This is a genomic window from Cohnella sp. GbtcB17, assembly GCF_019091135.1.
Classification (GTDB): Bacteria; Bacillota; Bacilli; order Paenibacillales; family Paenibacillaceae; genus Cohnella.
Map to the genome: position 1 here is coordinate 57,672 of NZ_JAGXJW010000006.1, position 46,311 is coordinate 103,982.

The 46,311-nt window shown below is 60.2% G+C and carries 37 protein-coding genes and 1 pseudogene (1 of these 38 cut by a window edge); 29 read left to right on the plus strand and 9 right to left on the minus strand.

Annotated features, from left to right (window positions below; all coding sequences use genetic code 11):
* From KVT38_RS04530 to KVT38_RS04570, 9 genes are all read left to right on the plus strand, one after another.
* Positions 1-63, plus strand: partial view of a class I SAM-dependent methyltransferase gene (locus tag KVT38_RS04530; protein ID WP_217592503.1) — the 3' portion only. The gene continues 687 nt to the left of window position 1, outside the view; only the last 63 of its 750 coding nucleotides appear in the window; its start codon lies beyond the left edge, outside the window; the stop codon is at positions 61-63.
* Between the two features lie 148 nt (positions 64-211).
* A complete protein-coding gene (locus tag KVT38_RS04535) occupies positions 212-1,345 on the plus strand; it encodes an ROK family transcriptional regulator (RefSeq protein WP_217592504.1) in 1,134 nt (377 codons plus the stop codon).
* An 80-nt stretch (positions 1,346-1,425) separates the two neighbouring features.
* Positions 1,426-2,736: an extracellular solute-binding protein gene (locus KVT38_RS04540; protein WP_217592505.1), complete on the plus strand. Its 1,311-nt coding sequence runs from the start codon at positions 1,426-1,428 to the stop codon at positions 2,734-2,736.
* Between the two features lie 70 nt (positions 2,737-2,806).
* Positions 2,807-3,691, plus strand: a complete 885-nt coding sequence (locus KVT38_RS04545; protein WP_217592506.1) for a carbohydrate ABC transporter permease — start codon at positions 2,807-2,809, stop codon at positions 3,689-3,691.
* Positions 3,692-3,694: 3 nt separating this feature from the next.
* A complete protein-coding gene (locus tag KVT38_RS04550) occupies positions 3,695-4,546 on the plus strand; it encodes a carbohydrate ABC transporter permease (RefSeq protein WP_217592507.1) in 852 nt (283 codons plus the stop codon).
* Positions 4,547-4,551: 5 nt separating this feature from the next.
* On the plus strand, positions 4,552-5,544 hold the full coding sequence (locus tag KVT38_RS04555; RefSeq protein WP_217592508.1) for an SIS domain-containing protein: 993 nt from the start codon (positions 4,552-4,554) through the stop codon (positions 5,542-5,544).
* Positions 5,544-6,479 (plus strand): carbohydrate kinase family protein, encoded by a 936-nt coding sequence (locus KVT38_RS04560; RefSeq protein WP_217592509.1) that lies wholly within the window; start codon positions 5,544-5,546, stop codon positions 6,477-6,479. Before KVT38_RS04555 ends, KVT38_RS04560 begins: the two co-directional genes overlap by 1 nt.
* Positions 6,480-6,739: 260 nt before the next feature.
* On the plus strand, positions 6,740-7,399 hold the full coding sequence (catA, locus tag KVT38_RS04565; RefSeq protein WP_217592510.1) for a type A chloramphenicol O-acetyltransferase: 660 nt from the start codon (positions 6,740-6,742) through the stop codon (positions 7,397-7,399).
* A gap of 73 nt (positions 7,400-7,472) precedes the next feature.
* On the plus strand, positions 7,473-8,180 hold the full coding sequence (locus KVT38_RS04570; protein WP_217592511.1) for a tyrosine-protein phosphatase: 708 nt from the start codon (positions 7,473-7,475) through the stop codon (positions 8,178-8,180).
* Between the two features lie 469 nt (positions 8,181-8,649).
* Here KVT38_RS04570 and dapA read toward each other — a convergent pair whose 3' ends face one another.
* On the minus strand, positions 8,650-9,528 hold the full coding sequence (gene dapA / locus KVT38_RS04575) for a 4-hydroxy-tetrahydrodipicolinate synthase (protein WP_217592605.1): 879 nt from the start codon (positions 9,526-9,528) through the stop codon (positions 8,650-8,652).
* Between the two features lie 290 nt (positions 9,529-9,818).
* Between dapA and KVT38_RS04580 the strand changes: the two genes are divergently transcribed.
* The 9 genes from KVT38_RS04580 to KVT38_RS04620 all read left to right on the plus strand — a co-directional run bounded on the left by KVT38_RS04580 (position 9,819) and on the right by KVT38_RS04620 (position 21,365).
* Positions 9,819-11,744, plus strand: a complete 1,926-nt coding sequence (locus tag KVT38_RS04580) for an asparagine synthase-related protein (protein ID WP_217592512.1) — start codon at positions 9,819-9,821, stop codon at positions 11,742-11,744.
* Between the two features lie 29 nt (positions 11,745-11,773).
* Positions 11,774-11,911: a paeninodin family lasso peptide gene (locus KVT38_RS04585; protein WP_217592513.1), complete on the plus strand. Its 138-nt coding sequence runs from the start codon at positions 11,774-11,776 to the stop codon at positions 11,909-11,911.
* A 91-nt stretch (positions 11,912-12,002) separates the two neighbouring features.
* A complete protein-coding gene (locus KVT38_RS04590; protein ID WP_217592514.1) occupies positions 12,003-12,941 on the plus strand; it encodes a phosphoenolpyruvate carboxykinase (ATP) in 939 nt (312 codons plus the stop codon).
* Positions 12,938-14,764, plus strand: a complete 1,827-nt coding sequence (locus KVT38_RS04595; protein WP_368859051.1) for an ABC transporter ATP-binding protein — start codon at positions 12,938-12,940, stop codon at positions 14,762-14,764. Before KVT38_RS04590 ends, KVT38_RS04595 begins: the two co-directional genes overlap by 4 nt.
* Positions 14,765-15,019: 255 nt before the next feature.
* On the plus strand, positions 15,020-17,110 hold the full coding sequence (locus tag KVT38_RS04600; protein WP_217592515.1) for a glycosyltransferase family 39 protein: 2,091 nt from the start codon (positions 15,020-15,022) through the stop codon (positions 17,108-17,110).
* A 162-nt stretch (positions 17,111-17,272) separates the two neighbouring features.
* Positions 17,273-19,120: an S-layer homology domain-containing protein gene (locus KVT38_RS04605; protein ID WP_217592516.1), complete on the plus strand. Its 1,848-nt coding sequence runs from the start codon at positions 17,273-17,275 to the stop codon at positions 19,118-19,120.
* Between the two features lie 23 nt (positions 19,121-19,143).
* The gene (locus KVT38_RS04610) at positions 19,144-19,677 is read left to right on the plus strand and encodes a hypothetical protein (protein WP_217592517.1); all 534 of its coding nucleotides are present in this window, start codon (positions 19,144-19,146) and stop codon (positions 19,675-19,677) included.
* 166 nt (positions 19,678-19,843) lie between these two features.
* Positions 19,844-20,845 (plus strand): glutathione S-transferase family protein, encoded by a 1,002-nt coding sequence (locus tag KVT38_RS04615; RefSeq protein WP_254638985.1) that lies wholly within the window; start codon positions 19,844-19,846, stop codon positions 20,843-20,845.
* Between the two features lie 19 nt (positions 20,846-20,864).
* Positions 20,865-21,365 carry a GNAT family N-acetyltransferase gene (locus KVT38_RS04620; RefSeq protein WP_217592519.1) on the plus strand — a complete coding sequence of 167 codons (501 nt, stop codon included), beginning with the start codon at positions 20,865-20,867 and terminating at the stop codon, positions 21,363-21,365.
* Here the strand turns inward: KVT38_RS04620 and KVT38_RS35855 are convergent.
* A complete protein-coding gene (locus KVT38_RS35855) occupies positions 21,362-21,577 on the minus strand; it encodes a phage tail protein (protein ID WP_483298159.1) in 216 nt (71 codons plus the stop codon). The two genes, KVT38_RS04620 and KVT38_RS35855, sit on opposite strands and share 4 nt — an antisense overlap.
* 33 nt (positions 21,578-21,610) lie before the next feature.
* Positions 21,611-22,240, minus strand: a pseudogene (locus KVT38_RS35860) (collagen-like domain-containing protein); the annotation flags it as partial.
* 376 nt (positions 22,241-22,616) lie between these two features.
* Here KVT38_RS35860 and KVT38_RS04630 point away from each other — a divergent pair.
* The 11 genes from KVT38_RS04630 to KVT38_RS04680 all read left to right on the plus strand — a co-directional run bounded on the left by KVT38_RS04630 (position 22,617) and on the right by KVT38_RS04680 (position 35,518).
* On the plus strand, positions 22,617-23,936 hold the full coding sequence (locus KVT38_RS04630) for a phytoene desaturase family protein (RefSeq protein WP_217592521.1): 1,320 nt from the start codon (positions 22,617-22,619) through the stop codon (positions 23,934-23,936).
* On the plus strand, positions 23,926-24,828 hold the full coding sequence (gene sigJ, locus KVT38_RS04635) for an RNA polymerase sigma factor SigJ (protein WP_217592522.1): 903 nt from the start codon (positions 23,926-23,928) through the stop codon (positions 24,826-24,828). The genes KVT38_RS04630 and sigJ overlap by 11 nt, the downstream gene beginning before the upstream one ends.
* Positions 24,829-25,003: 175 nt before the next feature.
* Positions 25,004-26,179, plus strand: a complete 1,176-nt coding sequence (locus tag KVT38_RS04640) for a serine hydrolase (RefSeq protein ID WP_217592523.1) — start codon at positions 25,004-25,006, stop codon at positions 26,177-26,179.
* 30 nt (positions 26,180-26,209) lie between these two features.
* Complete coding sequence (locus KVT38_RS04645) at positions 26,210-26,392, plus strand: S-layer homology domain-containing protein (protein WP_217592524.1); 183 nt, start codon at positions 26,210-26,212, stop codon at positions 26,390-26,392.
* Positions 26,393-26,676: 284 nt separating this feature from the next.
* Complete coding sequence (locus tag KVT38_RS04650) at positions 26,677-28,386, plus strand: glycoside hydrolase family 2 protein (RefSeq protein ID WP_254638986.1); 1,710 nt, start codon at positions 26,677-26,679, stop codon at positions 28,384-28,386.
* Positions 28,387-28,406: 20 nt separating this feature from the next.
* Entirely contained in the window at positions 28,407-30,257 is a 1,851-nt protein-coding gene (locus tag KVT38_RS04655) for a cache domain-containing sensor histidine kinase (RefSeq protein ID WP_217592526.1), read from the plus strand.
* 5 nt (positions 30,258-30,262) lie between these two features.
* Positions 30,263-31,867 carry a response regulator gene (locus KVT38_RS04660; protein ID WP_254639001.1) on the plus strand — a complete coding sequence of 535 codons (1,605 nt, stop codon included), beginning with the start codon at positions 30,263-30,265 and terminating at the stop codon, positions 31,865-31,867.
* Positions 31,868-32,044: 177 nt separating this feature from the next.
* A complete protein-coding gene (locus tag KVT38_RS04665; RefSeq protein ID WP_217592528.1) occupies positions 32,045-32,953 on the plus strand; it encodes a carbohydrate ABC transporter permease in 909 nt (302 codons plus the stop codon).
* 14 nt (positions 32,954-32,967) lie between these two features.
* Complete coding sequence (locus KVT38_RS04670) at positions 32,968-33,795, plus strand: carbohydrate ABC transporter permease (protein WP_217592529.1); 828 nt, start codon at positions 32,968-32,970, stop codon at positions 33,793-33,795.
* Between the two features lie 93 nt (positions 33,796-33,888).
* Positions 33,889-35,361 carry an ABC transporter substrate-binding protein gene (locus KVT38_RS04675; protein WP_217592530.1) on the plus strand — a complete coding sequence of 491 codons (1,473 nt, stop codon included), beginning with the start codon at positions 33,889-33,891 and terminating at the stop codon, positions 35,359-35,361.
* The gene (locus tag KVT38_RS04680) at positions 35,348-35,518 is read left to right on the plus strand and encodes a hypothetical protein (RefSeq protein WP_217592531.1); all 171 of its coding nucleotides are present in this window, start codon (positions 35,348-35,350) and stop codon (positions 35,516-35,518) included. The genes KVT38_RS04675 and KVT38_RS04680 overlap by 14 nt, the downstream gene beginning before the upstream one ends.
* Positions 35,519-35,622: 104 nt before the next feature.
* Here KVT38_RS04680 and KVT38_RS04685 read toward each other — a convergent pair whose 3' ends face one another.
* The 6 genes from KVT38_RS04685 to KVT38_RS04710 form a co-directional block, all read right to left on the minus strand.
* Positions 35,623-38,472 (minus strand): glycoside hydrolase family 2 TIM barrel-domain containing protein, encoded by a 2,850-nt coding sequence (locus tag KVT38_RS04685; RefSeq protein ID WP_254638987.1) that lies wholly within the window; start codon positions 38,470-38,472, stop codon positions 35,623-35,625.
* 19 nt (positions 38,473-38,491) lie between these two features.
* On the minus strand, positions 38,492-40,102 hold the full coding sequence (locus KVT38_RS04690; RefSeq protein WP_254638988.1) for a response regulator: 1,611 nt from the start codon (positions 40,100-40,102) through the stop codon (positions 38,492-38,494).
* Complete coding sequence (locus tag KVT38_RS04695) at positions 40,099-41,889, minus strand: cache domain-containing sensor histidine kinase (protein WP_217592533.1); 1,791 nt, start codon at positions 41,887-41,889, stop codon at positions 40,099-40,101. Before KVT38_RS04695 ends, KVT38_RS04690 begins: the two co-directional genes overlap by 4 nt.
* Positions 41,890-41,969: 80 nt before the next feature.
* A complete protein-coding gene (locus tag KVT38_RS04700; protein ID WP_217592534.1) occupies positions 41,970-43,697 on the minus strand; it encodes a type 2 periplasmic-binding domain-containing protein in 1,728 nt (575 codons plus the stop codon).
* 69 nt (positions 43,698-43,766) lie between these two features.
* Positions 43,767-44,663 (minus strand): carbohydrate ABC transporter permease, encoded by an 897-nt coding sequence (locus KVT38_RS04705; RefSeq protein WP_217592535.1) that lies wholly within the window; start codon positions 44,661-44,663, stop codon positions 43,767-43,769.
* Positions 44,664-44,667: 4 nt separating this feature from the next.
* The gene (locus KVT38_RS04710; RefSeq protein WP_217592536.1) at positions 44,668-45,561 is read right to left on the minus strand and encodes an ABC transporter permease; all 894 of its coding nucleotides are present in this window, start codon (positions 45,559-45,561) and stop codon (positions 44,668-44,670) included.
* Positions 45,562-46,311: the final 750 nt, after the last annotated feature.

Consider the following 46,311-nt stretch of genomic DNA (forward strand, 5'->3'; position numbering starts at 1 on the left):
AACCGAACCGAAAAAGGCATCCGCACAAACGCGAAGCGATTTATCATCCAGGCATGGAGGTAACGAAGTGCCTGAAAGCCGATGTGTCAGGTAATTTAACACAGTAATAATTTGTATGCGCATTCATCGTTGACAAGCTTTTTTGCCATGTTATAATAGCTCTATCTTAGTTTGTTTGTACTCCGTCGAAACTAAAAATGGAGGGATAAACTTGTCGAATCGGACGGGGAGTCTGGATCTGATTAAGAGAATCAACCGCTCGCTCGTGCTCGAGATCATCCGCGAGGAGCAGCCCATCAGCCGGGCGCTGATCGCCAAGAAGCTCGGGCTCAGCCGGTCCACGGTCACGTCGGTCGTGAACGACTTGCTGCAAAAGAAGTTCGTGGTCGAGCTCGGACTGGGCGACTCGTCCAAGGGAGGCGGCAGGCGAGGCATCGAGCTCGGCTTCAATCCAAAGTCGGGATACGGCATCGGGGTCGACATCGGCCGGACCCGCACCCTCCTCGTCTTCTCCGATCTGAGCGGAGAGGTCGCCTATCGGCAGGAGGCCAAGACGAACGATAGCATCGACTCCACGATCGACTTCATCAAGGAAGGGATCGAAAAGTCGGGCATCGACGAATCGCTCATTCTGGGCATGGGCATCGGTCTTCCCGGGATCGTGAACAGCCGGACGGGCGTGGTGCTCGACGTCCCGATGCAGGATTGGGTTGGCGTCAACTTGCTGGAGCGAACGCGCAAGCCATTCAAGTTTCCGGTATACGTGAACAACGACGTCAACTGCGCCGCAATGGGCGAACGATGGTTGAGCCGCGATGGCTGGTCGGACGATTTGTTTTTTATCGCGATCGGCACCGGCGTGGGCAGCGCGATTATCGCGAACGGCGAGCTCGTCGAGGGGCATCATTTCTCCGCGGGAGAGATCAATTGCTTCGTCGACCGCGAGGATCTTCGGCTCGGACGCAGCGTCCAGTCGGAGGGAAGCGGGCCGTTCGAGCGGCAGATATCCGGCACGGCCCTGGCCGGCACCGGGCTAACGCCGGAGGAGCTATTCGCCAAGTATCGAAGCGGCGATGCGGAAGCGAAGTCCGTGATCGAGGCGTTCGTGACTTACCTGTCCGTGACGATCGCCAACGTGGCCAGCCTGCTCAACCCTGAACACGTCGTCATCGGCGGAGGCGTATCGGGCTCCATGGATACGGTGATCGATACGATACGACAGCAAGTCGCCGAGTTGACGCCGATCCGAACGAATATTCGGCTTGCCATCCAAGGCAAAGACGCCGGCGCGCTAGGCGCAGCCTCCTATGTTTTCCAGCAGCTTCAGAACGCAGAGGAATTATGACCGGATGGGCTCCGAAGGGGGCCGATTCCCTGTTAATTTGTTTGTACTGAGAACAAACTAAACCATTGGAGGTTCTGAATATGAAAAAAATCGCGATTGGTGCTATGGCGACTTGTCTGGTCGGCGGTCTGCTGACCGCATGCGGGGGCAACGACACGACGGACAACGCGGCAAGCGGCGCATCGGGCAGCGCTCCCGCGTCCGGCAGCGAGGTCGAGACGATCCGCGTCCTGTCGAGCGATGACTTTGCGGGTTTTCGGGAGTCCGCTATCGCGGAATTCAACGCGAAGTATCCGAATATCAAGGTCGAGCTGGAGCATGTCGCTTACGACCAACTGCACGACAAGGAATTGGCTTCGTTTAATGCCAGCGGCAACGCCGCCTACGATGTAGTCGACGTCGACGAGATCTGGACGTCCGAATACGCGAACGCAGGGTTCATCCTCCCGGTGACCGACCGCTATACGGACGAGATGAAGAAGGGCATTCTGCCGGCAAGCCTGCAAATCGCGAGTCTGGACAACGAAATCTACGGTGTCCCGATGTTCAACGATGTCGTCTTCTTCTACTACAACCAAGAGATGCTGCAGAAAGCCGGCTACGATCATCCGCCGGCGACATGGGACGAGTTCACGGAGATGTCCAAAGCGCTGCAGGAAAAGAAAGTCACGGCAGGCGCCGCCAGCGCATGGGGCTTCAGCGCCAACGAGGGACTGGTCGCCTACTTCGCGGAGTTCCTGGGCTCGCACGGCGGCTCATTCTTCAACGAAGCGGGAGAGCCGACGTTCAACGACGAGAAGGGCGTTCAGGCGCTCCAATATATGAAGGATTCTCTGGATAACGGCACGATCGACAAGGCGTCGATCAACTACAACGATCGCCAGGTGCTGGACGCCTTCAAAAACGGCAAGACAGCGTTCGTCGCCGGCTGGTCCTTCTACTGGGGAGAATTGAACGCCGCGGATTCGAAGGTGAAGGACAAGATCCGCGTCGGCCTCGTGCCCGCCGTCGACGGCGCGCCGCACACGGCGGCTACCGGCTCCATGTATCTGGCCATCACGCCGCAGTCCAAGCACGAGGAAGCCGCATGGAAATTTATCGAGTTCCTCGGCAGCAAGGAGATGCAGAAGAAGCAGTCGCTGGAAGCGGGCGCGCTCCCGATCTGGAAGGACCTGTACAGCGACGCGGATCTGCAGGCGAACTACGGCGCGCTGACCGACATGGCCAAGCAGCTGGAGTCGGTCATCTCTCGCCCGTCGCTCGACGGCTATAACGAATTTTCCAAGGCGCTGCAGATCGACATTCAAGCCGCGTTGACCGGAAAAGAGAGCGCCAAGGCTGCCCTTGACGACGCCGCAGCACAAGCCAAAGAACTGATCGCCAATGGCTAAGATTTAATCCGCCCCGCCGACGCGCATTCGCATGCCGCGGCGGCGGGACGTTACCGACCGGGAGGCTACCATGATAAGAAAGCTGAAACCCGCCGCATTTCTGCTGCCGAGCTTTATCGTCATCCTCGGCGTCATCCTTTTCCCGCTGGCATACGCGCTGTTCATCAGCTTCATCAATTTGACCAAAAACGTCCATAAGCTGGACAACCCCAAGCTGTGGGACTACGTCGGCTTTGAAAACTTCGGCAAGGTGCTGGGCGACGATGCGTTCTGGCAGGCGCTCGGCAGAACGTTCTACTTCACCTTCACCTCGGTCGGCCTCGAGTTCATCATCGGCATGGCATTCGCCCTCATTCTAAACGAGAAGTTTAAGGGCAGAGGCTTCGTGCGGGGCTTCATGCTGATCCCGTGGGCATTTCCGACGATCGTAAACGCGGTGCTGTGGAAGTGGCTGTACGACGCCGATCACGGCACAATCACGATGCTGCTCGATTGGATCGGCTTGACGGACGGTCCGGTTAACCTGCTCGGCAGTTCTTTTTCCGCCATGAACGCGATCATCGTCGCCGACGTCTGGAAGAACACGGCGTTCGTCTCGCTCATCCTCCTGGCCGCCATGCAGTCGCTTCCGAAGGAAGCCTACGAGGCGGGCATGATCGACGGCGCTTCGGCGGTCCGGCGCTTCTTCAGCATCACGCTGCCGCTGCTTAGCCCGGCGATCCTGGTCGCGCTGGTCATGCGGACGATGGAAGCCTTCAAGGTGTTCGACATCATCTATATTATGACGGGCGGCGGTCCGGCAGGCGGGACGCAGGTGCTCTCCTTCCTCACCTATCAATCGTCGATGATGTTCGGCAAGTTCAGCTACGGCTCCGCGCTCGCATTCGTCATGTCGTTCTTCATCGTGATATTCGCCTTCATCTACATCAAAATCTTTTACAAAAGGGCGGATTAAGCGATGGAGAGAACAAAAACCCAAAAGCTGTTCATCTACCTGGGCGTGCTCGGCGTCATGCTGTTCACGGCGCTGCCGCTGCTCCTGCTGGTGATCGCGACCTTCTCGTCGTCCGCCGACCTTAGCGCCAAGACACTTCATTTTCTGCCGCAGCACTGGACGTTTGGCAACTATACCAAAGTATTCTCCGGGGAAGCGAGCGACGGCAGCCTGCCGCCGTTCATGAAGGCCATGGGCAACAGCGTGATCGTGGCGCTCTGCGCAACAGCCCTGGCGCTTTTCATCGGCATCTTCGCTGCCTACGCCTACGCCCGATTCCGATTCCGCGGACGCGATACGCTGCTGATCTCGATCCTGGGCTTCCGCATGGTGCCCGAGATCGTGCTGCTGATCCCGCTGTACGTGCTGTTCGCCCGCATGGGCATGGTCAATCACAAACCGACGCTCATCTTGATTTACACGGCGTTTAACCTCCCTTTTGTCATCTGGATGCTGCAGAGCTACTTCCGCTCCATCCCCAAGTCGATGGAGGAGTCGGCGCAGATGGACGGCGTGTCGTCGCTCGGCATTCTTTTCCGCTTTGTGCTGCCGCTCTCCCTCCCGGGGCTGGTGGCCACGGGAATCTTTGTGCTCCTGATCTCGTGGGACGAGTTCATGTTCTCGAGCATTTTCACGTCTACGTATGATGCGAAAACCATTACCGTCGCGATCTCGGAGTTTTCCAAGCGGGGGATGATCGATTTCGGCATGCAGATCACGGGCGGCTTCCTGGCCTCCATCCCGCCGATCGCGCTCGCCCTGCTGCTTCAAAAATATATCATTAGCGGCCTGTCTGAAGGCTCGGAGAAAGGTTGATCATCATGAGCAAATTTTTCGCGGAAGTCAAACAACAGCCCGAGGCGATTCGCGCCACGGTACGCAACAATGCGGATTCGAAGTTCCCGGCCGGCAAGCCTCTGCTGCTCACCGGCATGGGCAGCTCACTCGCGGCTTCGGAGCTGCTCGTCTCGTACTTGAACGGCCAAGGCATCCCGGCCCTGGCGGTCGACAATTCGGAGCTGCTCTACTATGGCTCGGAAAGTTTCATCGCCTCGCACAGGCTCGTCATCGTGTCGCAGAGCGGGGAGAGCTACGAGGCCAAGAAGCTGGCGGAGCGATACCCGGACGCGCTCGCGATCACCAATTCGCCGGAAGGCTCGCTGGCCAAGCTGGCATCGGAGGCGCTGCTCACGCATGCGGGCAAAGAAGAGGCGATCGCGTCCTCGAAGTCGTTTACGACGACCGCTGCGCTCATGCTGCAGCTCGGCGCGCGAATGGCCGGCAACGATCTCACCGGCTCGCTGCTGGCTGCCGCGGACGTCATCGAAGCGCAGCTCGAGCAAGAGGCGAGCTACCGAGCGCTGATCCGCGCCTTCCTGGACCCGCTGAAGCCGATGGTGCTGCTGGGCCGCGGTCCGAGCGTCTACACGGCGCGCCAAGGCTCGCTGACGCTGAAGGAGACGGCCCGCATCTTCGCCGAAGCCGCGTCCGCGCCGCAATTCCGCCACGGTCCGTTCGAGCTGATCAAGGAGAACCTTCAGGCGGTATTTTTTAATCCGAAGGGTTCGACCTATGAGATCAACCGCAGCTATGTCACGGAGATGGCGGATCTGGGCGCCAAGGTGCTGTACGTTTCGGACGAGCCGCTCGCGCACGAGCGGGTCGAGTCGATCGTCATCCCGTCGGTGGACGAATACGTGAGCCCGATCGTCTACTCGCTGGTCGTACAGCTCGCAGCTGTAGAGCTGTCGACGGTCCGCGGGCTCGTAGCCGGCGAGGCCCAGATCATCACCAAGGTTACGGGGAAGGAATAATGATGATTAACTTGGTCGGTATCTTAACGGCGGACTTGATCCTCGCGCAAGTGAAGGATCGGCCTGACTTCGGCGAAGAACATATGGTAGACAACATGACAATAAGAGCCGGAGCGCTGGCAAACACAATTCTGCCGCTGGCCAAGCTTGGCGTGAAGCAGCGCGTCTTTTCGATGCTGGGACGGGACGCGTTCGGCGAGGACGTCTACCGTGAGATCAAAGATGTGATCGAGGACAAGATCGTCCGCACGGAAACGCCGTCGGTGCTCTCCGTCTCGGTGGTGCAAGAGGGGGGCGCGAGGTACTTCGTCACGTACAGCGGGAATGCCTACGCGTTCAAGCACGGCTTCATCGAGAGCGACCCGTCGTTCGCGGACGCCAAGGCGACGCTGCTGTACGGCTACTTCCTCGTGCCGGACTTCGGACCAGAGGGGGCGAAGGCGTGTCTCTCGATGGCGAAGGCAAGCGGGCAACTGACGTTCTTCGACGCGAACTCCGCCATCGACGGCTGGAGCGACAAGAGCCGGGAAGAAATTCTGTCCTTCCTCCCGCTGATCGACTACTTCATGCCGAACGACGAGGAACTGCTGCATCTGACGGGCTGCGCGGGCGTGGAGGAGGCGGTCGCCGTTCTGTTCGCGCACGGAGCGTCGAGCGTCATCGTCAAGCGGGGCAAGGCAGGCGCGAGCGCATTCACGCGGGATGACGTCGTGCATCAGTCGGGCTACCCGGTTCAAGCGTACGATACGACGGGAGCGGGAGACAGCTTCAACGCCGGCTTCATGTACAGTATCCTGAACGGCTGCGAGATGGCGAGCGCGCTCGCCTTCGCGAACGCACTCGCCGCGACGGTCGTGTCCCGCCAGGCGGACCGGTATCCTGAAGTCGGCGAGATCGAGCTCGCCGTGCGGGAGGAGCGGGTCGCGGTCAGATAAGGCGCGTAAGCGTGACGTTCGACGATAAGGAAAGAGCGGCGTGTCGGGATCAACCGATGCGCTGCTTTTTTTCGCGGCGCTTTATATGCAACAGATGGATCGGTGATAGAATAGAACGGACATGTGGTTTAGCGATGCGCAAGATGAAGTTCAGGCACAGGCATCTCTTATAGAAGAGGAACGTGAACGGACATGGTTAAAGCAGTCGATGTGCCCTCCTGGAAGGAGAATTCGATTCTATTTTAGGAGGGCGAAAACCAATGAAATTTCAACCGATCGAATTGGAAAAGTGGAGTAGGAAGCCATACTTCGAACATTATGTCGACCGGGTGCGCTGCACGTACAGCATGACCGCGAACATCGACATTACCCTGCTGCGGGAAGAGCTCAAGCGCAAAGGTGTCAAGCTATATCCGGCGCTGATCTACATGATCGCCACGGCTGTGAATCGCCATCCCGAGTTCCGAACCTGCTTCGATTCCGAAGGCAGGCTGGGCATTTGGGAGACGATGTCGCCCAGCTTCACGATTTTTCATGAAGAGAACAACACCTTTTCGAGCGTATGGGCGCCGTATAGCGGGGCGTTCTCGACGTTTTACGATAGCTGGCAGCGGCAAGTCGAGAAGTATAAAGACACGAAGCAGCTCTTCCCATGCACTGACGAGCCGCCGAACACGTTTCCGATATCCAGCATCCCTTGGGTCCATTTTACGGGATTTAATCTGAATATTTACGGCGAGGGAACCTACCTGCTTCCGATCTTTACGATGGGAAAATACGATTGGCAAAACGACAAGCTGTGGCTGCCGGTATCGGCGCAGTTCCACCATGCGGTTTGCGATGGCTATCATGCGGGCGTGCTGTTTAAGGCGCTGCAGGAGCTGGCATCGGACTGCGGAAGCTGGTTGGCAGGCCTATAGATCCGCCGATATCGTGTCTTGTCCCCCGCAGAGCGTTCTGCTAACATAGGAAAAATACGAGGGAGGTGCTGACATGATCGATATACACTGCCATATCTTGCACGGCGTGGACGACGGCGCGAAGGATCTGGACGAATCCGTGGCGATGGCGCGGATCGCCTATGAGGACGGCATACGGGATATCGTCGTGACGCCTCACTTCAACGGCCTGTACCTCACCGTGTCCGACGTCGTGCACCGCAAGCTGGAAGAGCTGGAGCGGGAGCTCGACAGGCAGGGCGTCGACATCCGGCTGCACCCGGGCAACGAAATCCAGCTGGTGAGCGCGGCGTTTTTCGACGAGCACACGAAGAAGCGCTCCTACTCCCGGCTTGGCCGGACGGGTACGCATCTGCTCTTCGAGCAGCGGTGGAGCGGCTACGATCCGGACACGCCGGAGCTCGTGCAGCGGCTGCTGGACGCGGGCGTGACGCCGATTCTGGCGCATCCCGAGCGCCATCCGTTTTTCAGAGACGATCCGGAGCTGCTGCCGCAGCTGATCGAGCTCGGCCTGTGGACGCAGGTGTCGGCGGACAGCCTTGTCGGCAACTTCGGGCCGGAGGCGCAGCAGTACGGACGCGCGCTCATCGCTGCCGGACACGCGCACACGCTTGCGACCGACGCGCACAACGTGAACCGCAAACCGAATCTTAGCGCGGGCATGGCGATCTTCGAGGAAGTGGCCGGCGCAGAGGCGCGGGCGGAGCTGGATGCGCGGATGCGGAGCATTTTGGCCGATTGACGCGTAGAAAAGATGGATCGCCGGGGCTTGCAGCCCCGGCGATTTTATTTAAAATAACAGAAAGTATAAAATTCGGCTTTGGATGGTGCCCGATTTCAATTTGCTTCAGCAGCAACCCAAGAAACGGCTTCACTGTGAGTTTGCCGAAGTATTCTCGGTTAGAAATGAATGAATACCCTCGCACTGTCGCCCCGCCGCCGAAGTCTAGAATAGAAACAAACTAGCCATCCTGCGCCATCGCGGGTTCGTTGAAGTCTCGGTTACTCGGGAGCACGGGAGCCTGGGGCGATAAGTGTTGAAAAGCAATTAATCGGCGCGCTGATCTGGGCTGGGGAGAAAATAAGTGTTCAACCGCATTTAATTTGTTCAAGACTGGGTCAAAACGATCGAAAGTGGAAATTTAATTGCGCTTCAACACTTATTTGGGCTAATAACGTCGTGACCAAAGGAAATAAATACGTTTCAACAGCTATTGCAGCGATACTTCCAGCTCCTCTCGCAGCGACTGCGAGATCGGACTCATCGGCAGCCGCAGCGTATCGGAGGCGATGATGCCTTCGCGGGCCAGCAGCCACTTGAGCGGCGCAGGATTCGGCTCGCTGAACAGCCGCTCGATCCAAGGCAGCACAGTCGCGAACGCTTGGGCCGAACCCTCCGCATCTCCTTGCTCGAACTTGCGATACACGTCGACGAAGATCTCCGTTTGTATGTTCGCCGAGGCAAGAATGCCGCCGCGGGCGCCTTTTTCTAACATTTCGAACAAACACCGGTCTTCGCCGCACAGCACCGGCTTCGAGCCCGTCTGAACCAACGACTCGAGCAGCGAGGCGTCGCCCGTGCTGTCCTTCATGCCGATGACGCCGTCCAGCTCCAGGATGCGCCGGGCCGTATCTACGCTGAGCTTCGTACCGGTACGGGAAGGGATCTCATAAACGATAACGAGCAGGCCAACCTGCGCGACTTGGCGGAAATGCGCCAGGATGCCTTCTTGCGAGGGTCGGCTGTAGTAAGGCACGACGACGAGGGCCGCATCCGCGCCAAGCAGGCCTGCGTCCTCCGTCCGCCTGACCGTGGACGCCGTATTATTGGTGCCCGTACCGACCACAAGCGGCATCTGTCTCCCTTGTTCCCGGACCGCCTCTTGTGTCAGTCGCAATAGCGAGGCGATTTCATCCCAAGTTATCGTAGGAGATTCGCCGGTCGTGCCGCCAATGACCAAGCCCTGAATATCACAGGCCAGCAGCCGATCTACATAACGCCGAAAGGACGCAGCATCCATCTCTCCTTCCGCCGAGAACGGCGTCACCGTTGGTACGAATATGCCGTTCAGCCGATCCTCGCTCAATATCATCTTTTCAGTCCTCCATGTCTCTCGGGATGACTTCAACGTAGCACGATTCGCGCCGCAGCCGTTATCCAACGCATTCGATAGCGCGATCAATATGATCGATTCGGGCGCACGCGCCTGGTAATATCTTGAAAGGATCGAGGCCGAAACCGTTGCCGTTCCGCTCTTTTCGCCTGTTCGTACTACTATCCGCTATCCCTCGCTACTCCTCCCGCGCCATTTGAATTTTTGTCGAAATTGATATAATAAGCCCCAAGGTAAAACGCTATCACGTCCAGGATAGGAGAACTATGAGCGCTATAGCCGGATTGCTGAACGAGCAGGAGCCAGTTTCCGTCGAATCGGCGGGTCTGATGATGAAGGCTTTGGAAAAGTATCCGGCCCATGACGTGCGTACCTGGCATGACCGACATGTGTTCATGGGCTGCCATGCGCAGTGGTTCACGCCCGAATCGGTGCATGACCGGCAGCCCTGCCGTGAGGAAGGGGAAGCGCTCGTCGTCATCGCCGCGGACGCGATCATCGACAATCGGGAGGAGCTGTTCGGCCGCCTGCAGATTGAGCATGCCCGCCGGCAGCGGATGACGGACAGCGAATTGATCCTGGCAGCGTACCGCAAGTGGGGAGAGGACGCGCCGAACTATCTGATCGGCGACTTCGCCTTCGTCCTGTGGGACGAGGAGAGACGCCGCTTGTTCGGCGCCAGGGATCTGGCGGGCAGCCGCACGCTGTACTATGTCCATCGGCGGGAACAGTTCGCTTTTTGCACGGTGATGAACCCGCTGCTCTCGCTGCCCGGCGTCGGCGGAGAGCTGGACGAATCGTGGCTGGCCGAGTTTCTCGCGATCCCGATCATCCTGGATACGATCGACGTTCGCTCCACGGCATACCGCCAGATCGGCCAGATCCCGCCCGCGCATGCCTTTACGTTCGGGCAGGGCAGTCTCAAGGTGCGGCGCTACGGTTCTTTGGCGGCGGACGTGCCGCAGCTGAAGCTGAAGACGAGCGGCGAGTACGAGGAAGCGTTCCGCGAGGTGTTCAGGGAAGCGGTCGCGTCGAAGCTTCGGACATGCCGCAACGTCGGCGCGAGCTTGAGCGGCGGGCTGGACTCGGGGGCCGTCGTCAGCTTCGCGGCCGCGCCGCTGCGCGCACAGGGCAAGACGCTGCATACGTACAGCTATATTCCGCGCGAGGACTTTAAGGACTGGACTCCGCGGAGCATGGCGGCCGACGAGACGCCATACATAAGGGACATCGTGGACCGGGTAGGTCCGATCTCGCACCGTTATATGGACTTTGCCGGCAGCAATTCCTTCGACGAGATCGACGACCTGCTCGGCTTGATGGAAGCGCCTTACAAATTTTTTGAAAATTCTTACTGGTTCAAGGGCATTCTCGCGCAAGCGAGCGAGCAGGACGTCGGTGTCCTGCTGCATGGCGGCAACGGCAACTACTCCATCTCATGGGGGCCGGCGCTTGACTATTATGCGCAGCTCCTGCGGCGGCTTCGTTGGGTGCGGTTGTACCGCGAGCTGGCGCAGTACGGCAAAAACGTGCGCGTCGGCCGCTCGCAGCTCGTTCCCTACATCGGCAAGCTGGCGTTCGCGAATCCGTCTCCGAAGCCGCTGACGGATATCCCGATGCTGATTCATCCGGATCTGGCGGCGCGCACCGGCGTGTTCGACAGGCTGAAGGGCCACGACGTCGGATTGACGGACGCCTGGATGAACGAATTCGAAGCGCGCACGTACCAGTTCGACAACCTGTCGATTCTGAACCATCAAGGGACGTCGTCGACCAAGCTGTCGCTGCGGTACGCCGTCCGGGAGCGGGATCCGACCTGCGATCCGAGGGTCGTCCGGTTCTGCCTGTCCGTGCCGGTCGAGCAGTACGTGCAGGGCGGCATGGACCGCGCGCTCGTCCGGCGGGCGACCGAAGGTTTTTTGCCCGATTCCGTCCGGCTGAACCAGCGCGTCCGCGGCGTGCAGGGAGCGGATTGGATCCATCGCGTGCTCCCGGCGTGGGACAAGATGTCGGAGGAGCTGCGCCGGCTGTGCGACGATCCGCGGGCCTCTGGGCTGCTGAACGTCGTGCAGGTCCGCAACTCGCTGGAAGAGATGGGCAACCCGCCGCGCCCCGACCGCGCCTTTGACCGGCACGCGAGATTGCTGATGCAGAGCTTGATCGTCTACCGGTTTCTCAGGCAATGCGCCTGACGCATTCGCTTGGAAGGAGGTGAAGACAAATGAAGCAACAATGGAACCAGCCGACGCTTGAAGTGCTCGACGTGAACCAGACGTTCGGCGGACCGAACGGCCTGTATCCGGACCGCAACGGCAAAGGCACGAACAATGGCCACCCCCATGCCCCGGAGGCTTCTTAATTAGATCGAACGGTTCAAGGGTCCTTTTACATTTCGAATGTAAGGACCCTTGTTTAACGCATGCGAGCGGGAGAGGCAGGTGCATTTTAGTATGAAAAATAAAATCAAGCCGTCCATGTACTACGCATTCGGCCTTCATCTATCTAGCGAGATCGGTCTGCCGGAGCTTGTGGCGACCGCTCGGATGGGCGGGGCGGACGTCGAGATCAGGCTGGGAGACTTGTCGAATGACTGGCGCGCAGCAGAAGTTGAGGACGATTTTTACGCGTTCGAGGAAGACCGGTTTTTGTTTTACGTACCCGAAGTAGCCGTCTACGCCATCCGCGGCGGGAGGCAGATTGTCGTATCGCCCTTCGCCGGCGCCGAAGACAAGCGCATTCGCCTGTATTTGCTCGGCACGTGCATGGGCGCGATCCTGATGCAGCGCCGGACGCTTCCGCTTCACGGCAGCGCCGTCGTCGTCGACGGGCGCGCTTATGCGTTCATCGGAGAATCGGGCGCCGGAAAGTCGACGCTGGCGGCCGCGTTCCGAAGCCGCGGCTATCAACTGCTCACCGACGACGTGATCGCGGTGGCGTCCGGCGGCGAGGACGGCGGCACTCCGGTCGTCATGCCCGCCTATCCGCAGCAAAAGCTATGGCAGGAAAGCATCGAGCAGCTGGGCTTGCAGTCCGACCGCTATCGCCATCTGTATCTGTCCAAGTATGCCATACCCGTTACGTCCGGATTTTCCGTAGATGCCGTGCCGCTGGCCGGCGTGTTCGAGCTGTCGCGAACGGACGGGGACGAGGTGACGCTCACGCGCTGTCAGGCGCTCGCCAAGCTGGCGCTCCTGCGGATCCATACGTACCGGCCTTTTTTGGTCTCGCGACTAGTGGGAGATTCATGGCATTTTTCGACAGTGACCGGGATGGCGAGCCGGATCGAAGTGTTCAGATTGCAGCGGCCCGCCGGCGGCTTCTCGGCGCAGGAGATGGCCGACGCGGTGCTGCGCACCGTACTTGAAGGAGAGAAGGTCATGCAGGGGTGAGTGGGAAAGGAAAGCCGGACGTCGCGCCAGTGCTCTTTTATCTCCAAAAGCTCCGTGCGTTTGCCGGACCCAAGCTGTATGCGAATCTGGCAGGGACGATCGTCGTCAGCATGCTGGAGGGCATCGGCATTTTCCTGCTGGCCCCGATGCTGGGACTGATCGGGTTGATGGACGCTTCCTCGGGAAGCATCCCGCTGTTATCCGCCGCGGCGGAGCCGCTTCAGCGCTTGCCCTCCGAGATGAGACTGCCCGCCGTGCTTGCCGTTTTCCTGATCCTGCTGCTTGGCCAAGGGCTGCTCCAGCGTCTGCTGACCAATCTGAGCGCCGAGCTCGAGCAGGGCTTTATCCGCCATCTGCGGCTCGAGCTTTATCAAGGCCTGATTCAATCGAACTGGGCGTTTTTTCTGAAAAGGAGAAGGTCGGACTTTATCCATCATGCGACGATCGAGCTGCCCCGGGTGAGCTTCGGCGTGTTCATGTGCCTGCGGCTCGCCACGACCTTGCTCTTCACGCTGATCCAGATCGGCTTCGCCCTGTGGCTGTCCGCGCCGCTCACCTTGGCCGTCTTGGTGTGCGGGCTGGCGCTCGCCGCGTACTCCCGGTCCCAGGTGAGGAAGTCGAGAGCGCTCGGGAAGGAAACGACCGAGCTCATGCAGCGCTATGTGGGAGGCATGACCGATCATTTTAACGGCATCAAGGACATCAAGGGCAATCGGATGGAACGGCAGCATCTATCCTGGTTCCGCGCCTTGTGCGATCGCCTGGAGGGCAACCTCGTTCAGTTCACCAGACTGCAATCGGCCTCCCAGTTCCATTACAAAGCCGCGGCGAGCGTCCTCATCGCCTTATTCGTATATTTCGCCTTTGCGGTGCTCCATGTCCAAGCCGGGACGCTTGTCTTTATCGTGCTTGTCTTCTCGCGGCTGTGGCCTAAATTCTCGGCGCTGCAATCCAATCTGGAGCAGATCGGCCAGACGGTTCCCGCCTTCAGGCATTTGCGGGAGCTGCAGCAGGCGTCCGAAGCCGCGCGGGAGCCCGAGCCGCCACGGCTTGCGGAAGGAGGCTCGCTCGCTCGCGTTGCGCAGGGCTTCGAGCTGCGGGACGTGTCCTTTCGTTATGACCGCGAGCAGGACACCTATGCCCTTCAGGGCGTGAACCTGCGCATTCCGGCGCATCGGATGACGGCCGTCGTCGGCCGGTCGGGCGCGGGGAAGAGCACCCTGATCGACATGCTGATCGGACTCGTGCAGCCTGAGCGCGGGCAGGTGCTCGTGGATGGCAAGCCGCTCGGCGCGGGCGAAGCTTACGAATTGAGGCGTTCCGTCAGCTACGTCTCGCAGGATCCCTTCCTGTTTCACGAGAGCGTGAGAGACAACCTGGCGATCGCCGCGCCGGAGGCGAGCGAGTCGCAGATGTGGGAAGCGCTGCGGTTCGCGGCGGCGGATGCGTTCGTCGAAAGATTGCCGGAAGGGCTCGATACCGTGCTGGGGGACCGGGGCGTTCGTCTCTCCGGCGGCGAACGGCAGCGTATCGTGCTGGCGCGGGCGATTCTGCGCAACCCGTCCGTCCTCGTGCTGGACGAAGCGACGAGCGCCCTGGACGGCGAGCGCGAAGCCGGTATTCAGGAAGCGCTGGAACGGCTGCGGGGCAGGATGACCTTGATCGTTATCGCCCACCGCTTGTCCACGATCCGCGGTGCGGACCAGATCGTCGTGCTGGACAACGGCTCGGTCGTTCAGCAAGGCGGATACGCGCAGTTATCGGAGGAGCGAGGCGGCTTGTTCGGGAAGCTGCTGTCTTATCAGGCGCGGGCGAGCGGTTAGCGGCAAAAGTACATTTAACGCGCTTCCGTAGGTGGAAATTGAACAGACAGGCGCAACAGTGCAGCTCATTCCGGGCAGAGGGCGTAAACTGGCCCACACCTCAGGAAGCAGCTGCATTTCTGCGTTTCTACAGTTGTTTGCGCAAGCGGCGCGATCGAACGATCTGACTTTCAGAAAACATTCAGTTCATTTTAATCTCCGACTTAGCTTCTGCGTCCATAGTTAAAGGATGCGAACGTTAAAGGAGACCTCCGAATGAAAGCTCCCGCAAAATCGAAAGCGGATCTTCCGCTGCTGTTTATCGTCTTGTTGTCCGTATTTTTGAACGGCTATGGCATCTGGACGGACAAATACGCCAATACATACTACACGACGGCCGTCGCGGCCATGATGGAAAACTTCCATAACTTCTTTTTCGCCTCGCTGGATTCCGCAGGCTCGGTCACGGTGGACAAACCGCCCGTCGTCTTCTGGATCCAGACGCTGAGCGCCAAAATATTCGGACTCCACGGCTGGAGCGTCATCCTGCCGCAGGCGCTGGCCGGCATTGGTTCGGTGCTCCTCGCGTACAAGCTGGTCAAGCCGACGTTCGGCGTGGCGGCGGCGCGGATCGCTGCGCTCGTCATGGCCTGCACGCCGATCGCGGTGGCCGTCAGCCGCACGAACAACATCGACAGCATGCTCGTATTCACCTTGCTGCTCGCCGCTGCATTGCTGTTCCGTGGCGTGCGAAAAGGCAGCGCGTGGAGCGTCGTCTTCGCGTTCGCGATGGTGGGCGTCGGGTTCAACATGAAGATGCTCCAGGCGTACATGGTGCTGCCGGCCTTTTATTTGTTTTATTGGATTGCGTCGGGCCTTTCCTGGAAAAAGAAAACGGGCGTACTCGCGGGCGCTACGGCGCTCATGCTGGCCGTCTCGGTGTCTTGGGCGGTCGCCGTCGATTCGATCCCCGCGGACAAGCGGCCCTATATCGGCAGCAGCGGCACGAATTCGGTGCTCAATCTGGCGTTCGGTTACAACGGCGTGTCCCGGCTCACGGGCGACCGCGGACAGGGCGGTAGCGGTGCGCCGAACTTTAGTAGGGACGGCGGGGGGTTACGGGCGGACGGTCAGAGCTTGAGGCAGGGCCAGGAGGCGCCCGCGCAGGACGGCGGCGGCTTCCAGGGCGCTCCGCAGGGCGGCGCCGGCGGGTTTAGCGGCGGCTTCCGTCAGGATGGCGGCGGATTTGGCGGAGCGGGCGGCCCGAACGGGGACCGAAGCGGCGGCATGTTCGGGACGGGCCAGGCAGGACCGCTGCGTTTGTTCCAGGCTTCACTGTCCGACCAGGCCAGCTGGCTCCTTCCTTTCGCGTTAATCGGCTCGATCGGCCTGCTCGGCAGCATCCGCAGGCGGAGGTGGACCGACAAGCACAAGGAGACGATTTTCTGGCTGTCCTGGCTGCTCCCCGCAGCTGCCTTCTTCAGCGTAGCCGGCTTTTTCCATCAATATTATCTGATCATGCTCGCGCCTCCGATCGCTGCGCTGACGGGGGCGGGATTCATCGAGCTGTGGCGAGCGTACAGGGATCGTTCGGGATGGGTATCCTGGCTGCTCCTATCGGCGATATTTGCCACGACGGCGTTTGCCTATTACATCGTTCATCCGTACGACGCAATGATCGGCGGCGGCTGGGCCGCGGGCATCGGACTCGTGGGCTTGATCGCGACCGCGCTGCTGATCGTCTGGCGAACGAGGGAAAACCTGCGCCCCGCCCGCCTAGGGGCGATCGCAGGCTTGCTGACGCTGCTGGTCGGCCCCGTATATTGGTCGCTGACGCCGATCACGTACGGCGTGAGCAGCATGACGCCGATCGTCGGTCCGAGCTCGTCCCGCGAGGCGGGCGGACCGCAGGGCGGCGGGCTTCAGGGGCGCGGGCAAGGTGGCGGCGAATCGTCCGGCAGCATAGACGAGGGGCTCTACGCTTACTTGAAGGCGCACGACTCGGGCCAGAAATATTTGCTCGCGGTATCCGACTACGGCACGGCGGCTCCGTACATGATCGACAAGGGAGAATCGGTCGTCATTCTGAACGGGTTCAACGGCTCGGATCAGGTCTATACGGCCGACAAGCTGCAAGCGCTCGTCGCCAAAGGCGAAGTGAAATATTTCCTGATCGGCGGCGGAGGCATGGGCGGCGGCCGAGGAGGCAACGCGGAGGTCACGCAGTGGATTCAGGAGCATGGCAAGGAGATTCCGGCTTCCGAGTGGCAGTCGTCGAGTGTCGGCACGGCTCAGTCAGGTACCGACGGACGCCGATTCAACGGTGGTTTCGGCGGCAGTGGGACGCTATATTCCGTTTCTTTATGAAATTTTAAGATCAGATTTCGAGCATCTTCGTGGACTGATGGTCCCGAGGTGCTTTTTTTTACCATTTTTTTTAGCGGATGTTAAGCGGACTATGCTATTTTGATTGAACTGACAAAATGACAATTTTAAACAGTATACGACAGGGAGCGTGTGGAGCGGGGAATGGCATCGAATCATAAATGGCTTTACGGGACGGCGCTGGGCATGACGCTCGTCGGCTCGCTCTATCCGTTCAACGTCAAAGCGCAAGCGGCAATCGATACATACAGCGACATGCAATCCGCTTCGAGCTGGGCAGTCGATTCGATTCGCTTCTTGAACGACAAGGGAATAACGCAAGGTTACGGGAACCAGAGCTATCTGCCGCATCGGCCGATCTCGCGTCAAGAGGTCGCCGTTCTGCTGGCCCGGGCACTGAATTTGCAGGCAGTCGATTCGAAGGACACGATCCCGGCTGATCTTAATACGAACTCCTGGGCGTACGACGGCATTCGCAGCGTCTTGGCGCAGGGACTGATGGGCGACGCTTCGCAGCCGTTTCGCCCGTACGAGCCTGTGACCCGGCAGGAGCTGATCGCGATATTCGCGCAGGCGACGGGCGCGCAAGGCAGCGGCGGCTCGGCCTTGTCCGAGCAGGATGCCCGCCAGCTGGACCCCGCCAATCGCCGGCAGGTCGCGGACGCCGTCGAGCTGGGTCTGCTCCGCGGCGACGGCAGTACGCTGGAGCTGAACAAGCCGACCGAGCGCCAGGAAGTGGCAGTCGTCCTAAGGCGTCTGCTGGAGGCGATGAACGCGCCGGCGGAGAAGGAAGCGGTCATCACCGTCGTCGGTACGGACAAAATTCGGCTCGGTGCATTCGTTTACCCCATGACCGAGGAGCTGAAGAGCCTGCTCGGCCCCGCCAATGCCGGACTGTTGGACGGTACGACGCTGAAGGTCAAGCTGTCGGACGGCTATCGCGTCGAACAGATCGTGGATATGACGATTCCTGCATCGAAGCGGGACATGGTGCTGGACGGCGAGGGGATTCACGTCTCCGGCAACCTCACGATTCTCGGGGACAAGCTGACGCTGAAAAATATCAATGTCGACGGCGCCCTCATCGTCGGCGGCAACGGGACGCCGGAGCTGGCGGTCGAGAATTCGAGGATCGCGAAGTTGCAATTGGCTTCGTCCGCCCGTCTCACGCTTGGCGGGGATACGGCCGTCGCTTCTCTCGTCGTCCCCGATGCGGCGGTCGAGAACACGCGTATCGTCATCCGGGACAAGGGGACGATCGATGACATCGTCGTGCCCGACAAGCGGCTCGTACCGGCGCTCGTTCAGGATTACGGTCCCAACCAGGGCAAGGTCCGGCTCATCAACGGACAGCCTCCAGAATCAGCTCCTGTGAGCGTACCGTCGGGACCGGCCACGATGCTGTACGCCATTCCGGTCACCAAGATCCAGCCGGTCGCCGAGGCATATACGCTGCCGACGCAGGTATCCGTCCGGATGTCGGACGGCACCTCGGTGCCGAAGAACGTCGTCTGGCAAGCGCCGGAGGGGGTCGATATCGCCGAGGGGCAAGTGCTGTTGTCGACGCTCGGGGTCTATGCGTTTACCGGCACGGTAGAAGGCTTCTCCGAGCAGGCGACGCTAAGCCTGGACGTCAGGCTTTCCCTCAAGCTGACGCAGGATTCCGTTAAGGATACCGTCGAAGCGGACGCCGGCCAGAAGGCGACGTTCACGTTCGACGCCGAGCCTGTCACGGAGGTATCGTCCACAGTCCCCAACGTGGCGTACATGCTCCAATGGTTCGACGAGGATGGCGTCAACCGTACCTCGGAAGTCGATCTCCGAAGCGCCGACGGCTTCTTCATGGACCGTTGGGGAGATGCATGGATCGTCAGTTATTCGGGTAGTCATGCTGTCGCAAGCCGGGAGACGATCTCCCTCGAAGCCGTATTCGGCACCGGGGGAACGTACGCCATGAAAGTGACTGCAATCAAATATAATCCGGTTCCGTAACCCAAAAGGAGAGTCAAAAGTAAATGAGAGTACCGAAATTAGCCAAAGCCCTTCTGTTGTCCGCCGCCGTGTTCACCGCAGCTACGCCGGCATATGCATTTTCGCTGTCGACCACACCTATTTCCAACACATTGACCTCTACGTTCAAGATCAAGGCGCTGCCGAGCTTCTTGCTTCAATGGACGGATGAGCAAGGCGTGGTGCTGACAGGCAATGCGCTGCCGGAGATCGAGGCGGACGCTGAAGACGAGTCCTTGCTCTATATAAAGGCAAAGGTAAACCAAGATTATGACTACCAAGTCATGTTCAAAGTAACGAGAACCGACAACAAACCGATCGCTGAAGACGATGTGGTCATCAGAGAATACAAGGACGACGGTACGACCTCCACTCGGTCAGGCACGTATTTGGACGATGACACGAAGACGGTCTACTACTGGTCCAGGTCGCGCTTGATTACGAGCGCAAGCGCGCAAAATTTGAAGTTCGATGCAATATTTGCCGTGGACGGTAATTTCAAGATTGAAGCAGCCGCAGTGGAAGGACAGCCTACCTAAAATTTAAATTAAAGTAGAGTCCTTGGCGCTCCCAAAGAGCCGCCGAGGGCTTTCTATTTACGGCACAGAACCTGTCTGCAAGGCGCGCAGTCCGCGGGCCTTTTCATTTCGGATCGGCTACAATAGGCTATAAAAGTACAATCCCACCAGCAAAGGAATGAAGCCTATGTCCGCAAGCGAACAAGCCGGCAGCAAGCCGGCCGAGATTACGAAGGACGGTTCGTTCAAGCGTCAAGTCAACCGGTTTACGACACCGTTCGGGGACGAGCCCGGCGAGCTGCCCGTCGAGGCGGGCAGATACCGCCTGCTCTGGTCGGCGGCCTGCCCCTGGGCGCATCGGTCCGTCATCGTCCGCCGCGTGCTCGGGCTCGAGGAGGCGATCGGCCTGGGAACCGTGAGCCCGATGCGGCCAAGGCTCCCGCGCGTCGACTGGGAATTCTCGCTCGACCCTGACGGCATCGATCCCGTGCTCGGCATCCGTTATATCAGCGAGATCTACCTGAAGACGGATCCGGAATATGCGGGGAGACCGACCGTACCCGTCATGGTGGATGTCCGCAAGCGCGAAGTCGCGAACAACGATTATTTCAAGCTGACCAATTACTTCGAGACGGCGTGGGCGCCTTTTCACAAGGCAAATGCCCCCGATCTGTATCCCGAGGCGCTGCGCGGGCAGATCGACGCTTTGAACGAGACGATCTTCCACGATATTAACAATGGCGTGTACAAGTGCGGCTTCGCGCATTCCCAGGAAGCGTACGATGCGGCCTACGACACGTTGTTCGCACGTTTGGACGAGCTGGAGCGGCGCCTTGCGGGCAGCCGGTTCCTGCACGGGGACTTCATTACGGACTCCGACGTCCGTCTGTATACGACGCTCGCCCGGTTCGACGCGGCGTATTATACGGCGTTTCGGACCAACCGCAATCTGCTTCGCGAGTTCGAGCATCTATGGGGCTACGCCCGCGATCTGTACCAGACGCCGGGGTTCGGGGACACGACCGATTTTGACGCGATCAAGCGCCACTATCATCTGTCGATTACCATCGCGACGGACAAGCAGGAAGTGAACATTTTGCCCAAAGGACCGGACCTTGCGGTGTGGGAGGTTTCGCACGGCAGACAGCGTCTGAGCGGCAGGGAAGAGAAGTTTCTCGTACGCGAGTAATGGAGGAGGAGTCGAAAATATGCATATACGCGACGCGGCGCCGGAAGAGCGTGCTTTGATCCGGGAGCAGAGGCTGGAAGCTTATCGGGAACACGCGCAGTCGATTCCGGACGGCCATTGGCAGGCGCTGGCGCGGGCGATCGGCTCGGATGCGGACGCCCGGCTTGGCGCGGAATTGATCGTTGCCGAAACGGACGGACAGATCGCGGGCAGCGTCGTTCTGTTTCCCGCGAATACGGATGCCTATGACGGCCATGCCGACAAGCAGGACTATCCGGAGATCCGCATGTTGGCGGTATCCCTGGATCATCGCGGAAAGGGCGTGGCTTCGGCGCTCATCGCCGAATGTGTACGCCGAGCCCGCGCGTCCGGCAGCCGGGCCATTGGCCTGCATACCGGCGAGTTCATGAAGGATGCGCGGCAGTTGTACGAGAAGCTGGGCTTCGAACGGCTGCCGCAGCACGACTTTTTCCCGGCGGACGACGGCATCAGGGTGATGGCGTTTCGGCTGAATCTTTAGCGGGGCGGGAAAATACCCGAGAGGTTGATGACGTAGCTTACGCCCGCCGGCGCGTAGTCCCGCAGATCCGGCAGCGCGAAGGTCGTCTTCCCGTCTCCGCCGTACTGATTGCCGAGCAGCGCAAACAGCGGCGTATTTTGCGCGATGGACAGGAGCGAGCCGTCGCAGACGTGGGTGCCGGAAGGGGCGAAGTTGCCCGCGAACAGCCACACTTCTCCGATGTAGCCGGCCGAGCTCCCGCCTTCGCCTGCCGCTCCGTCGGCGATGAACGGATCGCCGAACTTGGGGCCGGCGGGGCCGGAGGCTCCGGGCGGGCCCTGCGGTCCTTGAGGCCCCTGCGGTCCGGTTGCACCGGTCGCGCCAGCCGCGCCAACTGGCCCCGGATCGCCATTCGGCCCTTGAGGTCCTGTCGCGCCCGTGGCGCCGGCTGGCCCCGGATCGCCTTTCACGCCTTGCGGCCCTTGCGGTCCAGTCTCGCCCTTCGCACCTGTGGCGCCGGTTGCGCCTGCAGGACCCGCTTCGCCTTTCGGCCCCTGCGGCCCCTGCGGTCCGGTCGCGCCTGTGTCGCCGGCTGGCCCCGGATCGCCCTTCGCGCCTTGAGGCCCTTGCGGTCCGGTCGCGCCAGTCGCGCCGGCTGGCCCGGTATCGCCTTTCGCGCCCTGCGGCCCTGTTGCGCCCGTTGCCCCAGACGCGCCGGTATCGCCTTTCGCACCTTGCGGTCCGGTCGCACCAGTCGCACCAGTCGCGCCAGTCGCGCCCGCAGCTCCGGTGGCCCCGGTATCGCCCTTCGGGCCTGCGGGCCCGGCAGCCCCGGTATCGCCCTTCGGGCCTGCGGGCCCGGCAGCCCCGGTATCGCCCTTATCCCCTTTAGGGCCGACCACATTCCAGGAGATCGCCTTCTCCGTCTTTTTGCACAATCCGCTTTTAGCTGCGATTCGGATTTGCCCGTCGATTTTGGCGCAGGCATAGATCGTGCTCGTCGCTTTGTTTGCAGCAGTCGAAGCCGCAGCCGCATAGACGCTCGCGCCAGAGAGCAGTAGAACGAGAATGCCTGCCATGATCAAGATGGCCTTTTTGCTTACATACACCGTCATCCCCCCATTGTCCGTACAATGTCCGGTTTCAATAGAATCTATGGAACGCATCAACCAACTATGCTTCGATCCCGTTTGAAGTACGAAGAGTCTTCGGGTCACAAATCCTGTCTCCCGATCGTCATGTTGGCATCAGACCGGAGAGGATGGATGAAGCATGTCGGAGAAACACGATCAAAAGGAATGGGACGTCATCATCATCGGAGGGGGCATCGCCGGATTGACGGCTTCGATCTACTTGGCGAAGGCGGGCAGGCGCGTGGTTGTGCTCGACAAAGGCGCGAGCCTCGGCGGCCGGGCGATGTCGAACGAGATCGCGGATTCGCGCGTCAACATGGGAGGACACGCGCTGTACAAAAGCGCACTTCCGATTCTGCGGGAGGTCGGGGTCGAGCCGGTGGGAGGCACGCCGAAGACGTCGGGCTCGTTCGTGTTCAAGCAAGCGGACGGCCGGAGCAAGGCGCTTCCGCTCGGGCAGCTCTTGCTCGGCTCGTTCCTGAAGTGGCACGAGAAGACCCAGCTTCTCCGATTCTACGCGAAGCTCCGCAAGATCGATACCGCCGCGCTGCAGAAGGTCAGCCTGCAGACTTACCTGGAATCCGAGCTCGGCAGTCCGCGTGTGCGCAGCGCTGTGCTCGCGCTGGTGCGCGTGGCCACGTATTGCGACGCGCCTCATCTACTGAGCGCCGGCGCCGTCGTCCGGCAGCTCGCTCAGGCCCAGGTGATGTACGTGGACGGCGGCTGGCAGTCCCTCGTAGACCGGCTGGCCGAACAGGCGCGGCAAGCGGGCGTGTCCTTCCTGACGCGATCGCCGGTCCGGACCATAAGCGGCATCGCCCCGCGCATGACGGTCGCGCTCAAGGACGGGACGCGGCTGTCGGCGCGTCACGTGATCTCAACCGCCGGGCCTAAGGAGACGCTGGCCATGCTGGACCCCGCGCTGACGCCTGCCGAATCCGCCCTGTACGAGCGGCTGACCCCGGTCCGGGCGGCATGCCTGGACCTCGTCGCGACCGGCATGCCGCAGTCCAAGACCCGGTTCGTGCTGGGCGCGGACGAACCCTGGTATTACTCCAACCACTCGGCCGCTTCCGCGCTATCCGACCATCCGGGTCGCGAAGTGATCCACGTCATGAAGTACTTGCCCGTCTCGGAGGAGACCGATCCCGCGCAGGACGAACGGGAGCTGGAAGGCTTTCTCGACCTCATCCAGCCGGGCTGGCGCGGACATGTCGTGCAGCGCCGCTTCCTGCCGCGGATGCTCGTATCGCATGCGGTCGTAGAAGCCGCGAGCGGGGGGCTCTCCGGCAGACCGGGACCGGCCGTCGCAGGGAGGCCGGGACTTTTTGTGGCGGGGGACTGGGTGGGCGATTCGGGCATGCTGCTGAACGCATCTTTGGCGAGCGCGCGGGAGGCGGCCCGATGTATAATTGCCGGTAAGGACACAGTCAAGGAAGGGATGCATCGTGGAGCTTGATGCCGCGTACCGGACGTACAGACCGCTGCTTCTATCCCTGGCGTATCGCATGCTGGGCTCGGTCGCACAGGCCGAAGATCTCGTCCAGGATGCGTTCGTCACGGTTCAGCAGCAGGAATCGGATCGCCGCGAAGGATCGATTCTGAATTTAAAGGCGTATTTGTGTAAAATCGTCACCAACCGCTGTCTCGACTACCTGAAATCTGCGCGCCGGAAAAGAGAGGTCTACGTCGGCCCGTGGCTGCCGGAGCCGATCGTCGAAGACTACACGACGGGCCAAAGCGCCGCCGGGCAGGATCCGCTGCAGACGGTCTTGCTCGAGGATACGATCTCGTACGCCTTCCTCGTTCTGCTCGACCGGCTCACGCCGATCGAGCGCGCGGTATTTATTCTCCGCGAAGCTTTCGAGTACGACTATCGCGATATTGCCGATGTTGTAGGCAAGACGGAGACGGGCTGCCGCAAGATCTACAGCCGCCTGAAACGCAAAATACAGGCGGAGCCGACCGCCGAGCCGATCCCCGGCGACAGAGGCGAGCAGCTCGTGCTGCGCTTTCTTCATGCCGCGGCGTCGGGCGATATGAAAGGGCTGCTCGCAATGCTGGCCGAGGACATCGTGCTGTACAGCGACGGAGGGGGCAAGGTCATGTCCGCGATCAGGCCAATTGCGTCGAGCCAGCGCGTCCTGGCGTTCATTCAGGGACTGGCATCGAAGAGCGGCGGCTTGGGCGAGGTGCGTCTCGTAAAGATCAACGGGCAGCTCGGCTTCTGGCTGACCAGCCCGCTTGAACCTTTTCCGACCCTTGTCAGCCTGGCGTTCAAGGACGACCGCGTCCAGGAGATGTATCTGCTTCGCAATCCCGATAAGCTGCGGCATCTGAACTTAGGATAAGCCGCGGCTATACAAGCAAATAGAGGCTGTCTCCAAGTCATAGCGGCGACTTGGGACAGCCTCTATTTTATGTAATTATATATAACATTAATATCCTCAAGCGTTGATATTGATAATATTATGTTATATTATATAACACAAATTACAAGACAAGCATAAGGGAGCCTGCAGACGAATGATGACCAAGAAAACATCGATGATCAAAATCACGCTTTTCGCTTCGCTCCTCACCGCTTCCTTTTTCCCCGGCATCCGGCCGACATCGGCATTCGCGAGTGGAGAGAGCCCGAATTTAACCGAGATTTCGGGCGTCGTACAACCTATCATCGATGAAGCTTGGAAAGACGGCGTACGCGTATCGGTAGGGATCGAGGATCTGGGCGGCGCATACGGCAACGACGGCGTGCTGCTCGGCAGAGACGATACCTATAAGCCGGCCAGTACGATCAAGATGGCGCTCGTATCGACGCTTATGCAGCAAGTGGACGACGGCATTCTGAAGCTGAGCGATACGGTGACCGTCAAACCTACCGATGTGGTAGGCGGAACGGGCTCGCTGCAAAAAGAGACGTTCCCGCAGGATGTGACGCTCGACCGTCTGGCCCGGCTCATGATTACGCAATCGGATAATACGGCTACCAACGTGCTCATCGACGTCGTCGGATTGGACAAGGTGCAGGCCTTGCTGGACAATCTCGACCTGAAGGTTATGCATCTGGGCCGCAAGATGTTCGCGTCCGCTCCGACGCCCGAACAAGATAACTATATCAATGCCAAGGACCTGGCGACGCTGCTGAAGGACATATACGACGGAACGTTCCTCACTGCCGAGTCCCGCAACCGGATCATCGCCTGGATGGGGGCGCAGGAGGTCAATACGAAGTTCGGCGCGGCGCTGCCCGAAGCCCCGATCGCCCATAAGACGGGCGAGAATGCCAACGTAACGCACGATGTCGGCTACTTTTTGCTGCCGGGCCGCGAACTGGCGATCAGCGTGATGACCGAGGTGACGACCACGGACGACTTCGACGAGGCGCAGGCGATCGGCAACCCCGTCGTGCAGCAGGTCGCCAAGGCCGTCTACAATCAAATGCTGGAGGACAACGAAGCGAATGCCGGCAAACCGATGACCAGAGCGGAGTTCACGTCCATGCTCGCCCGCGAGCTGGGACTCAAGATGGCAGCCGGACAAGGGAAGGCGTTCGCCGATGTCGGAACGGACAGCCCTTACTATGCAGAGATCATGGCGGCCCGCGAAGCGGGAATCGTCAACGGCTTGTCCGGCAGCAGCTTCGCCGGGGACTCGATTATTTCGAGAGCGGAGATGACGACGATGTTTATCCGCGCTTAAGAGCTCGTGCACGGCAAGACGGACGTCGGCATGACGCAGCTGACGTACACGGATCAAGCGCAATTGCCGGGTTGGGCCAAGGAGTCCGTGCTGAAGGCGGCAGCGCTGAAAAAAGAGGTCGGATATGCCGACGGCACCTTCCGCCCGCTGGCGAAGGCCAAGTATGCGGACGCCGTCAATGCCGTCTCCGGACTGTGGGTCGCCTCGAAATAAAAACGTCCTGCCGCAGGCGGACGACAACGTCAAAAAGGCTGCAAGCGCATCGGCGCTTGCGGCCTTTTTGACGTTCATGTATTCAACCGGCGAGAGCATGTGCGACGGCCTGCGCAAAAAGTTATACCTGAACCGTCAAATGCATCGGATTATAAACGGAAAGAGGCGTTGATAAAATGAACTTCCGAGAGACTTTTGAGATTTGAGACTTTGATGCCGAAGGGGAAGAACGCATGACGATAAGGGCAGAATATCCTCGTCCGCAATACGTAAGAGATGCGTGGATGAGCTTGAACGGCGAGTGGGAATTCCGGATGGACGATAAAGATCAAGGATTGACCGAAAAATGGTACGAGAACGGCGAATTCGACCGGCGCATCACGGTCCCTTTCTGCTATCAAAGCCCGCTTAGCGGCATCGGTGAGACAGAATTCCACGACGTCGTCTGGTATCGCAGGACGGTTACGCTTCCTCCGGAAGCGAAGGGCAAACGGATCGTTCTTCACTTTGGAGCGGTCGACTACGAAGCGCAGGTCTGGGTGGACGGTCGCCATGCGATCAGCCATCAGGGCGGCCAGGCTTCCTTCTCCGCCGATATCACCGATGCGCTCGATACTGGCACCGATACGCATACGATTGTCGTTCGCGCCCAGGACTACTTCGAGGATCTGACACTGCCGCGGGGCAAGCAGTATTGGAAGGAGAAGGGCGAGGTCATGTGGTTCAGGAACATGACTGGCATCTGGCAATCGGTATGGCTCGAATGGATGCATCCGCTCGCGCTCGAGAAGGTCCGCTTCACGCCGCATCTCGATACGAACGAGATCGAGATCGAGACGCGCATTCAAGGACTGGCTGCGAAAGCGCGGGCCGAGCTGTCGGTGCGGATCACGTTTGCGGGTCAATTGATCGCCAAGGAGACGCTGTGGGCCGGCGAGCTGGAGACGCGGCGAATCCATCTGAAGGACTTCAACGATCACGGCTTCGGACGCTGGTGGTCCCCGGACCGTCCGAACCTGTACGACGTCGAATTCACGCTTTCCTCGGACGGTATCGTCACGGACCGCGTGACAAGTTACTTCGGAATGCGTAAAGTTTCTATTGAGGGCGGCAAGGTGTGCCTGAACAATAAGCCGTACCGCATGAAGCTCGTGCTGGATCAGGGCTACTTCCATGACGGCATACTGACCGCGCCGTCGGACGAGGCCATTCGCCGCGACGTGGAATTGTGCAAGGAAATGGGATTTAACGGGATGCGCAAGCACCAGATGGTTGCGGACCCGCGTTACTTGTACTGGTGCGACAAGCTTGGCGTCCTCGTGTGGGGCGAGACGGCGAATGCCTACGCTTATTCCGAGGCCTACGCCTATCGGATGACCCAGGAGTGGGGCGAGATCGTCAGCCGCGATTATAATCATCCCTGCATCGTCGCTTGGGTGCCGCTTAACGAGAGCTGGGGCGTGCCCGACATCTTGGTCGATCCGAAGCAGCGGCATCATACGATGGCGCTCTATCACTTCACCAAGTCGATCGATTCGACGAGACTCGTGATCTCGAACGACGGTTGGGAGCACTGCTTGTCCGATCTGTGCACGGTGCACGATTATACGAGAGATCGCCAGGTTCTTCTCGATCGGTACGCGGATGTCGGGCGGATCCTGAACGACATGCCGGGACGCAAGTTCGTCTATGCACCCGGCTATCAGTACAACGGGGAGCCGATCATGAACACCGAATTCGGAGGCGTCAATCTGCGAAGCCTGGCAGAGTCTCCCGACGTGACGCCCGCCGCCCGGGACGAGCGGCAATTCCTCGAGCAACTGGTGGACGTCATCCATCCGATGGTCGTCTCCGGTCTCGTTCAAGGCTATTGCTATACGCAGCTTACCGATACCGAGACGGAGATCTGCGGACTGCTCACTTGGGAGCGCAAGCCCAAGGTCCCGCTCGACCTCATCCGCCGGATCAATGAGGGAGAGATCGTACACTATTAGACTTCTGGGGGATGCCGCCCATGCTGCGCCGACTCGTGAACGCCTTTTTTCAACATCAGATCCGCTTCCTGCGGCGCTTCACGGTCAGGCGCAGGCTCTTCGTGACCTTTCTGTTGATCTCCATTGCACCGCTTGCGATCGTAGCAACGGTGTCTTTTTATTACTCCTACAAGGACGCGCAGCAGAAAATCGAATCCTTCTCGATGCAGATCATCCATCAGGTGGAGATCAATGCGAACGCGATCGTCTCCGATTATGAGGCGCTGCTGCAGACGATCGTAAACGAGGATGTCGTGCAGACGGACATGAAGGGCGCCGACAAGCTCGACAAGCTCGGACAGTACAGCCTGGACGACGAGATCAAGCGGACGCTTAATGTGAAAATGAGGAGCAACCTTGCGGTATCGGGGATGACCGTCGCCCTGCTTAACGACAAATACAGCATGTTCGTCGGCAATCGCATGATGCCGCCTGCGTACAGCGGCACCCGCCTTTATCGGGAGACGCTCGGCCGCGCCGATGGGGGCATCACATGGGAGGCGCCTCATCTGAACGAAGTGAAAGGTTTCTTTCAGACGGGCGAAAAGGTGCTGACGCTGTCCGTCCCGATCAAGGACCGCTGGCGCGGCACGAACTTCGGGCTGGCCGCGCTCGCCGTGAAGCCCAGTGCATTCCATCCCATCCTGTCCAATCTCGGGGAAGCGGAGCAGGGACAAGTCTGGATCATCGACGAATCCGGCACGGTGATCTATAGCGAAGACGAAGCCCAGTGGGGGGAACCGCTGAACGATTCGAAGCTGATCTCCGCCATCGCGGACCGGGACTCGGGCAGCGGCCATTTCGACTATAAAGCCGGCGACGGACGCAAGTATCTGATGTCCTTCACCCGAATGAAGCATACCGGCTGGACGGTGGTCAACCAGATTCCCTATGACTATCTCATGCACAGCACAAAAAAAATATTGACCTTCACGATCGTCATCGCGGTTTTTTTCATGCTGCTGTCCGGTTATGTCGCCATGCTGGTGTTTAGCAGCATCTTCAGCGGGATTTACAGACTGATGAGCTCGATGCGTAATTTGGAAAAAGGGGACTTCAAGCTAACCAACGTCCAGCATGCCGGGAAGGACGAAATTCAGCGGCTGACTTCGACTTACGACAGGATGGTGGACCGGTTGAACGACCTGATCAATGAGCTGTACCGGGAGCGGGTCGTGAAGCAGGAGATGCAGATCAAGGCGCTTAAAGCGCAGATCAACCCTCACTTCCTGTACAACACGCTGGAGACGATCTCCAGTCTGGCCAAAATTCACGGCGTGCGCGACATCAGCAAGATGACGTCGTCGCTCTCTTACATTTTTCGCTACAGCATCACGGGGGAAGAGGACGTTGTTCCCCTTCGGGACGAGATTCGCAGCGTGGAGCACTATTTGCGCATCATCCAGATCCGGTACGGCGACCGCATGTCGTTCGAGATTGAAGTGCCGCCTGCGCTCCAGAACTGCAAGGTGCTGAAGCTGATTCTGCAGCCGCTCGTGGAAAACGCGATCCGGCACGGCATTGAGCCGAAGACGGTTCCCGGCACAGTAAAGGTGACCGCGGTCGGGGAGGGGGATCTGCTGCGGCTTGTCGTTCAGGACGACGGGGTGGGGATCGATACCGACCGGCTGATGGAGCTGAGCGGGCTGCTGTCGACCGAGATGGACGCCCCGCGCGTCCCGTCGTCGCGAGGCATCGGCCTGCTCAACGTGAAGGACCGGTTATGGCTCGCATACCGGGACGAAGCGGCTATGCGGCTGTCCAGCTCGCCGGGCAAGGGAACGACGATCGAGCTGACGCTGCCGCTGGAGATGGGGGAGGAAGGAGCGTGAAGCCGATGTATCGCGTGCTCATCGTGGAGGACGAGCAGCTCATCCGGGAAGGCTTTAAACGGACGATCGAGTGGGAGCGGTACGGCCTTGCGATCGTCGGCGAAGCGAAGGACGGCGAGGAAGGGCTGATCCTGGCGGAGATGCATCGGCCGCATCTCATCTTCGCCGACGTCCGGATGCCGGGCATGGACGGGCTTCAATTCGCCGAGCGCGCCCTCCGCCTGCTGCCCGATACGAAGATCGTCATCGTCAGCGGCTACAAGGACTACGATTATTTCCGCCATTCGCTGCAATTGGGGCTGTTCGACTATCTCCTGAAGCCCGTCGACGAGGACGAGCTGATCCGCGTCGTGGAGAACGCTGTCCGCAAGATCGACCAAAGCCAGACGGACAAGCGAAAAGAAATCGAAGCGCATTCCCGCATGCGCAGAAGCGAGGACGTGCTGCACGATGTCCTGCTGAGCAGGCTCGCTGCGGGCGACCTGTCTCCGCTTAAGGAGTGGATGCCGGACCCTTACCTGCAGCATATCGCGTTCGACGGGTATGCGGCAGCCGTCCTGCGTGTCGATAACTACCATAAGCTTGTGCGGGACGAATACGCAGGCGACGAGGAAGCGCTGCTGTTCGCCGTCGTCAATATTTGCGAGGAATCTTTGGGCCCGAACACAGTCACATTCCGTCAGCTTGGCTTGAAGAAGCAGATCACGCTTCTAAAGGGGTTTTCCGCCAATGAGGAAGACTTCGCCGCTGAACAATTCCACTTGAAATGCGCGGATCTGCTGGCGAACTTCAAGCGTTTTGGCAGGTTCAAAGTCAACGTTGGCGTCGGCCGCCCGCACGCGGGATGGGCGGGTATCCACGATTCGTATATCGAAGCCTGCGAGGCAGTCGAGCGAACGACCTTCGGCCAGAGCTACCGCCTCGTTCGCCCCAAAGAGACGGTGGAGCGCGAAGCTGCCGAGCCGCTGCTGTCTCCCGGGTTCGCGGAGCTGTTCAAATCGGCTTGCAAGCAGCGGGACGGAGAAAAGGCGGCCGCGCTGCTGGACGCCTTGCTGCGAACGCCGGCCGCGCAAGAAGCGACGCGTGGCGAGGTGTACGACGCGGCCGCGCGGTTGCTCGAATGGGCCGACCGGCTCTCCCGCGATGCCGCTTCCGGCATCGGCCGCGACGATCCCTACATTTTCGAGAGGGCCAGGCTATGCGCGCTCGACGGTCTGGAAGACATTCGCCAATGGGTCGCCGAAGAGCTGCGCGAGCTGAACCGGAGAGGGAACCCGGTCTACTCCGATCCCCGGGCGTTGATTCGCGATTTGAGGGAGTTCGTCGTCCGTCACTTCGCGTCCGAGGAGATCACGCTGGGACTGCTCTCCTCCAAGTTCGGGATGAACATCTACCAGATCTGCCGGATGTTCAAGAGCGAATTCAACGTTAATTTCCACGCGTTCCTGACGGATCTCAAAATGGAAAAAGCGAAAGCTTATTTACGGGATTCTTCCATGCCGGTTCAGGATATCGCTTTTATGGTCGGGTACAAGGAGACGAAGTATTTCTTCAAAGTATTCAAGAAGCATGTCGGCCAGACGCCGACGGAATACCGCAATCGAACGTAAAGGCCGTCCGACGCAAGCCTTCTCCCGCCGGGAAGCATCCCTGGAAGGAGGGGGCTGTTTTTTGCGGGGAGACGCAAAAAATTGCACCTTATTCGGCAATTGCGTCGGATTATGGCGGCGCCTTGGCGATGCTAAGATGAACGCATGAACAGCCTCGCAGAAAGGAAGGAACACAGGATGCGCACAGAACGCAGCACCGTCGGGGCGCGATTGGACCGGTGGGCGCCGATCGTTTTTACGGCACCGACCGTTTTGGTTATTTTGGCGCTCATGGTTTTCCCGTTTTTTTATTCCATTTACTTGAGCATGCTCAAATACAAGCTGACGCTGCCGGCGGCGAGCAGACGCTTCATCGGCTTCGATAACTACCGCTATATGCTGAACAACGACAGCTTCCTGCACGCCATCGCCTGGACGTTCACGTTCGCCGTGATCGCCGTCGCGGTTCAGGTCACGCTCGGGATGATCATGGCGCTCGTCCTGAACAGCAAAGCCTTCGGCAACCGGACGGCCGTATTCAAGAGCCTATTCATCATGCCGCTCATGCTGGCGCCGATCGTATCCGCGAAGATCTGGTCTCTGCTGTTCCAAGTCATCTACGGGCCGATCAACTATGTGATCTCGGCGCTCGGCTTCGACAAGGTGAGCTGGAGCGGAGAGACGCTGCCGGCGAAGATCTCCATCATCCTCGTCGACGTCTGGCAAGCCACGCCGTTCTGCATGCTGATTCTGCTTGCCGCGCTCAAGACGGTGCCCAAGGAATTGTCCGAGGCGGCGGCGATCGACGGAGCGGGCCGGGTCGGGAGCTTCTTCAAGATCACGATTCCGATGATCCGCAACTTCATCGCCCTTGTCGTATCGATTCGCATCATGGACGCCCTGCGGGTGTTCGACAGCGTCGTCGCCTTGACGAACGGAGCGCCGGGCGAGACGACGGAGACGCTCGCCACCGTTACCTACAAGACCGCGTTTCGTTATGCGGACATCGGCGCCGGCTCCGCAGGCTCCATTCTGTATTTCTTGCTGATCGTCGTCTTTTCTCTGCTCGCGTTCGTCTTCCTGCGACGCGGTCCGAATTCCATATAAGGGAGTTGACCCCATTGATAGCGAGAGAAAAGACGGTCGTCTCCGCCCTGCTCGGACTGTTCACCCTCTTCTTCCTCTTTCCGATCTACTGGACGCTGACGACTTCGATCAAGCCGAAGGGCTCGATCATCAAGCTGCCGCCGGAGTGGCTGCCGCTGCACTTCACCTGGTCCAACTATGTCGAGGTGTTCTCGCAAAACCACATCGGCCGCGTTTTTCTGAACAGCCTGTGGGTCGCTTCGGCAACGACGGCCATCACCGTGATCGTCACCGCGCTCGGGGGCTACGGCTTCTCACGGTTTAAGTTCAGGGGACGGAACTTGTGGATCTACACGACGATCATCGTTCGGATGATTCCCGGACTTCTGCTCATCATTCCGTACTATCTCATGTTTCAAAAAGCGGGACTGCTCAACACCTTGTCCGGCCTGATCATTGTCTATGTCACGGCCGCCATTCCGCTGGCGATCTACCTGTTCATGGGCTTCTACAGCGAGATGCCCGGCGAAGTGTTCGAGTCGGCCCGAATCGACGGCTGCTCCGAATACGGCATTTTCGGCCGGATCGCGCTGCCGCTCGTCGTGCCGGGCATCGTCGTTACTTCCATCCTCGTGTTCATGGGCGCCTGGAATGAATTTTCCTTATCGCTCATTCTCACCTTTTCGGACGACAAGAAGCTGCTGCCGCTGGCGATCAGCAGCCTGGTCCAGACTCAGAAGGATACGCCGCTGGGCGAGATTGCCGCCGCGGGCACGGTCGCGATGATTCCCGCAGTCGTGCTGTCCTTGACGACGCAAAAATATATCGTGGAGGGCTTTACTGCCGGAGCCGTCAAAGGATGAAGCCAGGAAGTTGCGGAGAGGGGTGAGAGCCGGGCTCGCTTGACTGTTTTCGAATGAAGATGGATCTTATAATCATACGGGAGGGTTCTCTACATGCTTAACGCAAACAAAGGAAGCGTCCGCGCGGCGCTCGGTTTGACCTTTGCCATATCCCTGGTTCTAGCCGGCTGCTCCGGCAACGATAATGGCGGCAACAGCACGACTTCGGCTGACGCATCGGCAAGCCCGACTGCCGATGCCGGTTCGGCCGTCAAGGTCGAAGGACCGACCGTATACGGGATTAAGCTGCAGGATATGGACGCGGGAGGCACGCTCAAGGGGCAGTACAAAGGAAAGAAAATCGTGGTCGCCACGATGGCGGGAGATACGGAGAAGGCGCTTAAGGACGCGGCAACTTACTTCGAGCAAGCTTCGGGGGCCACAGTCGAGGTTCAGAGCTTTCCGGCTCAATCGTATATGGAGAAAATCCAGCTGGACCTGCAAACGAACCATTCCTTCGATTCGATCGTCATGCCCGTCGCTTTGATCCACGGGTACGCGGAAGGCGGACTGGTCCAGGATCTGAAGCCTTATATCGATAACAAGGAGCTGGTCAGCCCGACGCTCAGCCTGGACGACTTCATCCCGAGTCTGCTCGATATTTACGGGAATTACAAATCGAAGCTGGTTGCTTTCCCCTATAAGCCCGATGCGCAAATCTTCTTCTACCGGAAGGACCTCTTTGAAGATCCGAAAATGAAAGAAAGCTTCAAGGCCAAGACGGGCCATGAGCTGGTCGTTCCGCAGACGCCGGAGCAAATGGCCGAGGCGGCTGCCTTCTTCACCAAGAGCCTCAATCCGGATTCCCCGGTGACCTACGGATACAGCACGATGGCGGACAATACATCCAGCCGCTGGATATGGACGAACCGGCTCGCCGCCTTCGGGGGCAGAGACGTAGACAAGGACTTCAAGCCTGCGTTCAACAACGAAGCAGGGCTGAAGGCGCTTGAATTCGCCAAGGACCTGACGCGATACGCGCCCAAAGAGCTGCTCACGCTTGGCTGGGACGAGGCCAACACGCTGTTCGCGAACGGCGAAGTGGCGATGATGGAGCAATGGCCGGGGCTGATCCAGACGGTAGAGGCGGATGGGTCCAAGGTCAAAGGCAAAGTGGGGTATGGCGTGACGCCGGGCGGCGCGCCGACGATGGGCGGGTGGTCGATCGCCATGACCGCTTCTACCGATAACCCGGAGCTGACGTATAAATTTCTCGAATACGTCACCTCGAAGGATCTGGAAGTGCTCAAGATCCAGGACAAAATGGACCCGACGCGCACCTCTAACTACATGAGACCCGAGCTTCAACAGCAATTCCCGATGTACCAGACGCTGCTGGACTCGCTCACGAAGGGCAAGATCATGGCCGATCCCGACGTGCCGTTCATCTCGCCGAAGCTGAACGACATCATGGAGAGCGCAGTGCAATCCGTGCTTCGGGGTGAACTGGAGCCGCAGAAGGCGCTCGATATTATGGACAAGAGCTTCACGGAGGAGATCAAGGGCGCGGGGATTGCGGGCGAATAAGAAGCCGATCGGATCGGTGAACGATTATACAGGCACGGCGAAAGGGCTGTCCCAAGTCATCGCGACGACTTGGGACAGCCCTTATCCGTTTGTCGTGCCCGCTATTCGGCTGCGCCTTACAGCACCTTTTGGACCGGTCCGCGAAGCTGTAGAGTAACTTTTTTCCTTTACATCACCTTGGACCGGTCCGCGACGTTGAAGAGCATGTTTGAGGTGAAAATCATGCACTTTTAATCGATTGATGATTTACGCCGCGCTGCACTAGAGCAGCTTGCGCAAGTCCGCGACCGACACCTCGACCTGCGGCACAAACGCGTCGGACCGGGCATAGCGGGCGAGACTGGTCAGGAATTGCCGGCCCTCCGGCGTGTCCGCGACTTGTTCGGCGTCAAGCGCGCAGACGAGCAGGCTGCCGCTTAGAACGCGGCATTCGAACAGGAAGCCCAGCTTGTGGTTGCGCTCGATGTTGTCGACGGTCCGGACGATCGGCGCGAGCGCCGAAGGGAGATCGTCGAGGATGAAGGCGCGCGAATGCTGGACCAGGCTCCACCAGGGATAGGTCGAATGCGTCTCGCTCGGAAAGTCCGCCAGCGCCGGGTGCTCCCGCTCGATGAGCAGGCCGTGGGTGCCGACCGGCAGCGGTTTGTTCATGCTCTCGGAGATCGAGCGGAACATCGGGTAGCACCAGAAGTCGGTGCAGTACGTGCCTTCGATGCTCCGCTTCGCGGTTTCCGGCTTCGCCAGCAGCAGCATCCGTTCTCCTTGCTCCAGCAGGCGCAGCGTATCGTCGGACAGCGAATGCGCGATGTGAACGCCTGCTGCCGCAGGCTCCCATGCCGTCTCGCGCGGATAGAGCCACAGTTCGTATGCCTTGCGAATATCCGTTCCTGCGAGTTCAAGGCTGAAGACGACCTTGGTCATCGCTTGCACGTCGGGCAGCTCGAAGCCGAGATCGGCGATGTCGATGTACGCTTCGCCTGCCTGCGCCGTCGCTTCGGCGCTGCCGTCGGCGAGCACGCGGTCCCCGTCGGCGATTGCCCAGCGGAGCCGAACAGAGCCAAGCGGCGCCTGCCGATAGTAGGCAAGCTCGACATGCGCGTCGAAACGCTCGCCGGCGGCATAGTTGTACTTGTCGAACCGTGCGAGCAGCACGGCGTCGGAGCAGTAGGTGCGCCACTCCTCGGGCGTCACGAGCCCCTTGCTGTCCATGAACGCGTCGAGGATGCCGACGAGCGCCGTGCCCTGGCCGCTGAAGTCCTGCAAGTCGAGCAGCTGGAAGCCGGCGAGCCGCCGCGAGCGGAACGCGGCCTCCAGCTCTTCTTTGTAGCAGGCGACGGCCAACCGTCCCGAAGCCTCGAAGTATCGGTCGGCCAGCTCGCCCAGCCCTTTAGCCTCCAGACGCTCGCGGAACGTCTCCAGATTGCGGGCCTTCAGCGAGCCCGTATACTTGGCGATCTCTTCGTAGCGCGGATACATCGCGTACTGCCCGATCTCGTGCGAGACGACGGGAATCTTCGGCACGAGCGCTTCGCCCGCGACATCCGCCTGCACGGTCTTGGTGCCCGTGCCGAACTGGATCTGGATGGCGCCTTCGCCCTTGCCGTCTTTGCCGCCCGTGTGGCCCGTGTCCGCGTCCGCCCGTCCGCCGCTCTCCGGCGGCACGATCTGCGCGTCGTAGTCCTTGCGCGTGCCGGGGCGGTCCGTCTGGACGTGGCCGAGCGGTGCATCGCACATTGCGTACGATCCGCGGAACAGGCGGTCCCGCGCGAACCGGACGCCGACGTAGAAGTCGTCGTTCGGCAGAATCACCGGCGCGAACTGAAAGTTGTTGCAGCCCTGCGCGTACAGATGGCGGTCGTCATGCGCTTTGTAGGCTGCCAGGATCACGTCCAGTCGGGACTTGCTCCCCCAGAGCTCGTTGCCGAGCGACATCATGACGAACGAGGGATGATTGCCGTAGGCGTCCAGCATGGCGAAGCCTTCGCGGACGAGGTAATCCTGCTGCACCCGGTCGTGATTCGCGTCGCCTTCGTCCGTGACGGTGCCCCAGAACGGCAGCTCCGGCTCCATGAAGATGCCGAGCCGGTCGGCGGCCTCGAAGGCGGCTTCCGGCGGACAGCACGTATGGAAGCGGTAATGGTTGATGCCGTAGGACTTGGCAATGCCCAATATGTGCAGCCATTCGTCGACGGAGGTCGGCGCGAAGCCGGTCAGTGGGGAAATGAGGCCGTCGTGCTTGCCCCGCAGAAACGTGCGGACGCCGTTGATCGCAAACTTGTCCCCGTCCGCCTTGAACTCGCGCAGCCCCGCGACGATGTCGCGTGCGTCCAGCGCCTCGCCGCTCGCGTCCAGCAGACGGACGGCGAGGCGGTACAGATGCGGCTCCGCGTCGCTCCACAGCCGGGCGTCCTCGCCCAGCTCGAACCGGACGGATGCCGAGGAGGTATCACTGCCGCCACCGGCGTCTACGTCAAATATCCGTTCGGCTGCTGCGTGGTCGTGGCCGTTAAAGCCCGCCGCCGATACGGCGAGCCGCCGCGCCCCGGAGCCGGACCAATCCGCGCGCACGACGAACGATCGGTCCGCGACGCTCGGGTAGACCTGTACGCCCAGCAGATGCGTCGCGGCCGCAAACCGCAGCTCGATCCGGCCGGTGATCCCGTTCCAGTTGCTCTGCGTGTCCGGCGACGTCAGGTGGCCGCCCTTGGTCGGATAATCCGTGTTGTCGACGCGGATCGTCAGCGTATGCCTACCCGGCCCAAGCAAGCCGGTCAGCTCGTACAAGTGCGGCGTGCCCAGGCTGTCGCGCGCGCCGGCCTCCCGGTCGTCGATCCACACGGTCGTCATCCGTGTCCGTTCGAGATACAGGAAGACCGAGCCGCCGGCCGCCGCTTCGGGAACGTCCACTTCCCGCGAGAACCAGGCCCAGCCCTCGAACTTGTATTCGTCCGTCAGGTGGCCGATCTCGACCGCCTCGTTCCGCGGCCCCTTTCGCGCGTATGAGGTTGTGCCGGGGAGCTGCATCGTATCGTCGAAGGGCAGCTGCAGCCCGCGTTTGCCCGCGTCCAGCTGAACGTTCCATGGACCGGACAGGTCGATTGTCGTTAACAAGCGATCACCTTCTGCTCGATTATTTGGCATAGTCGCGATATTCCTGGGGCGTCTGGCCCACGACTTTTTTGAATAAATACGTGAAGTAAGCCGCAGTCTGAAAGCCGACCTGCGCGGCGACCTCGTAGATCTTGACATTCGGGTCCCGCAGCAGCTCCTTCGCCCGGGTCATGCGCGCATCCTGAACGTAGTCCGAGATCGTGCGGCCCGTCTCCTTCTTGAACAGGACGCTCAGGTAGCTCGCGTTCAGATGGAACTGCTCCGCCAGCTGCTTGACCGTCATTGGGTCCTGCAGATGCACCGCGATGTAGTCCGCTATTCTGCGGATCAGATTGTGCTGCGGCGCGGCGTCCTCACGTTTGATCGACCGGCTGAACCGCGCCATGTAGTCGAGCACGGCCTCCCGCACTTCGCCGGCGTCGGTGCAGTCGATCAGCCGCTGCCAGACGAGGATGTTGGCGTTGTCCGCGCCGTCCTCCTTGCCGGAGCCGATCTTCGCCAGCTCGCTGATGATACCCATGCCGAACGCCTGCACGTACGAAAAGGACGCGGGCTGGCGCGCGAGCAGCCGCTCGAACGCCAGATCGAACATGACGCGCGCCTGATCGTCTTCGCCGCGCTCCAGCAGCCGGATCATCTCCGGCACTTCTTCTTCCTTGAGCAGGTATTCGCGGTACTCCTCCGCCTCGGCCCGGTCGAAGTACAGAATGCGTCCCCCGCCGCCCAGACGCGCTTTGGCCAGCATATGCTTCGCTTCCTTGTACAGCGGCGGGACGTCCTCCCAGCCGTCGCCGTCCCGGCTGACGCCGATCGTGACCGAGGCGTCGTACTGCTCGCGGATGATCTCCTGCATGAACTGCAGCTGCTTCTCCATGCCGGCCCGGTCGAGAGGCTTCGCGTTCAGGTGAACGACCGCCGTCTCGCTCGCGCCCGTCTTGCCGACGTATGTTCCTTCCCAGCCGGACAGCCCGATCTTAACGGCCTTCCACAGGCCGTCCGCAAGCAGAATCCGCTGCCGCGCATCGGCAGGTGCCCCTCGTTCCTGGCGATCGTACGCGAAGAGGAACAGCCGAATATGGCGCACCTCGCCGGGCAGGTCCAACAGCCGCCGCCAGGAATCCATCAGCTCCGCATCCTCGGAACGGCCTTCGATCAGGTCGTTCACGAACCGGTCCTGCAGCACGTCCAGGCTGCCCGTGAGCTTGTCCTGGAGCGCCCGGGTCTCGCGCTCGATCTGCTCGCGCTTCTCGATCGCCGCGCGGAAGGCGGACAGCTTCTCCTCGATCTCCTCCGTGCGGATCGGCTTGAGCACGTACGCCTTGGCGCCCAGATGAATGGCCTCCTGCACGAATTCGAACTCGTCGAAGCCGCTGATCATGAGCGTTTGGAGCGACTGGAGCTTCGGATAGTCCGCCCTGCACTTCGCCAGCAGCTCAATCCCGGTCATGCCGGGCATCGAGACGTCCGTGATCAGCACGTCGACGTCCATGTCGCCCAGAATCTCCAGCGCTTCCTCGCCGGATTCGGCCGTCAGCGGCGGCGCATAGCCGAGCCGCTCCCAGCCGACGTGGCGAACGAGTCCCTGGATATGCAGCGGCTCGTCGTCCACGATCAATGCCTGTATCATCATCCTTCACCTCGCTTCAATTCGGGCCGTTCCTCGCAGACGGGAATCAGGATCGAGACGGACGTTCCCGCGTCGGGGGCGCTGTCGATGTCGAGTCGGCCCTCGTCGCCGAAGTACAGTCGCAGCCGCTCGCGAATGTTGTTCATCCCGAAGCCGTTGTTCGTGCCTTCGTAATCGCCGGCGCGCACCCTCGCGAGCACGCTTGCCGTCATGCCCTTCCCGTTGTCCTGGACGAGGAAACGCACGGATCGCTCCTCGCGGCGGACGGCGATGCGAATGAGCGCGCCCGGACGCTTCGTAATGTCGCCGTGCAGGTAGCAATTTTCGACGATCGGCTGCAGCAGCAGCTTGATCGTATACAGGTCGAGCGTATCCTCGTCGATCTCCCAAACAGCCTGGACGCGATCGGGGTAGCGCAACTGCTGAATTTCCAGGTACGCCTTGAGGTGCCCGACTTCGTCGCGGATGCGCGTCACGTTCACGCGGTTGTTGAGCGCCAGCCGGTAAAAGGTCGTCAGCGCGTCGATCGTCCGCAGCTGCATCTCGTCCTGCAGGTCCATCGCGCGCCAGCGGATCAGGCTGAGCGAATTATAAATAAAGTGGGGGTTGATCTGCGCCTGCAGCGCCTTGAACGACTGCTCCCGCTCCTTGAGGTTCGCTTGCGTGTTTTCCTCGACCAGCCGGCCGAGCCGGCCCGACATCGAGTTGAACAGCACCTCGAGCTCGCCGAGCTCGTCGCGGTCTCTGTTCCGGACGGTCACCTCGAACACGCCCTGCGAGATGTCCGTCATGCGGCTGCCGAGCTTGCGGATGCGCCAGACGACGTTTTTGACGACGGCCGTGATGAGGAAGACGGACAGCAGCAGGAAGAAGGCGATGCCGACGCCGACCGCGTAGTAGATTCGCTTGGACTGCTTTTCCAGCTGTTCGATATGCACGAGCGCGGCGACCGACCAGCCGCCGGCGATCCGCTGCACGATGAGCACCTTGCCGGCGATGGCGTCGTTCACCTGGTTCGCGTGACGCCAGTAGCGGTCCAGCGAGGAGGCGGAGAGATCCGCGCCGATGGCCGCGGTCTCGGAGGAGGCGATGATCCGCGCGTCCTGGTCGACGATATAGAGGTCGCCTGCCCCGTTAAAGGGGTGATCGAGCGGCTCCGCGAACACGTCGTTATAATCCAGCAGCAGGTAGATCGCGCCGTGCGCACGGCCGTAGCCGTCCATGATCTTGCGGGACACGACGAGCTTGCGCGCGTCGTCTTGCGCATTGGTCCAGCTGAGGATGCCCGGATCGCCGATCGTCCGCTCGTACCAGTCGCGCTCGGGCATGCCGGCGAGCATCCGGTTCTCGGGCTTCCAGAGCAGTCCGCCGTCCTGCACCAGCGTGTCGTTCGTATGATAGATGCGGAAGTCCTCGATGCCGGGCAGGTATTTGGCGGTGAACAGGAAGGAGCGGTCCACGTACTTCACCGTCTCGAGCTGCTCCGCCATGTCCGCGTAATTCCGGGACAGCCGGGAGATCAGCTCGCCGTCCGTCGCCGTCCGCGTCGCGAGCAGATCGTAGGTCTGTTTGCGAAAATCGATGCTCTGCGCGGTCTGTCGGACCGCTTCCTTGATCGTGAGCAGGTAGTTGGACCGCACGTTGTGAAACGTCAGGTAGCCCGCGCCCAGCGCCAGCAGAACGGTCGGGATGAAGACGATCAATCCGTAGAGAAGGACGATCTTGCCCCGCATATTCATGGACCTGGTCGCCCGAATGATCGATCTCTCCAACGATTGTCCGAACTTCATGCCGTTCCCCCGTCCCCGAAGTCAATGCGCGCCTTTACAAAGGCAAAGGGAGCAACCCCGTAGGGCTGCTCCTGCTTCATTTAAAATTCGCCGTTCGCCGCGACGTCCGCTTTGTACGTCTCAAGCCATTCGGCCTTCATCTCGCTCCAGTGCGCGCGCTTCTCGAGCGCGTCCTGGAACGCCTTCCAGGTCGACTCGAACTGCGCGTCGTCCTTGGACATGAGCAGCTTCGCGCGGTATTCCTTGCGAAGATTCTCGATCTCGGGCGCGTACTTCTCCCAGGTGCCGCCTTCCTTCGGCGTCAGCAGGTCGTAATTGTGCGCCGCGCGCACGCCGCCCATCTTGCCGACGGCCTCGGTGAACGCCGGCGTCTTGGCCGCGCCGGCTTTGTCGACCTCGCTGTTCCACCACGGATACCACTTATTGTTGTAGGAAGAGGTCATGTACAGCTCCGGCGTGACCTTGGCTTTGCGGGCGACGTCGCCCGAGTTGCGATCGGCCTTATAATTATCGTCGATGTATTTCCACTTTCCAAGCGGTTGATCGATCCAGTCCCAATACAGGCCGGCTGGGCCTTCGTTGATGACCTGCTGCTGCTCCGGCTTCGGCGCCAGCGTATAATCGAAGAACTTCAGGATCGCGTCGAGGTTTTTCGTCTTTTTGCTGATGTAGACATCATAGCCCGGGTACGGATTGACGACCTGGTTGGTGCCGACCTGATCGACGCCGGGAACCTTCGGGAACGGGATCACCTGGTAGTACCAGCCCGGCTCGGTCGGACCGTCGAGCGTCTCCCACAGCGTCGTGTCGATATTGAAGAAGCTGCCCACATTAAGCGCGACGCGGCCGGACTTGTTTTTCTCCTTGTACCGTTCCTTCTTGTCCGTGACGACTTCGGGATCGATCAGCTTTTCCCGGTACAGCTTGTTCATCCACTGGTAGGCGGCCTTGTACTGCGGATCGTCGAACGTAAATACGAAGTCGTCGCCTTTCTTCGCGACGCCCTTGCCGGAAGTCGACACGCCGAAGGCGGTCAGAATGGCGTTCTCGTCGTTCCAGCCCGCCGTATCGTTCGTGTCCATCAGGAACGACATCGGGAGCAGCGCTTTGCCGGAGGCGTCCTTCTGCTCGGCGGCCTTCTTCAGGAACGTCTCGACGCCGTCCAGCGTGGACAGGTCTTCGAGCTTCATGCCGGCCTTCTCCACGACGTCCGTGCGCACCGTCCAGGCCAGCGAGGACCAGCCCGGCCACGGATCGTTCGGATTCTGGTCGAACCAGGCCGGGATGGACCAGATATGGCCGTCCTTGTCCTTCATCCGATCCAGATACTGCTTCGGGATGGAGGCGAGGCCCGGATATTTGTCCGGCATGTCGAAGTACTGCTCGAGCGACATGATCTGGTTGGAGCGGCCCATCGCGCTCTTGACCGTATCGTTGCGGCTGAAGATCGCGGCGTCGTCGAAACCGCCCGTATTAATATTAAGGTTCAGTGCCGTCAGCGCGTCGCCCTGGGTCGCTTCGAGCTTCACGTCGACGCCGGGCTCTTTTTCCCGCCAATACTTCTGCACGAGGCTGTCGTTGTTGATCGTGGCCGTCCAGCCCAGCCACAGCTTGAACGCGAGCGGATCTCCGGAAGCCTGGCTGGCGGATGCCGATGCGGATGACGTTGTCTGCGCGGATGACGTGCCCGCGGCTTCGGAGCCGGCGTTCGCATTGTTGCCGCCGTTGCCGGAGCAGCCTGCGAGCACGGCGAGCATGGCCGCCAGCGACAGCGCGACCGTTCCCTTGCTCTTTCTCATGGAGCGCATTGAATTTCCCCTATTCTCTGTGAAATTGGTATATGAACATCTTGCGTATACCCTGCGAGAGATACAAGTCTAACCTTTGACCGAACCGATGAGCACGCCCTTGACGAAATACTTCTGCAGGAACGGATAGACGCACAGGATCGGCAGCGCGCTCACCATGACGACGGCCATCTTGATCGACATGAGCGTAATGTTTTGCATCTCGGCGCTGCGGGCGAGCGCTTCCTGGTTCGAATTCGAGCCGAGCACGGTCGACAGATCCGACGCCGACAGCAGCTGCTGAAGGAACGTCTGCACCGGGATGAGCGACTGGGAGGTCACGTAGAACGCACCCGAGAACCAATCGTTCCAGTGCCCGACGGCCGTGAACAGGCCCAGCGCGGCGAGCATCGGCTTGGACAGCGGCATGACGATCTGCAGCAGCGTTCGCAGCGGGCCGGCGCCGTCCAGCTCGGCGGACTCGATGAGCGCCTCCGGGATGCCCTGGATGAACTTCAGCATGACGAACATGTTCCAGGCCGAGAAGAGGCTGGGGAAAATGAACACCCAGAAGGTGTCGAGCAAGTGCAGGTTGTTGAGCTGAATGTAGAGCGGGACGAGCCCGCCGTTGAACAGCATCGTGATCAGCACGTAGGCCAGAATCGCCGAACGCAGCGGCAGCTTCCTGTACGACAGGCCGTATGCCGCGAGCAGGGTGACGAACAGCCCGAGCACCGTGCCGAGCACCGTCCTGCCGATCGTGATCAGGTACGAATGCCGGATAACCTCGTTGCCGAGCACGATCTCGTAGTTGATCGTCGTGAAGCTGCGCGGCCAGATGTAGACGCCGCCCCGGGCCGCGTCCGCGCCGTCGTTGAGCGAGATGGCCAGCATGTACAGGAACGGGTATACGACGCTTAAACACAATAATGCCAGAAGGGCGACGATGAAGCCGTAGGCAACTTTTTCCGCGGAATTCTTTTTCATCGTCTCACCACAATCCTTCGCCGTTTATTCTGCGCGACAGCTGGTTCGTCCCGAGGACGAGCACGAGACCGATGACGGAGGAGAGCAGCCCGACTGCGGTCGACATCCCGAAGTAGCCCTGCTGCAGCCCGCTTCGCAGCACGTACGTGTCGAGCACGTCCGCGACCTCCATATTGGCCGAGTTCATAAGTGGATAGATCTGATCCATCCCGACATTGATGAGGCTGGGGATGCTGAGGATCAGCACGATGGAGATCGTCGGCAGGATGCCGGGTATCGTGATATGCCGGATCTGCGCCATCTTGCCGGCGCCCTCTACCTTGGCCGCTTCGTACAGCTGCGGGTCGATCGTCGTGATCGCTGCGAGGTAGAGGATCGTATTCCAGCCGGTCTCCTTCCACAGCCCGCTGCCGACGACGATGGGCCGGAACCATTCGGTCGATCCCAGGAAGAACACCGGGTCTCCGCCCGCCTTGCCGATCAGCTGGTTGACGAGCCCGCCGTCCAGCGTAAGGAACGACTGCAGCATGTATGCCACCACGATCCAGGAGAAGAAGTGGGGCAGGTAGCTGACCGATTGCACGAACCGCTTGAAGGTGGAATGCGTCACCTCGTTGATCAGCAGCGCCAGCAGGATCGGCGCCGGGAAGCCGAAAATAAACTTCAGGACGGAGATGTACAGCGTATTCCGAACGACCGTCCAGAACTGCGGCTCGTGCAGGAAAGCGAAGTTGTCGAGCCCGACCCACGGCGCGCTCCAGATGGACGTCCCGATCTGAAAGTCGCGGAAGGCGACAAGTATGCCGGCCATCGGCATATAGCTGAACAAGAACAGCAGCACGACGCTCGGCAGGATCATCAAGTATTGCCAACGATGTTTGAAAAACTTAGCGTACATGGCCATCCTCCTTATGAATCCATCATAAAGGGTTGGCGGTAAGCGCATCCATGAGACGGCGATTGGATTTCTATCGTTTTGATTGGAAGATGGGGCGGGGGCGCTTTTGTTTTGCCGCATGATGGGGAGCGGTGGGGAAGTGCGAGAGAGGCGCGGTGTGCGAATAGCCCATTGTTGCGCTATTTTGGAGTACCAGGTGAGCGGCGGGGATGCGAGCGAGGGGAGTGAGTGCGCGAATAGCGCGATTTTGCGCTATTTTGGAGTATCAGGTGAGCGGCGGGGTTTCGAGCGAGGGGAGTGAGTGCGCGAATAGCGCGATTTTGCGCTATTTTGGAGTATCAGGTGAGCGGCGGGGTTGCGAGCGAGGGGAGTGAGTGCGAGAATAGCGCGATTTTGCGCTATTTTGGAGTATCAGGTGAGCTGCGGGGTTGCGAGCGAGGGGAGTGAGTGCGAGAATAGCGCGATTTTGCGCTATTCTGAAGTGTCACGAGAGCGGCGGGGTTGCGAGCGAGGGGAGTGAGTGCGAGGATTGCGCGATTTTGGGCTATTTTGGAGTGTCAGGTGAGCGGCGGGTTGCGTGCGAGGGGAGTGAGTGCGAGAATAGCGCGATTTTGGGCTATTTTGGAGTATCAGGTGAGCGGCGGGGTTGCGAGCGAGGGGAGTGAGTGCGAGGATAGCGCGATTTTGGGCTATTTTGGAGTATCAGGTGAGCGGCGGGGTTGCGAGCGAGGGGAGTGAGTGCGAGGATAG

Excerpts from the sequence above, each read along its gene's own strand:
- KVT38_RS04540 (WP_217592505.1), top strand. The coding sequence starts at position 1,426 with ATGAAAAAAATCGCGATTGGTGCTATGGCGACTTGTCTGGTCGGCGGT.
- KVT38_RS04545 (WP_217592506.1), top strand. The coding sequence starts at position 2,807 with ATGATAAGAAAGCTGAAACCCGCCGCATTTCTGCTGCCGAGCTTTATC.
- KVT38_RS04550 (WP_217592507.1), top strand. The coding sequence starts at position 3,695 with ATGGAGAGAACAAAAACCCAAAAGCTGTTCATCTACCTGGGCGTGCTC.
- KVT38_RS04555 (WP_217592508.1), top strand. The coding sequence starts at position 4,552 with ATGAGCAAATTTTTCGCGGAAGTCAAACAACAGCCCGAGGCGATTCGC.
- KVT38_RS04560 (WP_217592509.1), top strand. The coding sequence starts at position 5,544 with ATGATGATTAACTTGGTCGGTATCTTAACGGCGGACTTGATCCTCGCG.
- catA (WP_217592510.1), top strand. The coding sequence starts at position 6,740 with ATGAAATTTCAACCGATCGAATTGGAAAAGTGGAGTAGGAAGCCATAC.
- KVT38_RS04570 (WP_217592511.1), top strand. The coding sequence starts at position 7,473 with ATGATCGATATACACTGCCATATCTTGCACGGCGTGGACGACGGCGCG.
- KVT38_RS04580 (WP_217592512.1), top strand. The coding sequence starts at position 9,819 with ATGAGCGCTATAGCCGGATTGCTGAACGAGCAGGAGCCAGTTTCCGTC.
- KVT38_RS04585 (WP_217592513.1), top strand. The coding sequence starts at position 11,774 with ATGAAGCAACAATGGAACCAGCCGACGCTTGAAGTGCTCGACGTGAAC.
- KVT38_RS04590 (WP_217592514.1), top strand. The coding sequence starts at position 12,003 with ATGAAAAATAAAATCAAGCCGTCCATGTACTACGCATTCGGCCTTCAT.
- KVT38_RS04600 (WP_217592515.1), top strand. The coding sequence starts at position 15,020 with ATGAAAGCTCCCGCAAAATCGAAAGCGGATCTTCCGCTGCTGTTTATC.
- KVT38_RS04605 (WP_217592516.1), top strand. The coding sequence starts at position 17,273 with ATGGCATCGAATCATAAATGGCTTTACGGGACGGCGCTGGGCATGACG.
- KVT38_RS04610 (WP_217592517.1), top strand. The coding sequence starts at position 19,144 with ATGAGAGTACCGAAATTAGCCAAAGCCCTTCTGTTGTCCGCCGCCGTG.
- KVT38_RS04615 (WP_254638985.1), top strand. The coding sequence starts at position 19,844 with ATGTCCGCAAGCGAACAAGCCGGCAGCAAGCCGGCCGAGATTACGAAG.
- KVT38_RS04620 (WP_217592519.1), top strand. The coding sequence starts at position 20,865 with ATGCATATACGCGACGCGGCGCCGGAAGAGCGTGCTTTGATCCGGGAG.
- KVT38_RS04630 (WP_217592521.1), top strand. The coding sequence starts at position 22,617 with ATGTCGGAGAAACACGATCAAAAGGAATGGGACGTCATCATCATCGGA.
- KVT38_RS04640 (WP_217592523.1), top strand. The coding sequence starts at position 25,004 with ATGATGACCAAGAAAACATCGATGATCAAAATCACGCTTTTCGCTTCG.
- KVT38_RS04645 (WP_217592524.1), top strand. The coding sequence starts at position 26,210 with ATGACGCAGCTGACGTACACGGATCAAGCGCAATTGCCGGGTTGGGCC.
- KVT38_RS04650 (WP_254638986.1), top strand. The coding sequence starts at position 26,677 with ATGAGCTTGAACGGCGAGTGGGAATTCCGGATGGACGATAAAGATCAA.
- KVT38_RS04655 (WP_217592526.1), top strand. The coding sequence starts at position 28,407 with ATGCTGCGCCGACTCGTGAACGCCTTTTTTCAACATCAGATCCGCTTC.
- KVT38_RS04660 (WP_254639001.1), top strand. The coding sequence starts at position 30,263 with ATGTATCGCGTGCTCATCGTGGAGGACGAGCAGCTCATCCGGGAAGGC.
- KVT38_RS04665 (WP_217592528.1), top strand. The coding sequence starts at position 32,045 with ATGCGCACAGAACGCAGCACCGTCGGGGCGCGATTGGACCGGTGGGCG.
- KVT38_RS04675 (WP_217592530.1), top strand. The coding sequence starts at position 33,889 with ATGCTTAACGCAAACAAAGGAAGCGTCCGCGCGGCGCTCGGTTTGACC.
- KVT38_RS04690 (WP_254638988.1), bottom strand. The coding sequence starts at position 40,102 with ATGATGATACAGGCATTGATCGTGGACGACGAGCCGCTGCATATCCAG.
- KVT38_RS04695 (WP_217592533.1), bottom strand. The coding sequence starts at position 41,889 with ATGAAGTTCGGACAATCGTTGGAGAGATCGATCATTCGGGCGACCAGG.
- KVT38_RS04700 (WP_217592534.1), bottom strand. The coding sequence starts at position 43,697 with ATGCGCTCCATGAGAAAGAGCAAGGGAACGGTCGCGCTGTCGCTGGCG.
- KVT38_RS04705 (WP_217592535.1), bottom strand. The coding sequence starts at position 44,663 with ATGAAAAAGAATTCCGCGGAAAAAGTTGCCTACGGCTTCATCGTCGCC.
- KVT38_RS04710 (WP_217592536.1), bottom strand. The coding sequence starts at position 45,561 with ATGTACGCTAAGTTTTTCAAACATCGTTGGCAATACTTGATGATCCTG.